Origin of the sequence: Clostridioides sp. ES-S-0001-03, assembly GCF_020676075.1 — a bacterium.
Classification (GTDB): domain Bacteria; phylum Bacillota; class Clostridia; order Peptostreptococcales; family Peptostreptococcaceae; genus Clostridioides.
Genome location: NZ_JACVWJ010000004.1, coordinates 403,701 through 461,371 on the forward strand (window position 1 = coordinate 403,701; position 57,671 = coordinate 461,371).

General features: G+C 28.6%; 55 protein-coding genes and 2 other annotated features (2 of these 57 cut by a window edge). Of the genes, 4 read left to right on the top strand and 51 right to left on the bottom strand.

Annotated features, from left to right (window positions below):
- From IC174_RS10775 to IC174_RS10820, 10 genes are all read right to left on the bottom strand, one after another.
- Positions 1-85, bottom strand: partial view of an RluA family pseudouridine synthase gene (locus IC174_RS10775; RefSeq protein WP_227862632.1) — the start only. It extends 863 nt beyond the left edge of the window; the window shows 85 of its 948 coding nt (coding positions 1-85); the start codon lies at positions 83-85; its stop codon lies off the left edge, out of view.
- Entirely contained in the window at positions 54-500 is a 447-nt protein-coding gene (gene lspA / locus IC174_RS10780) for a signal peptidase II (protein ID WP_227432462.1), read from the bottom strand. The genes IC174_RS10775 and lspA overlap by 32 nt, the downstream gene beginning before the upstream one ends.
- Before the next feature lie 302 nt (positions 501-802).
- Entirely contained in the window at positions 803-1,582 is a 780-nt protein-coding gene (locus IC174_RS10785; protein WP_227432461.1) for a polysaccharide deacetylase family protein, read from the bottom strand.
- A gap of 50 nt (positions 1,583-1,632) precedes the next feature.
- A complete protein-coding gene (locus IC174_RS10790) occupies positions 1,633-2,115 on the bottom strand; it encodes a TraR/DksA C4-type zinc finger protein (protein WP_227432460.1) in 483 nt (160 codons plus the stop codon).
- Between the two features lie 181 nt (positions 2,116-2,296).
- Positions 2,297-3,718 (bottom strand): carbon starvation protein A, encoded by a 1,422-nt coding sequence (locus IC174_RS10795; protein ID WP_227432459.1) that lies wholly within the window; start codon positions 3,716-3,718, stop codon positions 2,297-2,299.
- 145 nt (positions 3,719-3,863) lie between these two features.
- Positions 3,864-4,634, bottom strand: coding sequence for a LytR/AlgR family response regulator transcription factor (locus tag IC174_RS10800; protein WP_227432458.1), 771 nt, complete (start codon positions 4,632-4,634; stop codon positions 3,864-3,866).
- 4 nt (positions 4,635-4,638) lie between these two features.
- Complete coding sequence (locus IC174_RS10805) at positions 4,639-5,841, bottom strand: sensor histidine kinase (RefSeq protein ID WP_227432457.1); 1,203 nt, start codon at positions 5,839-5,841, stop codon at positions 4,639-4,641.
- Positions 5,842-6,372: 531 nt separating this feature from the next.
- Positions 6,373-7,374 carry a tryptophan--tRNA ligase gene (trpS, locus tag IC174_RS10810; RefSeq protein ID WP_227482885.1) on the bottom strand — a complete coding sequence of 334 codons (1,002 nt, stop codon included), beginning with the start codon at positions 7,372-7,374 and terminating at the stop codon, positions 6,373-6,375.
- Positions 7,375-7,397: 23 nt separating this feature from the next.
- Positions 7,398-8,096 carry a 5'-methylthioadenosine/adenosylhomocysteine nucleosidase gene (locus tag IC174_RS10815; RefSeq protein WP_227432455.1) on the bottom strand — a complete coding sequence of 233 codons (699 nt, stop codon included), beginning with the start codon at positions 8,094-8,096 and terminating at the stop codon, positions 7,398-7,400.
- A gap of 42 nt (positions 8,097-8,138) precedes the next feature.
- Positions 8,139-8,379: a binding site (T-box leader), on the bottom strand.
- 93 nt (positions 8,380-8,472) lie between these two features.
- A complete protein-coding gene (locus IC174_RS10820; protein ID WP_227432454.1) occupies positions 8,473-9,876 on the bottom strand; it encodes an APC family permease in 1,404 nt (467 codons plus the stop codon).
- Between the two features lie 494 nt (positions 9,877-10,370).
- Between IC174_RS10820 and IC174_RS10825 the strand changes: the two genes are divergently transcribed.
- A complete protein-coding gene (locus IC174_RS10825; protein ID WP_227432453.1) occupies positions 10,371-11,447 on the top strand; it encodes a M24 family metallopeptidase in 1,077 nt (358 codons plus the stop codon).
- 88 nt (positions 11,448-11,535) lie between these two features.
- On the opposite strand, the gene IC174_RS10830 is transcribed toward IC174_RS10825, so the two are convergent.
- Positions 11,536-12,378, bottom strand: coding sequence for a DegV family protein (locus IC174_RS10830; RefSeq protein WP_227482886.1), 843 nt, complete (start codon positions 12,376-12,378; stop codon positions 11,536-11,538).
- A 184-nt stretch (positions 12,379-12,562) separates the two neighbouring features.
- Between IC174_RS10830 and IC174_RS10835 the strand changes: the two genes are divergently transcribed.
- Positions 12,563-13,135 carry a TetR/AcrR family transcriptional regulator gene (locus IC174_RS10835; protein WP_227482887.1) on the top strand — a complete coding sequence of 191 codons (573 nt, stop codon included), beginning with the start codon at positions 12,563-12,565 and terminating at the stop codon, positions 13,133-13,135.
- A 143-nt stretch (positions 13,136-13,278) separates the two neighbouring features.
- On the opposite strand, the gene IC174_RS10840 is transcribed toward IC174_RS10835, so the two are convergent.
- The 9 genes from IC174_RS10840 to IC174_RS10880 form a co-directional block, all read right to left on the bottom strand.
- Positions 13,279-13,575, bottom strand: coding sequence for a hypothetical protein (locus IC174_RS10840; protein ID WP_227482888.1), 297 nt, complete (start codon positions 13,573-13,575; stop codon positions 13,279-13,281).
- Positions 13,576-13,687: 112 nt separating this feature from the next.
- Positions 13,688-14,560 carry a YitT family protein gene (locus tag IC174_RS10845; protein WP_227432449.1) on the bottom strand — a complete coding sequence of 291 codons (873 nt, stop codon included), beginning with the start codon at positions 14,558-14,560 and terminating at the stop codon, positions 13,688-13,690.
- Between the two features lie 326 nt (positions 14,561-14,886).
- Positions 14,887-17,994: an isoleucine--tRNA ligase gene (ileS, locus tag IC174_RS10850; RefSeq protein ID WP_227432448.1), complete on the bottom strand. Its 3,108-nt coding sequence runs from the start codon at positions 17,992-17,994 to the stop codon at positions 14,887-14,889.
- Between the two features lie 89 nt (positions 17,995-18,083).
- Positions 18,084-18,316: a binding site (T-box leader), on the bottom strand.
- Positions 18,317-18,489: 173 nt separating this feature from the next.
- Positions 18,490-19,017, bottom strand: coding sequence for a DivIVA domain-containing protein (locus IC174_RS10855; protein WP_227432447.1), 528 nt, complete (start codon positions 19,015-19,017; stop codon positions 18,490-18,492).
- Positions 19,018-19,051: 34 nt separating this feature from the next.
- Entirely contained in the window at positions 19,052-19,837 is a 786-nt protein-coding gene (locus IC174_RS10860; RefSeq protein WP_227482889.1) for an RNA-binding protein, read from the bottom strand.
- Positions 19,838-19,846: 9 nt separating this feature from the next.
- Positions 19,847-20,104, bottom strand: a complete 258-nt coding sequence (locus IC174_RS10865; protein ID WP_054274603.1) for a YggT family protein — start codon at positions 20,102-20,104, stop codon at positions 19,847-19,849.
- Positions 20,105-20,122: 18 nt separating this feature from the next.
- Entirely contained in the window at positions 20,123-20,581 is a 459-nt protein-coding gene (locus IC174_RS10870) for a cell division protein SepF (RefSeq protein ID WP_227432445.1), read from the bottom strand.
- A 39-nt stretch (positions 20,582-20,620) separates the two neighbouring features.
- Complete coding sequence (locus IC174_RS10875) at positions 20,621-21,325, bottom strand: YggS family pyridoxal phosphate-dependent enzyme (protein ID WP_227432444.1); 705 nt, start codon at positions 21,323-21,325, stop codon at positions 20,621-20,623.
- A gap of 9 nt (positions 21,326-21,334) precedes the next feature.
- The gene (locus tag IC174_RS10880; RefSeq protein ID WP_227482890.1) at positions 21,335-21,970 is read right to left on the bottom strand and encodes an HlyD family efflux transporter periplasmic adaptor subunit; all 636 of its coding nucleotides are present in this window, start codon (positions 21,968-21,970) and stop codon (positions 21,335-21,337) included.
- Positions 21,971-22,329: 359 nt separating this feature from the next.
- Here IC174_RS10880 and IC174_RS10885 point away from each other — a divergent pair, with 359 nt between their 5' ends.
- Positions 22,330-23,370, top strand: coding sequence for a PTS sugar transporter subunit IIC (locus IC174_RS10885; RefSeq protein WP_227432442.1), 1,041 nt, complete (start codon positions 22,330-22,332; stop codon positions 23,368-23,370).
- Positions 23,371-23,834: 464 nt separating this feature from the next.
- Here the strand turns inward: IC174_RS10885 and IC174_RS10890 are convergent, their stop codons facing one another.
- The 8 genes from IC174_RS10890 to IC174_RS10925 all read right to left on the bottom strand — a co-directional run bounded on the left by IC174_RS10890 (position 23,835) and on the right by IC174_RS10925 (position 35,577).
- Entirely contained in the window at positions 23,835-25,190 is a 1,356-nt protein-coding gene (locus tag IC174_RS10890; RefSeq protein ID WP_227432441.1) for a PFL family protein, read from the bottom strand.
- Positions 25,191-25,215: 25 nt separating this feature from the next.
- Positions 25,216-25,485 carry an ACT domain-containing protein gene (locus IC174_RS10895; protein ID WP_227432440.1) on the bottom strand — a complete coding sequence of 90 codons (270 nt, stop codon included), beginning with the start codon at positions 25,483-25,485 and terminating at the stop codon, positions 25,216-25,218.
- A 291-nt stretch (positions 25,486-25,776) separates the two neighbouring features.
- Positions 25,777-27,684, bottom strand: coding sequence for an Ig-like domain-containing protein (locus IC174_RS10900; protein WP_227482891.1), 1,908 nt, complete (start codon positions 27,682-27,684; stop codon positions 25,777-25,779).
- 66 nt (positions 27,685-27,750) lie between these two features.
- Positions 27,751-29,682: a hypothetical protein gene (locus IC174_RS10905; protein WP_227482892.1), complete on the bottom strand. Its 1,932-nt coding sequence runs from the start codon at positions 29,680-29,682 to the stop codon at positions 27,751-27,753.
- A gap of 182 nt (positions 29,683-29,864) precedes the next feature.
- Positions 29,865-31,340, bottom strand: a complete 1,476-nt coding sequence (gene spoIVA, locus IC174_RS10910) for a stage IV sporulation protein A (RefSeq protein WP_227432437.1) — start codon at positions 31,338-31,340, stop codon at positions 29,865-29,867.
- A 170-nt stretch (positions 31,341-31,510) separates the two neighbouring features.
- Positions 31,511-32,806, bottom strand: coding sequence for an MFS transporter (locus IC174_RS10915; RefSeq protein ID WP_227432436.1), 1,296 nt, complete (start codon positions 32,804-32,806; stop codon positions 31,511-31,513).
- Positions 32,807-32,968: 162 nt separating this feature from the next.
- Positions 32,969-34,423, bottom strand: coding sequence for an amino acid permease (locus IC174_RS10920; RefSeq protein ID WP_255612845.1), 1,455 nt, complete (start codon positions 34,421-34,423; stop codon positions 32,969-32,971).
- 14 nt (positions 34,424-34,437) lie between these two features.
- A complete protein-coding gene (locus IC174_RS10925; RefSeq protein WP_227482893.1) occupies positions 34,438-35,577 on the bottom strand; it encodes a M24 family metallopeptidase in 1,140 nt (379 codons plus the stop codon).
- 318 nt (positions 35,578-35,895) lie between these two features.
- On the opposite strand from IC174_RS10925, the gene IC174_RS10930 reads away from it, so the two are divergent.
- Positions 35,896-36,546, top strand: a complete 651-nt coding sequence (locus tag IC174_RS10930; protein ID WP_227482894.1) for a TetR/AcrR family transcriptional regulator — start codon at positions 35,896-35,898, stop codon at positions 36,544-36,546.
- A 74-nt stretch (positions 36,547-36,620) separates the two neighbouring features.
- Here IC174_RS10930 and IC174_RS10935 read toward each other — a convergent pair whose 3' ends face one another.
- The 23 genes from IC174_RS10935 to spoVE all read right to left on the bottom strand — a co-directional run.
- The gene (locus IC174_RS10935) at positions 36,621-37,640 is read right to left on the bottom strand and encodes an NAD(P)H-dependent glycerol-3-phosphate dehydrogenase (protein ID WP_227432432.1); all 1,020 of its coding nucleotides are present in this window, start codon (positions 37,638-37,640) and stop codon (positions 36,621-36,623) included.
- 30 nt (positions 37,641-37,670) lie between these two features.
- A complete protein-coding gene (gene plsY / locus IC174_RS10940; RefSeq protein WP_227432431.1) occupies positions 37,671-38,285 on the bottom strand; it encodes a glycerol-3-phosphate 1-O-acyltransferase PlsY in 615 nt (204 codons plus the stop codon).
- Positions 38,286-38,318: 33 nt separating this feature from the next.
- A complete protein-coding gene (der, locus tag IC174_RS10945) occupies positions 38,319-39,644 on the bottom strand; it encodes a ribosome biogenesis GTPase Der (protein WP_255625500.1) in 1,326 nt (441 codons plus the stop codon).
- A gap of 27 nt (positions 39,645-39,671) precedes the next feature.
- Complete coding sequence (locus IC174_RS10950; protein WP_227482895.1) at positions 39,672-41,000, bottom strand: DUF512 domain-containing protein; 1,329 nt, start codon at positions 40,998-41,000, stop codon at positions 39,672-39,674.
- 236 nt (positions 41,001-41,236) lie between these two features.
- Complete coding sequence (locus IC174_RS10955; protein ID WP_227432429.1) at positions 41,237-41,437, bottom strand: capping complex subunit for YIEGIA; 201 nt, start codon at positions 41,435-41,437, stop codon at positions 41,237-41,239.
- 1 nt (position 41,438) lies between these two features.
- On the bottom strand, positions 41,439-42,371 hold the full coding sequence (locus IC174_RS10960) for a YIEGIA family protein (protein WP_227432428.1): 933 nt from the start codon (positions 42,369-42,371) through the stop codon (positions 41,439-41,441).
- 45 nt (positions 42,372-42,416) lie between these two features.
- The gene (locus tag IC174_RS10965; RefSeq protein ID WP_227482896.1) at positions 42,417-43,349 is read right to left on the bottom strand and encodes a YIEGIA family protein; all 933 of its coding nucleotides are present in this window, start codon (positions 43,347-43,349) and stop codon (positions 42,417-42,419) included.
- 58 nt (positions 43,350-43,407) lie between these two features.
- Positions 43,408-44,694: a HAMP domain-containing sensor histidine kinase gene (locus tag IC174_RS10970; RefSeq protein ID WP_227482897.1), complete on the bottom strand. Its 1,287-nt coding sequence runs from the start codon at positions 44,692-44,694 to the stop codon at positions 43,408-43,410.
- A gap of 29 nt (positions 44,695-44,723) precedes the next feature.
- A complete protein-coding gene (locus IC174_RS10975) occupies positions 44,724-45,416 on the bottom strand; it encodes a winged helix-turn-helix domain-containing protein (protein ID WP_227432425.1) in 693 nt (230 codons plus the stop codon).
- Between the two features lie 14 nt (positions 45,417-45,430).
- Positions 45,431-46,192: a peptidoglycan editing factor PgeF gene (gene pgeF / locus IC174_RS10980; protein ID WP_413926908.1), complete on the bottom strand. Its 762-nt coding sequence runs from the start codon at positions 46,190-46,192 to the stop codon at positions 45,431-45,433.
- Positions 46,189-46,650: a transcriptional regulator NrdR gene (gene nrdR / locus IC174_RS10985; protein WP_227432423.1), complete on the bottom strand. Its 462-nt coding sequence runs from the start codon at positions 46,648-46,650 to the stop codon at positions 46,189-46,191. Before nrdR ends, pgeF begins: the two co-directional genes overlap by 4 nt.
- Positions 46,651-46,671: 21 nt before the next feature.
- The gene (locus tag IC174_RS10990) at positions 46,672-46,935 is read right to left on the bottom strand and encodes a YlmC/YmxH family sporulation protein (RefSeq protein ID WP_227432422.1); all 264 of its coding nucleotides are present in this window, start codon (positions 46,933-46,935) and stop codon (positions 46,672-46,674) included.
- Between the two features lie 104 nt (positions 46,936-47,039).
- Positions 47,040-47,813, bottom strand: coding sequence for an RNA polymerase sporulation sigma factor SigG (gene sigG, locus IC174_RS10995; RefSeq protein ID WP_169468424.1), 774 nt, complete (start codon positions 47,811-47,813; stop codon positions 47,040-47,042).
- A 91-nt stretch (positions 47,814-47,904) separates the two neighbouring features.
- Entirely contained in the window at positions 47,905-48,627 is a 723-nt protein-coding gene (gene sigE, locus IC174_RS11000; RefSeq protein ID WP_227432421.1) for an RNA polymerase sporulation sigma factor SigE, read from the bottom strand.
- Between the two features lie 24 nt (positions 48,628-48,651).
- Positions 48,652-49,497 (bottom strand): sigma-E processing peptidase SpoIIGA, encoded by an 846-nt coding sequence (locus tag IC174_RS11005; RefSeq protein ID WP_227432420.1) that lies wholly within the window; start codon positions 49,495-49,497, stop codon positions 48,652-48,654.
- A 324-nt stretch (positions 49,498-49,821) separates the two neighbouring features.
- Positions 49,822-51,096, bottom strand: a complete 1,275-nt coding sequence (locus tag IC174_RS11010; protein ID WP_227482899.1) for an ABC transporter substrate-binding protein — start codon at positions 51,094-51,096, stop codon at positions 49,822-49,824.
- Positions 51,097-51,358: 262 nt separating this feature from the next.
- Positions 51,359-52,519 carry a cell division protein FtsZ gene (gene ftsZ, locus IC174_RS11015; RefSeq protein ID WP_227432418.1) on the bottom strand — a complete coding sequence of 387 codons (1,161 nt, stop codon included), beginning with the start codon at positions 52,517-52,519 and terminating at the stop codon, positions 51,359-51,361.
- Positions 52,520-52,708: 189 nt separating this feature from the next.
- Positions 52,709-53,062, bottom strand: coding sequence for a small basic family protein (locus IC174_RS11020; RefSeq protein WP_227432417.1), 354 nt, complete (start codon positions 53,060-53,062; stop codon positions 52,709-52,711).
- A gap of 98 nt (positions 53,063-53,160) precedes the next feature.
- Positions 53,161-53,835, bottom strand: a complete 675-nt coding sequence (locus IC174_RS11025; protein WP_227432416.1) for a DUF881 domain-containing protein — start codon at positions 53,833-53,835, stop codon at positions 53,161-53,163.
- Between the two features lie 4 nt (positions 53,836-53,839).
- On the bottom strand, positions 53,840-54,538 hold the full coding sequence (locus tag IC174_RS11030; RefSeq protein WP_227432415.1) for a DUF881 domain-containing protein: 699 nt from the start codon (positions 54,536-54,538) through the stop codon (positions 53,840-53,842).
- Positions 54,539-54,560: 22 nt separating this feature from the next.
- On the bottom strand, positions 54,561-55,301 hold the full coding sequence (locus tag IC174_RS11035; RefSeq protein ID WP_227482900.1) for a cell division protein FtsQ/DivIB: 741 nt from the start codon (positions 55,299-55,301) through the stop codon (positions 54,561-54,563).
- A 269-nt stretch (positions 55,302-55,570) separates the two neighbouring features.
- The gene (murG, locus tag IC174_RS11040; protein WP_227482901.1) at positions 55,571-56,788 is read right to left on the bottom strand and encodes an undecaprenyldiphospho-muramoylpentapeptide beta-N-acetylglucosaminyltransferase; all 1,218 of its coding nucleotides are present in this window, start codon (positions 56,786-56,788) and stop codon (positions 55,571-55,573) included.
- Between the two features lie 17 nt (positions 56,789-56,805).
- Positions 56,806-57,671: the 3' portion of a stage V sporulation protein E gene (spoVE, locus tag IC174_RS11045; protein ID WP_227432412.1), read on the bottom strand. It continues 265 nt past the right edge of the window; the window shows 866 of its 1,131 coding nt (coding positions 266-1,131); its start codon lies beyond the right edge, outside the window; it ends in the stop codon at positions 56,806-56,808.

The following is a 57,671-nucleotide window of genomic DNA, read 5'->3' on the forward strand; positions in this document are numbered from 1 at the left end:
TAACCTCTTCTTCCTCTTCAAGCACTAAAAACTCTCTTACATTCTCCATCAAATCACCTACTTTTACTTTCAAAAAATAAAACATATATACATAAAAATACAGTTCCTACAACTACAAATACATCAGCTACATTAAATACATACTCCCATATAATCCTAAAGTCAAAATAATCTACTACAAACCCTAATCTAACTCTATCAATTAGATTTCCTAATGCACCAGATATTATTAATATGATTCCCAACTTTCCAGATGTATGTACTTTTCTTGTATTGAGATAATATAACCCAAATACTGTTGCAATTAGTGCAACTATTATAAATATCCATTGATTATTTTGTAATAGTCCAAATGCTGCACCTCTATTTTCAACATAAGTTAGATGAAATACATTCTTTATTATTGGTATTGTAGACACATTCACCAAATTATTTAACACCCATAGTTTAGACAATTGGTCTAATCCTATAAGCAGAATTATTATTAACACATATAACAATGATTTTTCCCCCTATAAATTATTTAAAAATCAATTTTGATTGAAATTCACTATTACCATTATACAAAAAAAATACTATAAAGAGCAACTCTGTTAAAATTGAATTTTTTAGTAAAACTAATCAAAAATAATATTAACCCTTCTATATTATAAATTGCTACAAATTTAAAATTACATTATTATGTATAAAAAATTTCAAAATACTCTATTATTCAATACTTTTTGTGTATTTTATAGCTTAAAGATTAATGATGCTTGTATTTTAGATTTACAAGCATCATTAGTCTTTAAACAAATATCTTTTATTTTTGTACTTGTTGATTTTTATCTAAATGTTGTATAAGTTCAGATACTGTTACAAATTTATACCCTTTTTCTTTTAACTTGGGAATTACTACTTCCAAAGCCTGTATAGTCTGTGATTTATTGTTTCTTTTATTATTATAATCATGTAGAAGTATTATATTTCCATTTTGTACTTTTGTAAGAATAGTATTAATAATACTATCAACGCCAGGATTTGACCAATCTCTAGGGTCCAAGTTTGACCAAAGAATTATATTCATACCTTTAGAAACTATAATATCACATACACTTTTGCTCATAGCTCTATATGGAGGTCTAAATATTTTGGGCTCTACTCCAATTACACTCTTTACAGCATTTTGTGTATCTGTTATTTCTTTTTCTACTTTATTATAACTATTTTTTTCAACATTTATATGTGTAAATGTATGATTACCTATCTCATGCCCTTCCTCATACTGTCTTTTTAGTAATTCCTTGTTATATGCAACTTTTTCTCCAACCACAAAAAAAGTTGCTTTTACATTATTTTTCTTTAGTATATCAAGTACTTGTGGTGTAAAGTCTTCATCTGGCCCATCATCAAAAGTCAATGCTAAAATTTTTTCGTCCTCATTTCCTTGCTTGATTATTACATCTTCATAATCGTTCTTTATATTGTCATTTAGACTATAAGCTTCTTTTACGCTATTTTGATTATGTGTATTATGACTATATGTATATACGCCTACTATTGATAATACACATATACATATACCCCACATTACTTTTTTCATGTCATTACCTCTTTTCTTAATTCGTTCTAACAATATATGATGTCAATTTTTTAATCTCTTAATGTTCCGTTTTTGTTTAAATCAGTTAAATTTGTTAGGTCTGTTGAATAAAAATTAGAATCCTCCACTTCAGGAGTTTCACTTGCGTGTCCTAATAAATCCTCTTCTTTTTTTGCACACTCATTGCATAAATTTGTATCAGGTAGTATATCCAATCTTTCTAAATCTATTTTATTATGACATAAATCACAAAGTCCGTATGTCCCATTTTCTATTTTAGATAATGCCATATCTATTTGATACAATCTACCTTCTTCATGATTTATTAAACTATTTTGCATATTTTGCATATATAAATCTGTTCCCATATCTCCTATATGATTATCATAACTAGATAACTCTCCTGATGAATACTTTTCACTGGTATGTTTATTTGTATCTCCAAATAAAGTATTGTCTTTCATATCTCCCACTAAATTAGTCAAATTTGCTCTTTCTTTCAATAATTTATCTTTGTATTTTTTAGTATCCATTTTTAACACCTCTAATTTTAATATTTATATCATAAAAATAGTATGTGGAAAACTAAATTAAAAATACAATAAAAAGTAAGATTTGATTTTTTCAAAAAAAATTGTAGGCAAATTTTAAATTCACCTACAAATTTTTAAAACACATTTAAATGTTATATTTTTATTTTTTATAATAATTATATTAACTTGCTAATTTATGAGTATTTTGTTCTTTTATATCTTTAGCTTTTTTAAAGAATAAAATACCAAGAATTATTGCAACAGCAACACCTATTCCATTAGATATATTTACTGGTAGTCTAAAACCTTCTTTTGCCTGCATTATATAACTAAATGTTACTACAGTCATAAAAAGCGCTGGCAATGTAGTTATGTAGTGGTTTTTATTTGCTTTAACCAAATATGCAGAACCAGTCCATAACATTATCATAGCAAGTGTTTGATTTGCCCAAGAGAAGTATCTCCAAATTATATTAAAATCTATAAATGTAAGAGCAACACCTACTGCAAATAGTGGTAAAGCTATTAAAAATCTATTTTTAACTGCATCTTGATTGTAGTTCATTGCATCAGCTATTGTTAATCTAGCACTTCTAAATGCTGTATCACCTGAAGTTATAGGACATGCTACAACACCAAGTATAGCCAAAGCTCCTCCAATAGGCCCCATCAATCCAACAGATACTGTATTAACAACAGTAGCTGCTCCACCATCATTAAATATTACATTAAGTTGAGGTATACCATGGAAGTATGACATAGCTGCTGCTGCCCAAACTAAAGCTATTATTCCTTCTGCAACCATTGAACCATAAAATACTGGTCTTGCTTCACTTTCTCTTTCAACACATCTTGCCATAAGTGGTGATTGTGTTGCATGAAAACCTGATATTGCCCCACATGCTATTGTTATAAATAAATATGGGAATAGGGGTGTTCCATTTGGATTCATATTTTGTAAATTTATATTTGGTATGTTATATCCCTTTATTATTAATCCTCCTGCTACACCTACTGCCATAATTAATAAAGCTGCTCCAAATAAAGGATATATTTTTCCAATTAACTTATCTATTGGCAAAACAGTAGCCATTATATAATAAAGAATTATTACTCCAACCCATATTTGTGTATTTACTCCTGTTAATGTTTTTAGTAATCCTGCTGGACCTGTTATAAAAACAACTCCAACCAATACCAAAAGAATAACGCTAAATATTCTCATTGCTATTTTTGCACTATTGCCTAAGTAAAGACCTACTAACTCTGATGCAGATGTACCTTTATTCTTCATAGATAAATATCCAGAAGCAAAGTCATGTACACCACCTGCAAAAATTGTCCCAAATACTATCCATAAAAATGCTGATGGCCCAAATAATGCACCTTGTATAGCACCAAATATAGGACCTAAACCTGCGATATTTAAGAATTGAATTAAGAAAATTCTTTTCCATTTCATTGGAACATAATCTACACCATCTCTACAAGCTATAGCTGGAGTTTGATTTTTATCATTAATTCCAAAAACCTTTTCTACAAAAGTACCATAAATAAAATAACCTACTATAAGTACCACCATTGAACCTAAAAAACTTACCATAAATTCATCCCCTTAGTTTTTTTATAATTGCTTTATAAATTTTTATAAGTTTAAGAAAACTATTTCCAGTTCAAATAGTAATACTTTTTTGTACTAATATAAATGTTAATCACATTAAGTGCATATTTAAATACATGAAATGACTTTATATGTGCATTAATAGCCTAAATTCTTTTATTCTACTTCTACTTACAGTTACTTCATAATCACTATCTTTTAACTTCAATATGTATGTGTTATTAAACCATGGGATAATTTCTTTTACTTTAGTTAAATTTACTATGTAAGACCTGTGTGTTCTAAAAAAAGTTTTATCATTTATTATGTTTTCTACTTCTGATATACCCTCTTTTAGTATAAATGTTTCCTTTTCAGTATATATAAATGTCTGTCTTTCATTAGCCTCACAGTAATATATATCATCAATATCTATTACAACCAATTTATCACCTTTCCAAAGGCTAATTTTATGTGTTATTTCCTCTATATTTTGATTTATTATACATTTTTTATCACTAGATATATAATTATTATCACTAGATATTTCACTACTATTTGTTTCACTTTTCTCTAACTTATCCAACATTGATGTAATCCTATCCTCAGAATAAGGCTTAAGTACATAGTCAAATACACCTAATGAAAAAGCATCTACTGCATAGTTTTCATATGCTGTTATAAATACTATTTTAGGTCTTGCTTTAAATTGATTTAATGTTTTTGCAAGTAACATTCCATCAAGATGAGGTATATTTATGTCCAAAAAAATTACATCTATTTTATTTTCTTGAATAAAATCTAGTACTTCTATGCCATTAGTAAATTCACTTACTACCTCAATCTCGCTTTTATTTTCAATAAAATATCTCAATTCTTTTCTTGCTGGAAACTCATCCTCAACTATTATTGCTTTCATATTCTTACTCCTTTACGTAAAACATAATTAAAGTTCCTTTATCAGTTCTTCTCATATTAAGACCACTTCCATACATTAGCTTAAGTCTTAAATGAACATTATAAAGTCCAATCTTATTTTCTGGCATATTATCTTGATATACATTATTTATAACTTCTTCACTTATACCTATACCATTATCCTCAATCGATATTCTAATAGTATTTTCTAATGAATGTTGTAATTTTTTTATAGATATTTTTACCACACCAGCTCTTCCACTTTCCAAAACTCCATGTATAATTGCATTCTCTACTATTGGTTGTATAATTAAACTTGGAATTTTTATATTTACATCATCTATATCATAAATTATAGTTAATAAATCTCCAAATCTAGCCTTTTCTATTTCTACAAAAGATTTAACTTGCTCAATCTCTTTATTTATGTCTATCAAGTTATCACTATATTCAAGATTGTATCTCAAGTAAGTTGATAAATTTATTATGAGTTCTCTAGCTTTATCTGGATTAAATCTTATAAAGGATGCTATTGTATTTAGAGAATTAAATAAAAAATGCGGATTAATTTGCCTTTGAAGTGCTTTTATTTCTGCTTTATTTCTTGCTTCTATATCCTTTTTATCTTTTTCAATTCCCTCAACTATAGATATAACAAATCCTATACCAATTTGTCCGACAATTAGAGGCAAGTATATTCCATTAATTATTTGAATTGCCAGAGAATGAGGCTGTGATATTAAATATATAAGTAATATAGTAAAACTTTCAGAAATCATACCTACTAGTATTCCATATATCACTCTATGCTTCTTTGGTATCTTCTTATACAAAAATCCTGATAACACACCTGCTAGTATACTTGATAAAAGGCATGGCATGGATGTTATACCTCCAATATCCATAAAATACCTATGTATACCTGATAGCAACCCTGCTGTAATACCTACAATTGGTCCAAATAAAACGCCTCCTGATACTATAGATATTATTCGCGTATTTACTATTGACCCCATATAATTTATGCCATTGTAAGTACCAAATATAGCTAGAAAAGTAAAAACTAAAGATATACAAATCAAATCATTTAAGCTATATTCTTCTTTTTGAAATATTTGTTTAAATGTTTTTAGCTTTGTTATTAGAAGAAATAATACTACAATAAGGCTTGTTTTTTCTATTAATGCTATTAAAATTGATGTTTTCATGTTTTTTCCTCTTATTTTTCCTATTTAAAATAATTTTTACATATGTTATTGGTATTATTTTTATGGCTTATTAAATACATAAAAAATAATTGCCTTAATTATTGTATCATACCAGTTAAACATAAAATCAAACTCATTTAATTATATATATAAATTTTTTTAAAACGTTTTTTTGATATATTATTGACAATTTTCTTTATAAGAGTTAAAATTAATTCATAAATTACATATTGAGTATAAAGTATAATGGATGTATGTTCAAGGTTAGTTCAGAAGGCTCTGGTTTTCTGATTTTTTTATGCTCAGTAGTGATATGCAAAAAAGAACAAAGTTAACGTCAGTTAACTTTTACCTTTATTCTACTTTCCCCAAAGTAAGAATAATCTAACCCCTTTGAGATGAGCAAAAGCTCATCTTTTTTTATTACAAAACTAAAGAGGATATTATCTTAATAATATCCTCTCTATTTCCTATCATATACTTTTTTAATAACTTTAAATATTTATTTACTAAAGAAGATATATAATATAATTAATATCTTCTCTCTATAAACCCAACCTTTTTATAAACTTTTCTAAGAGTTTTTCTAGCTTGCTTTTCAGCCTTTTCAGCTCCCATAGTATAGATTTTTTCTAAATAATCTTTATTATTAAGAAGGTCAACGTATTTTTCTCTTATTGGTCTTAAAGCTTCTGATACTACTTCAGCTACATCTTCTTTAAATACTCCATAACCTTTACCTTCATACATGTTTACAATTTCTTCTACACTCTTTTTACTTAAATTAGAATATATATCAAGTAAGTTTTTAATACCAGGTTGTTCATCAGTATACTTTACAACACCTAAAGAATCAGTAACACTTCTCTTAATCTTTCTCTTTATAGTATCTGAATCATCTGCCAATAATATAAATGCGTTGTCATTTGAATCAGATTTACTCATTTTCTTAGTTGGTTCTTGTAAACTCATTACTCTTGCTCCACCTTTTGGATAGTATCCTTCTGGGACTACAAATGTAGGTGAAAATCTATTATTAAATCTATTTGCTAAATCACGAGATAGCTCTAAATGTTGTTTTTGGTCATCTCCAACTGGAACCAAATCAGCTTGATATAATAGTATATCAGCAGCCATAAGAACTGGATACGTAAATAATCCTGCATTTAGATTTGCTTCACTCTTTTGTGATTTATCTTTAAATTGAGTCATTCTACTTAATTCACCCATATAAGTCATTGTATTTAATATCCACATAAGTTCAACATGCTCTTTAACATGTGATTGTATAAATATAGTATTTTTTTCTGGATCTAATCCACAAGCTAGATATTGAGCAAGTAATTCTATAGTATTAGCTCTCAAAACTTTAGGGTCTTGAGGTACTGTTATTGCATGTAAATCAACAATACTATAATAACAATTATAATTTTCTTGAAGTTCAGTCCAGTTTTTTATAGCTCCTAAATAGTTTCCTAGAGTCATCTTACCTGATGGTTGTGCACCACTAAATATAACCTTTTTTTCACTCATATGATTTGTACCTCCTTATATATTTATATTGATTTTAACATGCTTAATACGATATCTTTAGAATTGTTGGCTGCCTCATGTACAAATACTTCATATGCAACTCCAGCACTTCCATCTGCTTTATCAGACATTGCTCTTATTATGACAAATGGAACATTATTTAAGTAACATACATGAGCTATAGCTCCACCTTCCATCTCTCCACAATACCCGCCAAAATCATTTACTAATTCTTCTTTTAATTCTTTAGAGTTTATAAATATATCTCCTGTTACTACTCTTCCTTTTAATACTTTATGAGTTTTTGTTTCTTCTACAGAAGATTTATAAGCAGCTTCTACGAGTCTTTCATCTGCTTTAAATACAGATGTTTCCATTCTTGGTATAACACCTTTAGGGTCTCCAAATGCAGTAGTATCTATATCGTATTGTATCGCATCAGTTGAAATTACTATATCATTGACATTAAGATTTTCATTTAAAGCCCCCGCAACACCTGTATTGACAATAGCATCAACTTCAAATTCACTTATTAATATTTGTGCACAAAGAGCAGAGTTAACTTTTCCTATACCACATTTTACTAAAACAACATTTTTTCCTTCTAAAGTTCCTTTATGAAATTCTAAGCTAGCTTTTTTTACAATTTCTTTAATATCCATTAAATTCACTAATATACTTACTTCTTCATCCATTGCACCTATAATTCCTATTACGTTCATCTTTCCTCCTAAATTTTATATATTAAAAAATCCGTCCTAAATCAATAGGACGGATATATTTTCCGTGGTACCACCTAAATTTATATATACTCAAAGCTGAATATATATATCTTAATATGTGCTATAACGTGCACACACGATATCAGATAATCTACAGTCTTAAACTGCATTTCACATTACTCCTCAAAGACCCATTCAATAAATACTTTTTATTAAGTTCTCAGCACCCTTAATTCTCTGTGTAAAAGTCTATTTATTTACTCTTTCTTATCCCAGGATTTAATTTATTAATTTCTTTATTTTATAATATTCCTTATGATATAAATTGTCAACTATATATATAATAATATCCAAAATATATATTTAAAATACATTTTTATTTAGCTGTTCTCTTTTCATATCTATTCCATAACCATAGACCAGATAAGATAACTAGAAGACCTCCACCAATCATTTCTATTTCATATATGATATTTTCAGCAAATGTAGGCATAACTGGTGCTGCTGATAATAATATACCAACTACAGTTACAGTTAAAACCATTTTCGCTAAACCTATACAAGTACCTGTTGATTTTGCCATAGTATATGGTCTAATTTCATCTGGTCTCTCTTTTCTTAGCTTAATATAAGAAGCATATAACAATACATATGGGAATAATGCAGTTAATGCTGTCATAGTTACAAGAACATTGTATATAGCATCAACAGAAGGCATTAATGTAGTCACTAATAATATTATAGTAACTATTATTGCTTGAAGTATAACTGCTTTCGAAGGTATCTTGTGTTTATTTACTTCTACCAAACTATCTGGAAATACTCCTTTTTTAACACTACCAAATAACATTTTTATTGGTGATGCTATATAAAGAACTATTGCTCCTAATATTGAAAAAGCTATACCAAAAGCTATCAATTGAACTAACCAAGAACCTATTCCTAAAGATTCACAAACAGCTGCAAGCGCATCTAACACACCTTTAGAAGCAGTAATTTGGTCTGGTGGTATTATCATTGTTATTGCAATAGAACCTAATACATATAATGAAGCAACTATTCCAGCTGATATTAATATAGCTTTAGGGAAGTTCTTTTCAGGCTTATCTATCTCTGTTATAAAGTTAGCTGCAGTTTCTGCTCCTGCTAAACCAAACATTATAGCTGATATAGCAACAAATGCATCCATATTAAGTTTTGGAGTCATTGAAGCTATTGTATATGTTGAAGCCATATCATGTTTTTTCAATACTAATACTGCTAAAAATGAAAATATTATAAGTATAGCACTTGGTATTGTTGAACCTAATGCACCTGTATTAGTAAATATTTTTGTAAAGCTTATTCCTTTAGTTGCTATAATAGATAATATCCAGAATATTACTAAAGATAATATAAGTACAAATATCTTATTATCTGCAAGTGCTGGATTTCCTATTGTATAAGAAACATTTACTGCTAAAAAAGTTAGGAATGAAGAATACCAAAATATTTTAGCTGTCCAGTTTAACCAAGAAACTAAAAAGCCATATTTTTCTCCAAAGGCTTCCTTAACCCAATCATATAAACCTCCATCACCTTTTTGATATGTAGAAGCTAATTCAGCACAAATTAAAGCTCCTGGTACGAAATATATAAATGAGAATAATAACCACATAGGTATTGCACCTAATCCTAAACCGAAGCTTGACGCTGTCGACTTAGCTATCCATCTTATACCGTATAAAGCTGATACATTCATAAATACCAAACTCCATAGGCCTATTTTTTTCTTTTCCATCCTATTATAATTTCCCCTCTCTTTATTAATTAAAAATTGATTTCATAACAGTTAAAATAACTTTAACCTATAAAATACTTCAATTTAACCTATAAAATACTTTAAATAAAAATATTTATACCTCAAATTTAGATATTTTGAAATCAAAATTTACTAAAAGTGATAAATTTTGAAAGTTCTATCACTTTCTCTTTAATGATACTAAATTATTAAAATTGTTTCAATATTATTTTAATATAAAAATTTTTTTATTAATTTTCATAATTATATAACTATCTCAAATATATATTTTTACTTATTCAAGTTATTATTTTTATAAAATTTTCACAATATAAACTTATTTTACTTTTCTTTTAATGTAAAATAGGGAATTAAATTTAATATAAAAAATATATGTTAAAATTTTTTTATATTTCTAGAAGAAAAGTATACTAATTTTTGTTTAATAGTGCTAAAATTGATTTGTATCGAATTTTGATTAGGAGGAAATTATTATGAAGACTCAAAGATTAAATGCTGTACTTGAACAAATGAAAAAAGATGATATTTCTCAAATGTTGGTAAGTGATCCTACTTCAATATTTTATTTAACAGGATTACTAATCCACCCAGGTGAAAGACTGTTAGCTTTATACTTAAATTTAAATGGTAATAATAAATTATTTATAAATGAATTATTCCCAGTTGCAGAAGATTTAGGTGTTGAAATGGTTTGGTTTAATGATACTCAAAATCCAATAGAAATAGTAACTGAACATGTAGACAAAAATGCTACTATGGGTGTTGACAAAAACTGGCCAGCTAGATTCTTATTAAGCTTAATAGAATCAGGTGGAGGAAGTAAATTTGTAAACTCATCTTATATAATAGATACTTTAAGAATGTGTAAAGATGAAGAAGAAAAAGAATTAATGAGAATAGCTTCAAGATTAAATGACAAAGGTATGGAACAACTTAAAGCTACTGTTTCTGGTGAACTTACAGAAAAACAACTTGTTGGTAAATTATCTAAAATATATGAAGACTTAGGTGCTGATGGATTTTCATTTGACCCTATAATAGGATTTGGTCCTAATGGAGCTAATCCACATGGAGAACCAGGAAATGCTCTTGTAAAACCTGGTGATGCAATAATATTAGATATAGGTTGCATAAAAGATAATTATTGTGCTGATATGACAAGAACTGTATTCTATAAAGAAATACCTGAAAAAGGTAGAGAAATATTTGAAATAGTTCTTGAAGCCAATAAGAGAGCTGAAGCTATTGTAAAACCAGGAGTTAGATTCTGTGATATAGATGCAGCTGCTCGTGATTACATAACTGAAAAAGGATATGGACAATACTTCACTCATAGAACTGGTCACTCTATAGGACTTGAAGTTCATGATAAGGGAGATGTATCTTCTATAAATACAGATACTGTACAACCAGGAATGATATTCTCTATAGAACCAGGTATATATTTACCAGGAGAGTTTGGAGTTAGAATAGAAGATTTAGTACTAGTTACTGAAGATGGTTGCGAAATACTAAACAAATATGACAAAGAAATATGTGTGGTTGGTTAATTATAAGATTAACTTAATAACATCAAAATAAGCTGTATAAAAATGATTTTATTCATTTTTATACAGCTTTAACTTTTTAGTTTGTTGTTTATATTGCAGTTATCAAAATTGCACCTTTTGAAGTATATGTTCCCATTACTGAACCAACTTCACAGATTACAACGTCTTTATATTTAACATCTTTTTCCATAGCTTCTCTTACTTTTTGAGCTTTTTCAGGGCAGTTAGCATGTCCTATAAATAAAACCTTCTCTTCTTTATCTATAATTTTTGATTCTACTAACTGAATCAGTTTTTTCAAGCTATTCCCTTCACCCCTTGCCTTATCTATTGGAGTTACAATCCCATCTGCAACTTGTATTATAGCCTTAAAATTTAATGTATTTATAATTTTTCCTGCTATTGGATTTATTCTACCTCCTTTTATAGCATTTTCTAATGTCTCTAGAGTTCCATAAAATGGTGGATTGTCTTTATATCTATCTATTATTGAAACAATTTCTTCAAGTTCTTTTCCTTCTTTTATTAATATTGCCGCTTTTAATACTAATTGTCCTATGCCAATTGACCCACTAAGTGAATCTATAATTTCAATTTTTTTATTATTTCCTTCTTTTTCGAACATGTCTTTTGCCAAAAGTGCACTATTATAAGTTCCAGATAATCCTGAACTTATGCTAATTACTAATATACTTTCCTCTTCGCATTGATATGCTTCTAAAAACTTATCTGGTGAAGGACATGATGTTTTTGGCAATAATTTACTTTCATCCATTTTTCTGTAGAAAGTTTCATTATCTATTTCCTTCCCAGATATATAGTTCTCTTCTCCAAAAGATACATTTAAACCAATAACTTCAATATTGTATTTCTCTATTATATGATTAGGTAAGTCACATGCACTGTCTACTATCAATTTTATTTTATCCATATTAACCTCACTATAAGATATTGTTTTTGTTTATTCAGTCGGTCGTACGACCGATTTAATTATTATTTTATATTTTGGATGAAAAAAAGTCAATAGATATAGATTCTTGCTTTATTGACAATAATTTTCTATAAGCTTATAATGTTATTAATTTGTTATAAATATACATAGAAAGGTAGGTTTTATGAAAACAAATAATATGAAACAAGCTATTTTATTATCTGCTACTAATTTAATAGCCAAAAATGGAGTTCAAAATACCAGTCTTGCTGATATTGCAAAAGATGTGAATATAAGTAAGGGTACACTATATTATCACTACTCATCTAAAAATGATATTATATATGACATTGCTGATACTCATTTAGAAGTTATAACTAGTGCTATATTAAACTGTGTAAAAAATGTCAAATCCAAAAATTCTCAAATAGAAATGGTCAACTTAATACTAGAAAAAATATCTACTATAGAAAGTCGTGGTAGAGTACATATGTATCTTATTTGTGAAGCTATTACTTCAAATGATGATTTAAAAGAAAGAATGAGATTGAAATATATTGAATGGCGAACTACCCTTAAATCTGAAATTATTGAATCTCTTGAAAAATATAGTGGTGATGAGAATGAACAGGATGCTGAATCCTTTTCTTTTTTACTTATGTCTATAGTTGATGGTTTAGTTGTCCAAAGCCTGTTAAAAACAGAAAAAATGCCTTATGAAAATATCGCTTCTTTTTTAGTTAACCATTGGATTTAAACTTGATATTTTAATAATTAATAAAAGTGAACTATTAAAGTTTTTTTATTTAACAGCTCACTTTTTTATTTGCTATGAATAATTTTTATTTAAACCTTCATGGAATCACAAAATAAAAATCATTTTATTAATTTAAAATACTTCTATTTATGTTGATGTGTATGCCCATCTAAATGTTCATGCCCATGTATATGTGTATGTTCATGCCCATGTATATGTGTATGTTCATGCCCATGCTCATGAGTTCCTGAAAATCCATCATCATGATTATGGTCATGACCTACACCATTTACATGCTCATGTTCATGTCCATGACTGTGAGAATGCTCGTGTGAATGTTGATGGTTATCTCCTCCACAGCATCCTTCTCCTCCAGTTCCACAGCATCCATTAGCATGTGGATTATGATGATTTCTTACTACAAATCTCTCTCTTAACATATTATTTATACCTCCTAGTATATTATTGAGCACTTCATGTGCCCCATTAGTTACAGTATACATCTAACTAGGTACAATAACAAGATATATGGTATTTTTTAACACTTATATCTTATAAAAATTTATCCTTAAAACCTCCACCTTTTACTTCTTCTACATTGTTTACAGAAATAAAAGCTTCACTATCCATATCATAAATTAAATCCTTAAATTTACCTACTTCATTTGCAGATATGATACAGTAAATCATTTTTTTCTTATTCTGCGTATATGCTCCTTCTGCTTCTAAAAAAGTTACTCCTCTACCCATCTTATTCATTATTACTTTTGATATTTCTTCATATCTATTTGATATTAAAAGTATAGATTTTTTTCTATCAAAGCAATCTTTTGCTATATCCATTGTAAAAGAAATTATATACATAGTAATTAGAGTGTACATTACCAATTTTGCTCCAAATAAAAATGCACCTGCACATACTACAAAGAAATTAATAAATAAAAATGTATTTTTCATTGGTATATCGTACTTTCTTTTCATTATAGCTGCTATTATATCAAGCCCTCCAGCAGTAGCTCTTGCTTTAAAGGTCAATCCCATACCTATACCAGTTAAAACACCACCATAAATAGATTGTAGCATAGTATCATTTATTGGAAAATATTTAGCAATATCTTGTGTTAAACCAAGTGCAACAGAAAATAGTAACATATTTACAAAACTTATTAACAAAAATTTATTATCAAAATACTTCTTAGCTATAATAAATATTGGTATATTCATCAAAAAACTAGATAATCCCTGATTTATACCAAATAACTTATATAATATAACACAAATTCCAGCTACTCCTCCACTTAACAACTTGGCTGGTGCTAGATATAAATTTATTCCTAAGGTTGATAAAATCATTCCCAATATAATAAGACCATATTGCAAAAATATGTTATTATCAATACTTAGTTTTTTGCTTTCACCATACATCAAAACGCACCCCTTTGCATAATAAATAAACCACCCTGCATAATACACAATAAATTTAAAAATAAATTTACCAGAAGTAGTTCACTCTAAAATATTATTCATCCTCACTTAAACGTTTATTCATTAACATTTTATCATATGCTATAAATAATTTATATGATTTATATAAATTTATTTGTTGTAAATTTTGGAATATTAAAACATTTAATTATTGAAGTACAAAAACAATTAATTAAATAAAGAAATAAGCTATCTTTTTAAAAAAAGCCCTATAGAAATTTACAAATCATTTTCTATAGGGCTCTTAATTAACAGCTTGTTATTTTTTATTTTCTTGTAACTTTTATACCTGTCATATGGTCATTTAAGTTTTGTTCTTCTAAAGATTTATCATCCACTCTATTTATTTCTAAAGCTAAAGTCTCAGACTTGATGTATTCATCAAAATGCTCAACAGCTTTAGCAATCTCATCATCACCACAGTAATCTATTACTATGTTGTCTAGTACTTCAAAGTTATTAGATTTTCTCAATTGTTGTACTTTAGATATAAATTCTCTAGCATATCCTTCATCAACTAACTCATCAGTTAATTTAGTATCTAGTATAACAAAAAGATTATTTTCAACAGATACATTAAATCCTTCTTTAGCAGTTATACCTATTAATACTAAGTCTTTATTAAATTCAAATGCTTCTCCATTTAAATCAACTGTTAAAGTTTCACCATTTTCAAGTTTATTAGCAGTTTCATGTGCATTTAACTTGTTTAATGCTCCTACAAATAAGTTCATCTTAGCGCCTAATATTGGTCCAGCTTCTTTAAAGTTTGGTTTTAGGCTAAAGTTCATATATTCATCTAAATCTTTAGCAAATACTACCTCTTTAACATTAAGCTCTTCTTTTATTAAATCAACTACATCACTTATTGTGTCTTCAAATTTACCATCTACTAATACTTTTTGTAATGGTTGACGAACTTTTATTCTCTCAACTTCTCTTGAAGCTCTACCTAAAGTAACTAGATTCTTAGCTAAATCCATTTTTTCTTCTAATTTAGTATCAACTAAACTCTCATTAAACTTAGGATATTCAGCTAAATGAACAGATACTTCTCCAGTTAGGTTTCTATACATTTCTTCTGACATATATGGAGCAAATGGTGCTATAGCTCTGCAAAGTCCATGTAATAATTCATAAGTTGTATTGTATACAGCTTTTTTATCTTCTGTTAATTCAGTTGCCCAGAATCTTCTTCTTGAACGTCTTATATACCAGTTAGATAAATCATCATTTATGAAATCTTGTATCATTCTTAAAGTTTTATTTAATTCAAATATCTCTAAATTTTCTTCTACATCTTTCATTAAATTATTGAATTTAGATAGTATCCATCTGTCAAGTTCTGGTCTATCTTTGTATTCTACAAAGAATTCAGTTGGATTTATATCATCTGTATTTGCATATAAAGTAAAGAAGTTATATACATTTTTCATAGTACCTATAAATTTACTTTGGATTTCTTTTAATCCATCCATATCAAATTTAGTTGGAGTCCATGGTGGAGAAACATATAGTAAATACCATCTTAGCGCATCCGCTCCATATTGATCAAACAACTGCATAGGATTTACTGTATTTCCTCTTGATTTACTCATTTTCTTTCCATCTTTATCAAGTACAAGGTCTGGAACTAAGACACTCTTATACGGTGCTTTTCCTAATACAAATGTTGATACTGCAAGTAATGAGTAGAACCAACCTCTAGTTTGGTCTATACCTTCTGATATATAATCAGCTGGGAATAGCTCATCAAAGTTTTCTTTGTTTTCAAATGGATAGTGGTGTTGTGCAAATGGCATAGCTCCACTATCAAACCAGCAGTCTATAACTTCTGTTACTCTTGTCATTGGTTTTCCACATTTTTCACACTTCAAGTGTATATCATCTACATATGGTCTATGAAGTTCTACAGTTTCTGGGTTTACATCTTCTATAGCTTTTTCAGCTAATTCTGCTCTTGAACCAACTGAATCTGTATGACCACATTCACATCTCCATATAGGAAGTGGAGTTCCCCAATATCTAGTTCTTGATATTGCCCAGTCATTTAGATTTTCTAACCAGTTTCCAAATCTCTTTTCACCTACAAAGCCTGGGAACCATTTTACACCATTATTATTTTCTATTAATTTATCCTTAAGCTTAGTCATTTCTATATACCAGCTTGGTTTTGCATAGTACACAAGTGGAGTTTGGCATCTCCAACAATGTGGATAATTATGAACTACTTTTTCTTTACTATATAGTTTATTTTCAGAAGCTAGCCATTTTATTATTTCAACATCTAGCCCATCTTCCATTACAAATCTACCTTCCCAAGGAGTAGTTGTAAATTTACCAGTTTCATCTACTGGCTGTACAACTGGTAAATCGTATCTTTTACCTGTATTGTAGTCATCTTCACCAAATGCTGGTGCTGTATGAACTATTCCAGTACCATCTTCAGTAGTTACATAATCTCCTACTGTAATGAAAAATGCTTTTTTATCAACTTCTACAAAAGGCATTAATTGTTCATATTCTAAGCCTTCTAAATCTTTACCTTTCATTTCTTCTAAAACTTCATAGTCTTCACCTAGTACTTTATTAGCTAAAGGTTTAGATACATAATATACCTCATCACCTTTTTTAACTTTTAAGTAATCAACATCAGCATTCACTGTTAATGAAACATTTGATGGTAAAGTCCATGGAGTAGTTGTCCATGCTAAGAAATATTCATCAGCATCTTTTTTCTTAAATTTAGCTACAACTGTATTTGTCTTTACTTCTTTATATCCTTGTGCAACCTCATGACTAGCAAGACCAGTTCCACATCTTGGGCAATAAGGAAGTATTTTATGCCCTTCATATATATATCCTTCTTTATTGAACTTATTCAATATCCACCATACAGATTCTATATAGTTATTATCTAAAGTTATATATGGATTATCTAAGTCAACTTCATAAGCCATTCTCTCAGTCATTATTCTCCATTGTTTTTCAAATGAGAAAACTGACTCTCTACATTTTTGGTTAAATTCAGCTATTCCATATTCTTCTATTTGTTGCTTGCTAGTAAGACCTAATTCTTTTTCTACTTGTATTTCAACTGGCAATCCGTGTGTATCCCAACCAGCTTTTCTCTTTACTTGATAACCAGACATTGTTTTATATCTACAAACAGAATCTTTAAGTGTTCTAGATAAAACGTGATGTACTCCAGGATTTCCATTAGCTGTTGGAGGTCCTTCATAAAATACAAAACTTGGGTCGTCTTTACCTTTTTCTAGAGTTTTTTCAAGTATATCTATGTCTTTCCAATAGTCAAAAACTTGTGCTTCTGCTTGTTTCACAGAACTGTCCACCAATGGCTTAAATTTTGCCATGTAAATCACCCTTTCCTACAGTTATTATAATTCCAAAGTTTTTATTCTTTTACGTAAATTTGAATAATAAAAAACTCGTCCCCTTTAAACAAAGGGACGAGTTATCAATCGCGTTACCACCCTAATTCTATATGTGAACTTAACAATAGTCACATATAACACTCTAATAGTATAACGGCACTAACCGGCACAGCTTAATAAAGTTTAATCGTTCAGCCTGCAGCTCAAGAGTGATTTTCATCTTTATAAATTCCTTGGTTCTCAGCATACCCAATTCTCTGTAAAATTATCTAAAGATAATTGTCTCTATCAACGCTTTTAAAAATTTATCTGTGTTTATATGAAATTCTATAACAAATAATTTGAATAGTCAATATATTTTTGAAAAATATAATAATTTATATTTTTCTTACATATTTATCCTATTTTTTGTTTTTGTTATAGTATTCTCAAACTTAAACAATAATTCTACCTAAAATCCAGTAAAATTATTGTTTATTCTAAAGTTGTAGCAGCTTCATCATTACTATAATTATACACTGATGTACCTTCAAATGCATTTACACATTTTTCATCTACATCATAAAAAATCTCATCGACACTTCTTATTTCATCTTCTAACAATGATTTAAATTTATTTCTAAATATCTTAAATTCTTTAACTAAAGCATCGTACTCTTTTCTTATCTCTATAACACGATTATTAGCTTGTTCTATAATTTGTCTAGCCTTTAAATCTGCTTCTTCAACGATTATCTTAGCCTTTTTATTTGCTGCACTACAAGTGTCTTCTGCTGCACTTTGAGCAGTTATTAAAGTAGCTTTTAGTGTTTCTTCAATATTTTCATATTTATTTACTTGATCTTGATATAATCCTAATTTTTCTTTAAGAGCTGTATTCTCTCTACATAGAGATTCATAATCTTCTTTGATAATATCTAAAAACTCATCAACTTCTTCATCTCTATAACCTCTTAAACCTTTTTTAAACTCTTTATTTTCTATCTCAATTGGAGTTAGCATTACATTTCCTCCCAGCTATAATTTTAATTAGTCCTTATACAATTAATTTTGCTTGAACTTTTATTCTTCCTTTTTTAGTAATATCTCCTATTTGTGTTACTTTAGCTCTTCCTTTACCTCTAATAGAAATTAAATCATCATTTTTAATTATTTTAGAAGTTGAAGTTATCTTTTCATAATTGACATGGACTTTTTCTCCATTTATGTATTTTGCACTATCTTGCCTAGATATATTGTAAAGACTACTTATGATACAATCTAACCTATCTGAAGATACTGTAAATGATACTTCTTTATATTTTGAAGAACTATTAACAATATTTTCTCTGGAAATTTCCTTTACAATTACACTATTTCTTGAAACTTTCTCTAAATTTATGATTATAAAATCACAAATATCACTACTTACAACTACTTGACAAAAACTATCATGTATAATTATATCTCCAATTTTGTCTCTTTTTATACCTAGATTCAAAATTGCTCCTAAATAATCTTTATGAGATATACTTTTAAATTTAAAATTTCCTTCTATTTGTAAAAATCTAAGAGTATCTTCTATATCCTCATATTCCATGTAAAATGGATAAATAAATACAGTGCTTCTTTCAGCTTGTTCATAACCTCCATCCACACTGTATTTTATTTCATTAGTAGAATTTAATATATCTACAGCATTTCTCACTTCATATGGATTAAGAAACTCAGTAGACTTAACATCATAGTTTTTTATACAACTATTAGCCTTGTCTATTACTTTAAACATTTTATTTTTCAAGTCTACATCCTTTATGTGATTTGTCAATTTCAATTTGTCCATGTTATCACCTTAGAATATAACCAATACTAATTGTCTTAGGAACATCAATAATACTATTGCAATTAAAGGAGAAAAATCTATCGGCCCATTTGTGTATTTGTACATTATAGACCTGATTGGACCTTCTATTGGCTCTGTAAGATTTTCTAAAATCTCAAAAATTTTGCTTTGTCTTCCATTTGGAAACCACGTCATCAAGCTTTTTATAACTATCATCCATGCTATTATGTCTAAAAGATAATATAGTGCAATTCTTATTGTTCCCATACATTAACCGCCTTTTTACTATTTATTTTGCCAAGGGAAGAATGCTTTGCTTTCTAATTCTTTTTTCATATTTGCATCTATATCTACATTATTAGGAGCTAGTATAAATATTGACTTAGAAACCTTTTGTATACTTCCATCTAAAACATAAACCGCTCCATTCATAAAATTAAATATAGATTTACGAACTTCAGAATTAGTCAATCCTTCCAAATTCACTATAACTGCCCTTCTTTGTTTTAGATGGTCTGCTATAGTTGCAGCTTCATCATAAACTTTAGGTTCAACTATTACAACTTTCATTTGAGAAGTTGTATGTAAATTTACAATTTTATTTGCTTTTGCAGCACTAAATCCTCCATTTATTTCTTCCTCTTGAACTATATCTTCCATACCACCTTCATATTCATCTTCAACATAATCTTCATCTTCATCAACTATCCAGTTCTTAAATTTAGATATTATTCCATTTGACATTATTAACTTCCTCCTTAGAATTTATTCAGATTTGAGTAATTATTTTTTATTGTAATTTCTTTCTCCAAAGATTGATGTTCCAACTCTAACAATGGTAGCCCCTTCCTCTATAGCAATTTCATAATCGTGACTCATTCCCATTGATAAAACATCCATACCTACATTAGATATGTTTAATTCTTTTATTTGTGTTGATAAATCTTTAAGACCTTTGAATACACCTCTTATTTCATCTTCATCTGCTACAAAAGGTGCCATTGTCATTAGACCTTTTATTTTTATATTTTTATATTTTTCTGACACTTCTTTGACAAAATCTATAACTTCTCCTTTGTCAAGTCCATGTTTAGATTCTTCTTTAGATATATTCACTTGTACTAAGCAATCTATTTCTCTATTTATTTGCTCAGCCCGTTTTTGAATTTCCTCGCATAATGCAACTCTATCTAAAGAATGTATCATACAAACTTTATCTATTATGTACTTAACTTTATTTGTTTGCAAAGTTCCTATTAAGTGCCAATTTAGTTTGTCACCTATAATATCATACTTTCTAGCTAATTCTTGAGGTTTATTTTCACCAACAGAAGTAATTCCTTCTTCCATTGCTTCATTAACTAAATCTACATCAACAGTTTTAGTAACTGCTAAAAGAGTGATTTCTTTACTATCTCTATTTACTTTTTTTGCAGCTTCATCAATTTTACTTCTTATTTCAGATAAATTCTCTTTAACAGAACCCATTATTATCACCTACTTTATCCTTATATTTGTGTTTATTTTGTTAGGTCTTAAAATTATTTTGTCATATAGATTAACACTTTTAACTCCATTTATGTCATTTTTATAATAATCCACAAATACAGAAGATTCATTTTCATAAGTTATCCCTTCTAGTATGACAAATTTTACACTTTGTGATTGTTCATCAATTACATATACACCACGTTTATTGTCTTTTGTTTTTATAGAAGTTTTAGGTATTTTTAAACATTCCATCTGATTATATATTATATCAAATTCTTCGACACTTGTATCCTGATTTCCAATAATTTGGTTACTTATTTTTAATTTTACCATTATTTTATTATTATTTTTATATATTTTGTAAACTTTTGCATCTATTTTTTGTTTGTCATATTCAATTACGACATCTTGATTTTTTTCAAATCTTTTATAATCTTCTTTATCAACATATATTGATAAATAACTACTCTGGTCATTAAAGTCTTTTTCTAGAGTACCTTCTGTACTAATTTTTGCATCGACTACTTCAGATTTTAATACTAATGTATCTACATTCTTACTAATAATCATTACTAAAATATTAAATACTAAATATATAAGAATACCAAGTATCACTAATCTGGTATATTTAACCTTTTTCAAAGACTCTCCCCCTATATAATTTCTTTCATTATAAATACTTCTTCTAAAAAAGGTTTATTCCTTTTTTATATGATAATAATTGTTTTTTTTCATATTAAATTTATTTTTTATCAATCTTCCTATACAAGATTGTATTATTTATATATAATTATATTGTAAAGTATAAGTTTAACTTAGATTTTAAACTTGCTTTATATACCTTTATAGTTATTTTTATTTTTAGATACAATATAAAACCAATTAAAATTTAAAATTACTTTTGTTCTGTTGTCATTAATTAGTTAATTATTTACACATTAGGATAACGTTATCATAAGCAAAAGTTTATGTCCTAAAAAAAATACAAGGAGGATTTTCTTATGTCAGAAATTTTATTAGGAACAGGTTTACTTTTATTGGTTCTATGTTGTTTCACAATTTTTAGTTACAAAGCTCCATATGGTATGAAAGCTATGGGAGCTCTTGCAAGTGCTGCTTGTGCTACTTTCTTAGTCGAGGCATTCAATCTTTCTTTACTTGGCGACGTTTTAGGTATGGAATTTTTTAGAAGTGTTGGAGCCGCTAATGGTAGCCTTGGTGGAGTTGCTGCTGCTATACTTGTGCCATTAGCTCTTGGTGTATCTCCAGTTTATGCTGTTTTAATAGGATTATCATGTTTAGATTTTTCTATATTATCTGGATTCGTTGCTGGATACTTTGTTTCTTTCTTAATTAAGTTTATAGAGAAAAAGGTACCACCTGGAGTGGATTTAGTAGTTGTAATCCTTCTATGTGCACCACTATCTCGTCTTATAGCATCAAATGTAGACCCATTAGTTAATAGTACACTACTACAAATCGGACAAGTTTTAATAGAGGCTACTAATATTAGTCCTATAGTAATGGGAATTATATTAGGAGGCTTAATAACAGTAGTTGGTACATCTCCACTTAGTTCAATGGCGCTTACGTCTATAATTGGTCTTACTGGTCTTCCTATGGCAATAGGAGCATTAGGTGCTTTTGGTTCAGCTTTTATGAACTCAACATTATTTGCAAGATTGAAGTTAGGATCTAAAAAAGATATTATATCTGTTGCTATTGAACCATTGACTCAATCAGACATAATTTCGGCAAATCCAATACCTATATATTGTACTAATTTCTTTGGAGGTGCTTTTTCTGGTATCATTGTAGCTTTGATGGGTCTTGTAAATATGACTCCAGGTACAGCTACACCTGTAGCTGGATTTGCTATAATGTTTGCCTATAATCCAGTTAATCAAGTACTCATAACAGCTGGCTTATGTGCCTTATTTAATGTAGCTGCAGGATTTTTAGGCTCGAAAATATTCAGTACTTTTAAAGTTCTTACTGCTGGTGAAATACGTGGTACTGATGTAGAAAAAGAAATTGCTTAAAAATAATAAGATTTATAAATTAATATTTTAAGTTAATATTTTAAATGATAAAGTTTTATATTGTAGGCAATTTTATTAATTGCAAGCGTTTTATTTTTATATTTATTTATGATTATTATGTGTGTTAAATATTTAGATAGTTTTTTATTTTTTTAATTTACTTTTTATTTAGTTTTTTATTTAGTTGATGTATTAAAAATAAATGTTAGTATAATTTATTACTATTAGATATCATAACTTTTAAGGTACATAAAAAGTTCTATTTAATAATTAGATAATATTAAAAAATAAAAGCGATACATGACCTTTTAAAAAGTCTATGTATCGCTTTGTTGTTATCACAATCTCAACAAAAATTTTAAAATTTATTATTTTAATTATAATCTTTCAATATATAGACTCACATAGACAACTTTAATTCTGTCATATAAATCTTTATTTGAATATTATTATATGTAATGTACTTAGTTTTTAAATGAATGTATAGGAGCTGGAATTCTTCCTCCTCTTTGAGTAAACAGTTCAGATGAATTTTTATTTATAGGCATTACTGGTGCTCGTCCTAAAAGACCTCCAAACTCGACCATATCACCTACATCACATCCTGGTGCTGGTATAATTCTAACTGCTGTAGTCTTATTATTAATCATACCTATTGCTGCTTCATCAGCTATCATAGCTCCAAGTGTACCTGCTGTAGTATCTCCTGGCACAGCTATCATATCAAGACCTACAGAACAAATTGCAGTCATAGCTTCAAGTTTATCTATACTTAAAGCACCCTTAATAACAGCATCAATCATACCTGCATCTTCAGATACTGGTATAAACGCTCCACTGAGTCCTCCAACATGTGAACATGCCATAACTCCACCCTTTTTAACTGCATCATTTAAAAGAGCTAGTGCTGCTGTAGTACCATGAGTACCAACAACTTCAAGTCCCATCTCTTCTAATATATTTGCTACTGAATCTCCAATTGCAGGTGTAGGGGCTAATGATAGGTCTATTATTCCAAATGGAACATCTAGTCTACTAGAAGCTTCTTTCGCTACAAGTTGTCCAACTCTTGTAATTTTAAATGCTGTCTTTTTAACAGTTTCTGCAACAACATCAAATGGCTCTCCTTTTACCTTTTCTAAAGCTCTCTTAACAACACCAGGACCACTTACACCAACATTGATAATTCTATCTGCTTCACCAACACCATGGAATGCTCCTGCCATAAATGGATTATCTTCTACTGCATTACAAAATACTACTAGTTTTGCACAACCAAATCCTTTTGCATCTTTTGTCATTTCTGCAGTTTCTTTTATAATTTCTCCCATTTCTTTTACTGCATCCATATTTATACCACATCGTGTAGAACCTACATTTACTGAAGCACATACCTTATTAGTACTTGCCAAAGCTCTTGGAATTGATTTAATTAATATCTTATCACCTTTTGTATATCCCTTTTGAACCAATGCTGAGAATCCACCAATAAAGTCTATTCCTAAATCCTCTGCTGCTTTATCTAATGTCTGTGCGAATTTCACATAATCTTCTTCATCTGTTGCACCTGCAATAATGGATATTGGAGTTACTGATACTCTTTTATTTACAATTGGAATACCAAATTCACGTTCTATATCCTTACCAACTTTTACTAAGTCTTTAGCAGAATTCATAATTTTATTATATATTTTTTCTCTCGCTTTATCTCCATCAGGGTCTATACAATCTAGTAATGAAATCCCCATAGTTATAGTTCTTATATCTAACTGTTCTTCATCTATCATCTTGATTGTTTCAAGTATATTTCCTACATTCACTGTTATCACCTCCCCTTACTATTTACTACAGATTATGCATTGAATTAAAGATTTCTTCTCTTTGAATTTTTACATCTACTGATAATTTCTTTCCTCTTTCAATTAAATCTTCAACCGTTTGCTCAAAAGAATTTAATGCTTTTTCTAAATCAACTACCATAATCATTGTAAAATATTCTTGAAGTATTTTTTGTGAAATATCTACTATATTAATATTTTGCTTGTATAGCTCATCACTAATTCCTGCTACTATACCTGGTTTATCCTTTCCAATCACTGTTAAAATTGCTCTCATAATAATATCCTCCCTTATTTTTTTATAAATCTTACATTTTTACAAATTGAACTAGTTGCTAACATATATTTCATTTATTTGTTGGTAAATCACTTTTTATGTATATATTTAATATATTTTAATACCTATATATTCATTTGTCAATTTTTTTTCAATATTCTATTATTTTTATACTATTTAACCAAACTGTATATTATATATCATTTTATTAATAGTTATATATAGTTTTCATAATAATGAAAGGCATTACTTAGTAGCTTTATAATTTACTAAATAATACCTTTTTAAAAATTATTTTTTTATTTGTATGAATTCTATTACATTTTTTCTTACACTTGGATTTACAGCTAATATAGAAACAATCATAGTTGGAGTTAATATACAAAGTAAAAAGAAAATCTCTCTATTTAAATTATATTTTTTAAATATAGATTTAAGATTCTCATTGTCATTTGCTATTTCATCATAATTATTTACTCCTGATTTTTCATTGTTTATTTCTTTATTTCCGTTTACAAAAGCCTCTCCATAAGAGAAATATTGATTATTATTGCTAAATACTGATTTCTGTTTTAAATTATAATTGCTATCATCTTCTATCATTAAATTTTTACTATTAAATTTATTTTTATACTCATAATCATTTTCTTTATCAGCATTTATATCAGTATTTTCTTTATTATTTTGATGATTTTTATTATCGACACCACCAGCACTTGGTCCTATGTTATCTTCTGAATCATTTGGTTTTCCTCCATTAGAATCATTATTTTCATTACTACCATTGTCAGTATTTTCTTTATTTTCATTATTATCTTCTTCTTTATTTTTATTGTTATTACCCTCATTTTCACTACTGCCATCTCTATCTGGGTCATCTCTACCACCACCTCCACGATCACCTCCATCTATAATAACGTCTCGGTCATCTTCTGGTGTCATCTGACCATTGCCTCCACCCATCACAAATCCTGGTTTTAAAAATATATTTGAATATCCGTCCCTTAATCCACCTTCTACATTTACTCTAAAACATCTCAATTTAAAATCTTCAAAATCAAGTATAGTTTGGTTACTAATATAATTTAATTCTTTGCTTACCCAATTTATACCATCATCAGAATATTCTACAAATACCTTCTTGGCATTATATGGCATACTGTAATCTAAAATAGCTGAATAACCCTTTTTTGAGTTTATAAAAGATACTTCTAAATCGTTTATAGGTCCTTTATTTGTAACATGAACATATAAAATAGGCGCAACATTATGATTTAGCACTATATTATTTTCATTTAGATATTCTTCTTTAAATTTTCCTTTTATCACGAACTCTGCATTTTTATTTAAATCAGTATAGTAATTTGATAAATCCCAGTCCACATCTAACCTTTTAAACTTTCCACTAGAAGTTTTTAAAGTTACAGTTTGAGGAAATTTTAAATCTTCTATTTTATCTTCTTTTGTTATCATTATTTCCTCTTCAAAGACTCCAATACCTCTGCAATTACACCTTATAATATTATAATCATCATCTTGAGGTATATCTGGCATTATTGTATTTTGCTCTCCTATAATATAGACATTCTTGATCTCTGATACAATTGACTGTCCTTTTTTATTGTTACTTCTTAACCCTAAACTTTGCTGTTTATTATCATCATTGGCAATTACTGAAGTATCCTCTATTTCGACTTCTCCCTTAGAATAAATTCCTATAGCGTTTTCTCCACTTGCTTTTATGTTTCCAACCTCACCATAATATGTATCTATAATTAAATCAGCTTCTTCTTCTGCATACAAAGCAGTTCCATTTAAAGCAGTTATATTATCTATCCCTATCCTTAGCTTTCCTCCTCGTTCTACATGAATTACACCGTCTGTTTCACCTTCTCCAATTATATTTAATTCATTCCCATTGATAAAAAAGTTCCCTTTATCTTTTATGAGTATTTTATACTTATTGGTATCTATTGTAATCTTAGTTCCATATGGAATACTAAGTTCAAAATAACCATCTATTACCATATCACAAGAAAGAGTGTAAACTATTTTTTTATTATTATATTCATTTTTCAAAATCCAACTTTTAAAATCATTCAGACAATTATTTTCTTGGGAAAAACTCTTATTTGGGAAAAGTGCAAAAATCATAATTAACAAATTTATAAGAATAAAAGCTTTGTTTGTTTTGCTCATATTTTTCTCCTACTAATTCTCTTATCAAATAAAATTGAGTTATTTTAAACAATTTTACTTATTTTACTATTTAAATTTTATAAATTTATTTATATACTTTATGATACCAGGATTTACTGCTATTATTGAACATAGCATGCTTAAAACTACAATTCCAATTCCAATGATGATTCCACTATTAAAATTTTGAGTTTTATTCTGTGATTGAGAAGGAGAGTCTAATTTATCATTAAACTTACCTACTTCAGAAGTATCTTCTCGATTTAAGGCATTATCGTCATTAAATGTATTTTGAGGAGATTTATAATTTTCATTATGACTTTCTGTTAATATTTCCTTTAAACTACTTTCAATTTTATTTTTCATGATTAAATCATTGCTTTTAAAGTTTTTGTCTTGATTATTAATGTTTTTGTTTGTTTCATTCTCTGTCTTAATATCTTTTTCATCTGACTTATCATTTTTTTCATCTTGCTGAAGTTTATTGTCTTTTTCTTCATCATTAGATTCTGTATCTTTATTAGAATCTTCAGGTCTTTGCTTATCAATAGCTTCATTCTCATTATTGTCATTTGTATCTCCAATAATCTCAGAATCTTCTCTATCTGGGTCATCTCTACCGCCACCACCACGGTCTCCATCAATATCATCATTTTCCTGTTCATCATCTGGTGTCTCTTGGCTATCGCCACCTCCCGTTATAAATCCTGGTTTAAAAACTATATTTGAATACCCTTCTTTTAATCCTCCTTCCACTCTTACTCTAAAACAACGCAGCTTAAAATCTTCAAAGAAAAGTATAGCTTGGTCTCTAATATCCTCCTGTTCTTCAGATATCCAATTTATTCCGTCACTTGAATATTCAACAAAAACTTTACTTGCACTATATGGCATGTCATAATACAAAGCAGCTACATATCCATTTCTTGTATTTTGAAATTCCAATTCCAAATTATCTATTGGTTTTTTCTCTATAACAGATATATTCAAAATAGGAACAACATCATCATTTATTATAATTTTTTCTTTATTTAATGTTTCTGTTTTAAACTTTCCTGTTATACTAAAATTTTCTTCTTTTTTTAGCTTTTCATAATAATCAGTAAAATCCCATTCTACATCTATATCTATTTGATTACTACTAGATGTTTCTAATATCATATCTTTGGGAAATTTTATATTTTCTATTTTATCATCTTTACTTACTTTTATTTCTTCACTAAATACATTAATTCCCCTATGACAACATTTTACAATATTATATCCAGAATCTTCAGATATGGCTGGTATAAACTCATTATAACTATCAATTATATAAATATTTTTACTTTTTGATACAATTGATTTAACAGTTTTATCTGAACTTCTTAATAATCTAGTTTTGTTGTCATTATCATAAGCTCTTACTGATGTACTTTCCAACTCAATATCACCTTTACAATATACTCCTACAGCATTTTTCCCTCTTACCTCTATATCCTTATATGGCACTCTAATGTCATTTTCAGAATAAATTCCTATAGCATTATTTCCATTTGCCCTTATATTTCCAATACTTTCATAGTATGAACTAAATCTTAAATAACCTCCTTCTTCAATATATAAAGCAGTTCCGTTGGTAGCAATTATATTATCTATACCTATATTTAATCTTCCTCCTTTTTCTACATGTATTACTCCATCTTCTCCACCCTCTCCTACTATATTCAATTCATTTTCTTGAATTATAAAATTCCCTTGGTCTTTTATTAAAATTTTATATTTATTAGTATCTATTGTGAGTTTAGCTTCATCTGGAGTGAAAAACCTATATTCTTCATCTATCACCATATCACAAGAAAGAGTGTAGACCATCTCTCCAGTATTGTTTTTATTTTCTTGATACCATATTTTAAAATCTTCAAGGCAATTATCCTCTTGTCCAAAGACTTTATGTGGAAAACTTATAAAACATAAAAATATCATATTTACAAAAATAAATATCTCATACTTTCTCATACTACACCTCTAGAATTTTTTTAGCTTAAAACAGCCTTGTCTAAAAATATACTTTACTCATTATAATTTTTCCACAATTATCAATTATTGTCAATTTATATAAAAACTTTTATTGATTTTTATAAATAAAAAGCTACTTGTTAAAGTAAACAAATATTTTACTTTAACAAGTAGCTATATTTTTATAACAAAATAGTTATGATATTAGAACTTCCTTCATTTACAATTTTTTGTAGAGTCTTTTGCATCTTGACTCTTATTTCCTCTGGCATAGTATACAATTTACTTTGAAGCTGTTCTTTTACTAAATCATGAAGTGACTTCCCAAACATATTTGATTCCCATAAATCTGCTGGTTGCTCTTCAAATACCTCCATAAGATATTTTATCATCTCCTCACCTTGATTTTGATTTCCAACTATAGGAGAAACTTCTGTAGATATATCTGCTTTTATAATGTGAAGTGATGGTGCATTAGCTTTTAACTTAATACCATACTGTTTTCCTTGTTTCATTATTTCTGGTTCTTCCAAGCTAAGTTCTTCTAAAGAAGGGGCTACTACTCCATATCCTTTTATCTTAGCATCTATTAAAGCGCTTTCTATCTTATCATACTCATTTTTAACTTTAGATAGTCTAGTTATCAGGCTAAGTAATTGATAATCCCCTTCAATTTTAAATCCACTTTTTTCTTCAAGGACATTATAGAATAAATCTTGCTTTGTTTGTAAGTCAATGTTTATGACACCTTCCCCTAACTCTACATGGTCAACACCTGTATCATCTAAAAAATCTAACTCAGAGAAACCTTGCATAATTCCTTCTATATCTCTTATTTTACCTATATCTATAATGCTCTGTTTTAATGTTGTTATTATACTACTTTTTATCCAGTGATTTCTCTCAAGACCTTCCACCCATTTAGGTAAGTTTATTCTTATTTCTGTAAGTGGGAAATCATATAGTACAGTTTCCATAACTTCTTCTATATCCTCATCTTCCATTTCAACTATATTCATTGGAAGGACTGGAACTTCATATTTTTCCTCTAATTCATTTCTAAGCAGACTTGTTTCTTCACTTCTAGGACTTAACGTATTTAAAACTACAGCAAATGGTTTTTTAAGATTTTTTAATTCTTGTATAACTCTCTCTTCTGGCTCTACATAGCTTTTTCTATCAATACCAGTAACTGAGCCATCTGTCAAGACAACTATTCCTATTGTAGAATGGTCTTTTATAACTTTTTTAGTCCCTATCTCTGCTGCTTTCTCAAATGTCATAGCTTCTTGTGACCAAGGAGTGGATACTAATCTTTGCTTTCCACCTTCCTCATGACCTAAAGCTCCTTCAACTATGTATCCAACACAATCTACCATTCTCACTTTTAAAGATACTGTGTCTTTTATTTTAATTTCTACACCATCTGCTGGTACAAATTTTGGCTCTACTGTCATTATAGTTTTGCCTGAACCACTTTGAGGTATCTCATCTCTTGTTCTATCTTTTTTGAACTCATTGTCTATATTTGGGATAACCAACTTTTCCATAAACTTTCTTATAAAAGTTGATTTTCCTGTTCTTACAGGTCCCACTACTCCAATATATATATCCCCCTGAGTCCTTTTGGATATATCTTCGTATATGTTATTATTCATATTATTCCTCCTATACATCTAATCTTATTAAATTATATTTAGATTTCGAGGTTAATATTCTTAAAATAGAAAAATAAAGACCAGCAATATTAATTTAGTTTACATATAGAAATTTGCAAATTTCAATGTAAATTAAATTATAATGCTAGCCTAAATAGTAATGTATTATATTAACTAACTTTAGTAGTATTTTCATTTGACTTACTATTCATTTCAATAAGCTCTTTACGTCTTTCTTTAGTCATATTCATCCATATAAATGTAAACACCAATCCAATTATGGCTACTATAGTAAGAACAATGAAGTAGTACTTATATCCAGTTACACCTGGAAATGCATCTAATATCTTTCCTGCTGCTAGAGGACAAAGTACTTCTGGAAGATATCCTAATGTAGCAACTATACCTATAGCAGTTCCTGATATTGATAGTGAATAATTACCTTCTTCAAGTAATGAATAATGTAAACCTTGAATTGCATACATAGATACATATATTGCAACACATCCAATCAATAGTACATAAATCATAGAAGATTTCGTTGGTGTAAAGATTACACCTAAAAGTCCTGCAATCATAAGTATAAATCCATAAGATATAATCTTTGATGAACCAACTTTATCTCCAAGCAATCCAGAAGCAGCTGATGCTACTGGTCTACAGTACTGAGCTAATATTGATATTGCAGATGCAAATACTACAGTAGCTCCAAATGCTTCAGTTGAATACGGCGTAAAATAATAAAATGACATATTAGCTGAATATGAGCAAAACATTATTATTGTTATTATCCATGTATGAGGCATTTTTATTACTGTAAAGAAAGCTTCTTTATCAAATTTGGCTGATACCTCTTTTTCATTATCTTTTAACTTAAAAAATACTAATAATCCAACTATTACATTTATAGCTGAATACAGTACTATAATAGCTGTAAGACCAGATTTATCACTTACTTTTGATGAAATATATCCAAATAATATTAAGACTATAGATAAATGAATTGCATTGGTAATTCCACGACCACTTTCCATAAATCCAAAAGCTTTTCCTTGTTCATTTTCAGATGCTAACATCCTGACAGCTTTTACAAGAGCTGGCCAAAAAGTAAGTATTGTTGTTATTCCCCATAAAGCATGGATTAAAAATACAACAATATATGGAGGATAAAGCGTTAATACAAGACCAGATACCCCTGTAATAATTAAAGAACCTGAAAGTAGTTTTCTGGCTGAAATACGGTCTGCTAAGAAACCACCAAAAAGGTATGATACCATTGCAAGTAGACCATAAATGCTTCCTAAACTCCCCATTTGTGTATTTGTAAGATTAAATGCTTGTGCAAAAGTGTCATAGTAATAATTCTTTAAATATGGTAAAGCATATATAAAGGCTCCTGCTACAAAGAGTATTATCAAGACTTTGAAATTTTTCCAAATGCTTGGTTTATTCACTTCAACTGACATATTTCCTCCTTATGTAAATACTCATAAATTTTTATGACAACTAATTATTGATTTTTTAACATTTCAATATATTATAGATTTATTGATATGTTAAGTTAATTTATCCATAATTTTTAGTGAACTAAAGAGATACGCTTTTAGTTCACTAAAATAATTATATTTTTATTTATAGGAATCTCCAGAATTATTAGATACCTTCTTTTCATAGTTCTTCCATATCATTAAACCTGTTATTATAACAAAAAGACCTCCACCTATCATTTCAATCTCATAGACTATATTATCCTTTAAAGTCTCCATAACTGGTGCTGTTGAGAAAAGTATCCCTACTACAGTCACTACAAGTACCATTCTGGCTATATTGATACAAACTGAATCACTTTTTGCAATTGAGTATGGTCTTTCTTCGTTTGGTCTTGTCTTTCTAAGTCTTATATATGACGTAAAAAGTAATACATATGGAAACAAGGCTGTTAATGCTGTCATAGTTACAAGGACATTATATATATTATCTACTGATGGCAGTAAATTTGTTCCTATAAGAAGTAGACTCACTATTATAGCTTGAATTACTACAGCATTTGATGGTATATTGTGTTTATTTGTAACAGTTAATTGCTTAGGAAATACACCTTCTTTTACATTTCCAAAAAGCATCTTTACTGGACCTGCTATATAAAGTATTAGTGCTCCAAGTACTGATAAAGTTATCCCAAATGCTACTACTCTTATAAACCAGCTTCCTATTCCTAAATCTTGTGCAACTTTAGCTAGCGCATCTAGTATTCCTGTCGATGCTGCAATTTCATCTGGAGGAAGTATCATTGTTATTGCTACTGAACCTAGGATATAGATTCCTCCTATTAAAACAGCTACTGTCAATATAGCTTTAGGGAAGTTTTTCTTAGCATTATCCATTTCGGTTATGAAATTAGCAGTTGTTTCAGCTCCTGATAGTGCAAATATTATAGCAGATATAGAAACTAGTGAATTAGCATCTATCTTTGGTATTATATTTTGGATTGTATATACAGATGCTGATGGAGCTTTTTTGAGAATAACTACAGACATAAATGCCATCACTATAAGTAATATAGCAGGAATTGTAGAACCTAATGCTCCTGTATTTGTAAAGAATTTTCCAAATGCCATTCCACGAGTACTTACTAAGGATAACATCCAGAATATTATGAGTGAAAGCACTAAAATAAACATCTTATTGTTTGATAGAGCTGGATTTCCAAGCATATAAGCAATATTTATAGCTAAGAATGTCAAGAATGAGGAATACCAAAATATCTTTGATGTCCAATTTAACCATGACACCATAAATCCCCACTTCTCTCCATAAGCCTGTTTAACCCATTCTCCAAGTCCACCATCTTTTGGATATGTTGCAGCCAACTCTGCACATATAAGTGATGCTGGAACAAAGAATATAAAAGCAAACAATAACCAAACTGGTATCGAACCAAGACCCAACCCAAAACTAGAGGCAGTAGATTTAGCTATCCATCTAATCCCAAATAATGCTGATATATTCATAAATACTAAATCCCAAAATCCAATCTTCTTTTTCACTGTAATTCCTCCAATTTCAAATTTACTTAAATTCATACATATGTACTAATTTAAATATCAAGTATAAGCTCTTCAACACTTCTTGGATAATTAGTTATAATTGTAGCACTATTTTTACCTACTATTGCTGTATCTGAATGTCTAAATCCTCCAATTCCAGGTATATATATTCCTGGTTCCATAGAAAATACCATTCCTTCTTCTAATATTAATTCATTGTCAAATCTTAAATATGGTTCCTCATGTTCTGATAAACCTAAACCATGACCAATTCTGTGATTTGAATATAACTCTAGACCATGCTTTGCAACAACAGCTCTTGCTGCTTCATCCACCATTCTTGCTGGTATACCAGCTTTTATTGTATCTAATCCAGCTTGTTGAGCTTCTACTGCAATCTTAAATACTTCCTTTTGTCTTTCTGTTGGTTTACCTATAATAAAAGTTCTTTCATTTTCTGCTCTATAGTTTTCATACCAAACCTGTCTACTATGTATTACTATATCTCCTCTTTGAAGTATCCTAGTATTGGAGTCTAAATGTGGTTGTGCTGTTCTATCGATGCCTGAACAAGTCCAGTTTGCAAATCCGATATATGTATCAGGATAATTTTCAGATACATATTTTAGTAAAGCATTATCCCCTGCAACGTCAAATTCCAATTCACTCATCCCAACTCTAGCATTTTCCAAAGAACCTTTTATTCCTATATCGGATAAGTAACCAGCTATCTTTAAAAATTCTATCTCTCTTGCATCTTTTACATATCTCATTTCAAATATTTTACTTCCAACATCTTTAATAGCAAATGATTTCTCAGTTATATATTCTGAAAAGCTTGCAGATACTATATCTTTTTCTATCCCAACAGTTATTCCTTTAGGATATCTATTTAAAATTATATCTAAGTAATGTTTATGTGATATTCCATGTTCTTTCATCTCTGGTATTTCATAATATACATATACATTATCAACTTTTGCAACTTCTTTAGCATGTAGCTCCTCTAATCCAGGTACTATTAATTCTATTTTATCTTGAGTTACTACTGTTACAATTGGTCTAGAGTAAGTTATTGCTTTAAATCCACTAATATAAAATTGGTTGTCTGGTTCAAATATTAGGGCAATTTCAATGTTTTTTTCATTCATATACTTTCTTAATCTTTCTAGTCTCATATTATTTGACATAGTGCACCTCTTTCTCAATATTTAGATAATTTATTCAACACAACAAAGATAAACATATTATTTTAAAATTATTAACATTTTTATTAATTGTTGTATTCATATGTAAATTAAATTTATTTGTGATTATTTTATCATAATCATGATTATTTTGTCAATCATGATTTCATTTTTAAATATTTTTTATGTTATTATGATTTTGAATTATCTAAAATATAACGAATATAGATTATATTTTGGAATATTATTCTTGATTTATGGCAAATTTAATGATAAAATCACGATTATATAAACTATATTGATTATTTGTAGGTGAATAAAATGACAAATAAAGAGTTACAAAAGAAAAGGATATTGATGTATTTCATAGAAGCTGCTCAAAACATTATGGAAAATGAAGGAATAGAAAATATTACACTTCGTAAGGTTGCAGATATGGCTGGCTATAACAGTTCAACCCTATACAACTACTTTAAAAATTTAGACCATCTAATATCATTTGCATCTATAAAATATTTTAAAGATTATAACTTGAATATTTCAAGGTGTATAGAGAATGTAAATGATGAATATAAGAAATATATAATTATGTGGAAATTATTTTGTAAACATTCTTTTGAAAATGCCCAAGCTTTTTATCAGGTATTTTTTAACTTGTCCAGTGATGAGCTTAGTTATATAACAAAACAATATTATGATATGTTTCCAGAGGACTTAGGTATTCATGACAGTGATATATCTTTAATGATTACAGGAAAAAGTATAAAAGAAAGAAATAAAATACTGTTGAACAATCTTGTAGATACTGGATATATACCAGCTAAAGATTTAGACATAATCAATGATATAATTATTTCTTTTTATCAAAATCTATTATTCTTAAAAAAGAACACAGGAAAAAACTCTAATGATGATGAATTAACTATGAAAATGATTTCTTCTATTGAATACATAATAAAACATGCTAAGTAATATTAAAATAGCCCTCTTTATATAAAGAGGGCTAAAACATGTCTATTATTTTTTTATTTTATTATGCAATAAGTTTATATATCATCACCTAAAACTACTTCTTCCATTTCGTGCTTTTTACTTCTCATCATTAGCTCTATTCCAACTTCTTTAGGATTTGCACCTTTAGTTATCACAGAATATATAGCATTAGTTATTGGCATATCTATATTCAGCTTTTCAGCAACATCATGTGCTACTTCAGTAGCCGTTATTCCTTCTACAACCATCTTTACTTCTTTTAATGTATCTTCTAAGCTCATACCTTGACCTATAAGTATACCCGCTCTTCTATTTCTACTATGCATGCTTGTACAAGTAACTATTAAATCTCCAATGCCTGAAAGGCCTGCAAATGTAGACATGTTAGCTCCCATAGCAGTACCAAGTCTACTCATTTCACTAATTCCTCTTGTCATAAGAGCTGCTTTTGCATTGTCACCATACCCTAAACCATCACATATACCAGCGCCAAAAGCTATAATATTTTTTAATGCTCCTCCAAGTTCAACTCCAACTATATCTGGATTTGTATAAACTCTAAGTTTAGGGCTCATAAATAAATCCTGTATGCTCTGTGCTATTTTTAATTCTTTAGAGGCTACTACTACTGTAGTAGGTATATTTCTTGCTACTTCTTCAGCATGAGATGGGCCAGATAGTATTACATATGGATTTTGTGGCAATTCTTCTTCACATACCTGAGACAATCTAAGTCCAGTGCCTTTTTCAAGACCTTTTGCTACATTAACGATAATTTGTCCAGCTTTTACAAAGGGTTTTATTTTTTCACAAGTACTTCTTACTGCTTGAGATGGAACTGCTAAAACTATTACTTTGCAATTTTCTATAGTTTTTTCTATATCAGTACTTATAGTTATATTATGTGGAAATAATACTCCTGGTAAATAGTCTGTATTTTCTTTAGTCCTGTTTATTTTTTTAGCTTGTTCTTCTTTTCGAGTCCACATGCTAACATCATTACCTTTATTTGCAAGGCCTAAAGCTAATGCACTTCCCCAACTTCCAGTACCTAATACACATACTTTCTCCATGTTTAACACCACCTGAGTATAATATATTTACTATTCTTTCTTTTGACCAATTTTTCTTTCTGTCCCATTTAATAATCGCTTTATATTTGCTCTGTGATTATATATTACTGATATGGTTAAAAACAAAGCTACAACTAACCCTGCTTTATTTTTTGCTATAATCATAAATATTGGTGAACAACCTATACCAACAACAGAACCTAATGAGACATATTTTGTTATAATTACCACCAATATAAACACTGCCAAACACATTAATGTTATTGCTGGATTTACAGCAAGCATTGCACCTAGTGAAGTTGCAACACCTTTACCCCCTCTAAATCCTAAAACTGCTGGCCAATTATGACCTGCTACAACACATATAACTGCTAGATATCCAGCTAAAAGAGTATCTATACCAACCAACTTTGCTGCAATTTCCGATATCAAAACAGCAATTACACCTTTAAAAACATCACCTAAAAAAGTCATTGCTCCTGCTCTTTTCCCAAGTGTTCTAAGTACATTTGTCGAGCCTGCATTACCCGAACCTTGAGTCCTTATATCAACCCCAGCAATTCGCTTTGCAACTATATACGAAGTTGATATATTGCCTAATAAGTATGCAATTACAGCAATAATTATATAACTAAATATTTCCACTGAACTTACCCCCTTTAGTTATATTTTAGATATTTACTTTTTATTTTTTTGTCTATACTCAAACTTTATAGAAGTTCCTTCAAATCCAAAGTTTTCTCTTATCTTATTTTCAAGGTATCTTTGATATGAGAAGTGAGTTAAGTTCTTGTCATTTATAAATAAAGTAATTTTAGGAGGTCTAATGTCTGTTTGAGTTCCATAGTAAATTTTTAATCTTCTACCTTTATCAGATGGTGGCTGATTTAACATTACAGCTTCTCCAATTACTTCATTTAATGCTGAAGTTGATATTCTCTTAGAATGTTCATTTGATACATATTCAACTGTGTCTAATATTTTATTCATTCTTTGATTAGTCTTTGCAGAAACAAATACTATTGGAGCATACATCATAAATGGGAATTTTTCTTTTATATCTTTTGTGTAATTATTCATTGTCTTATTATCTTTTTCTATTAAGTCCCATTTATTGACTACAAATATACATCCCTTGCCTTCGTCATGTGCTATACCTGCAACTTTTGTATCCTGCTCTGTAACGCCTTCCAAAGCGTCTATAACTATTAACACAACATCTGCTCTATCTACAGCACTCATAGCTCTTATTACGCTATATTTTTCTATCGTCTCATATATTTTGCTCTTTCTTCTAAGCCCTGCTGTATCTATAAGAAGAAATTTCTGTCCATTTTTTTCAAAATAAGTATCTATTGCATCCCTAGTAGTTCCTGCAATTGGACTTACAATTACTCTTTCTTCTCCTAATATCTTATTAAGTATAGAACTCTTTCCTGCATTTGGCTTACCTGTTATAGCTACTCTTATTATATCTTCTTCATACTCTGTATCTAATCCTGCTGGAAAATTTTGAACTATCTCATCTAATAAGTCTCCAAATCCCATACTATTGGCTCCTGACACTCCAAAAGGAGTTCCAAAACCTAATTCATAAAAATCGTATATATTGTCAAACTGACTTTGACTATCAATTTTATTAACCACTAAAATTACTGGTTTTTTTGTTTTTCTAAGTATCTGAGCAATTTCTTTATCAGCAGCTGTTATTCCAGCCTTGCCATCAACTATAAAAAGTATTACATGTGACATATCCATTGCAAGCATGGCTTGATTTCTCATTTGAGATAATATTATATCTTCGCTATCAGGCTCAATACCTCCTGTATCTACTAATGTAAAATATTTATCTAACCATTCTACTTCTGCAAATATTCTATCTCTTGTAACTCCTGGTGTATCTTCAACTATTGATATCCTTTTTCCTGCAAATTTATTAAATATTGTAGACTTACCAACATTTGGTCTCCCAACTACAGCTACAACTGGCCTACTTATACTCATGTTGTTTCTCCTTCCATCTTTTGTTTTCTATTTTAAAATTTTATCCACAAAATCTTTTCCTTCATTTAAACATGGGATAATTTTTATTTTCATAAGTTCTTCTAACTGATTTAGTTCAATATTATCTAAGAAAATTTCTTCATCTGCTTTTAACATACTTCTTGTTATATAAAGAGCTTCTCCCAATTCCTTATGCTCAAGTTGCTCTTTTAAATCTTTAGCTGTTAAAAGGCCTGATACTGTTATTGTTTCTCCAAAAAACTTGTTTTTTATTTCATAAACATCTATTTGAAGATTTTTAAACTTGTCCATCATAGCATCTGCCATACTTTGTATAAATTCATATGCAGAATGTCCAGTAGCTATTGATACCTTTTTATCTCTTTTGAGAATATTCTCAGACAATGTGTTTAGATACTCTTCAATATCTGTTTTTAACTTACGTATCATACCTACACCATCTTCAAACTGTAAAAATCCTTCATACTCTTCATATCCAGGCAATTCTCTACTAGATAATATATAAAATTCATCTGATAAAAATGCAAATCGAGTTCCTATTTTCTCAAGATATATCTGTTGTATTTCATGTATTTGCTCTATAGTTTTACTTGCACCCTTATTATCAAATATATTTAATTCTACTAAATTTTCTCTATGCTTTGTAATTCCAACTGGAACTATAGCAACACTATTTACATATGGATAAAGTTGAGCTAATTCTTTTATTGTTCTATCCAATTCCTTTCCATCATTTATACCTGGACATAAAACAATTTGACAGTTCATCTCTATATGAGCATCTGCCAATCTCTTCATTATACCATATAATTTTCCTGCAAATTTATTACTTATCATTTTTTGTCTTAATTCTGGATTAGTTGTGTGCACAGATATATTTATAGGACTTATTCTGTATTTAATTATATTATTTATATCTTCTTCGCTCATATTTGTAAGTGTAACAAAATTTCCTTGTAAAAAAGACAATCTTGAGTCATCATCTTTAAAATAAAGTGTTTCTCTCATTCCTTCTGGCAATTGGTCTATAAAACAAAACATACATTTATTTCTACAACTTTTAGCTTGGTCAATTATTGGATTTGTAAATTCAACACCCAAATCTTCATCATAGTCTTTTTCTATCTCATATATGTAGACTTCGCCATCTTTTTTTTGTATCTCTACCTCTAAATACTCATCACTTAGTAAGAATCTATACTCTATTATATCATGTATTGGCTGTTCATTTACAGATATAAGTAAATCTCCTACTTCTATACCTATTTCTTCTGCAATACTATCTTTGTAAACTTTACTTATAATATTATTTATTTTTTTTACATTTACTTCCATTTTTTTCACCACTCTTTTATATTCATCAATATTTATTATAATATATTTTCATATACAGTTTATTACTTTATTATATTTTACAATAGCATTTTTAAACATTTCATGTCATAATAACACATTTTAATTCTAATAGTCAATATAAGTAAATAGCTATAAAAAGATTAAAACAAATAATATTCAAATTTAAATATTTTATAAATTTGAACATTATTTGCTCTTAAAAGTATCTTATCGTTTTAATGCTTTACTATTATTAATGTTCCATTAGTCATATCGTGAACCATTCCACCTACACACTTTGACATGAGCATCGCCTTATTTTGCAAGTCTTTTTCATCATTTGCATAAAATATTGGACAACCTCCACCATTTCTCATATTTTTATCTAGTGTAACTATTGCTAGGGTATATTCATTTAGACCTATATCCATTCCCATTTTATGCACTTCCTTTCTTTCCTATTTTATAGTTTTTCAGTGATAAGTTTTTACCTTTAGAACTTGAAAGTATTGGACATGATTTTACAGCTTCCATTACCTTTTCAACATTCCTATCTATTGGTAAATAAGCAATCATTATACTTTCATCATCTTTATTTCGTCTAGGTAATGGTACAAATGCAGGTTCTTCATAATCTCCATATAAACCTAATCTTGAATATATATTGTATACTATAGCTTGTCTTTGACCCGAATCAAATAATATTCCTGCATTAGCATAATCTCTATTTTTAGGAATTATTTGTATTCCTACACCTCTATTAATATATACTTCTCTATCACTTTTTAGACCTATATTTGTTATTCCTTTTAAATCTCCCACCTTCAATATAGATTCATTTACGAAGCTAATATCAGCAGGCATTACATCAGCTATATCTCCAATACTTTTTCTAGTAAGAAGTTTTTTAAGTATGAAAGCTAATAATAAACCACAAATTGAACTTATTATCAAACTCATACCTTCACTTATTTTAGTTTCTTCAATAATTACATAATATAATCCTATTGTTAAAAAAGATGTAACTATGCACATATAATTTCTTACTTCATAAGTTCTAGCTATCTCTTCTATAAATGCAGCTCCTCTTTTTACAAGTTGAACTTCTTCTAAGTTTTGTAATGTATTCCTTCTATTTGCTCTTACTTGTCTAAACTGTTCTGCTGCCAAAGATAAAAATGTTATCGATGTATAAGAACGATTTATAAGAGCTGGAACTAGTAATGCTCCTAATGCCGAAGCAACAAAGGCTAATATGAGCTGAGATAGTAAAACATTTGGTTGTGTAGGATACTGTTTTTGGTCTAAATTCAACATTATAACTCTTGATGTTATACCAATAATAACTGCAACAAAAAATACTCTATCCATTAAATCACTCCTAAAATATCTAATATAAAATGTTCACTTATAAATCTACAAAGTCTTTCTAGAAAAATCACTCTGTTTTCCTTTTGATGTCTCTATGATAGGAGTACTTTTTACTACATCTATCATTACATCTATATCCTTGACTATTGGTATATATGGTATAACCACAGTGCTTTTTTCTAAGTTAGTTTTAGATATAGCTACAATATCAACCTCATCTACATCTTTATCTATACCCATATGAATAAATAGATTATGTATTATAGCTTGTCTTTGTCCTATATCATTTACTATCCCAAATGCACCCAAATCTCTTGGTATAATTTCTATAGCTAAACATTCATTTTTATATTTTTCTCTTGTATTCTCTAAACCTATATTAGTTATTATTACACCATTTACTTTTAAAATAGGCCCTTCAAAACTTACTTCAGCAGGAACTATATCTGCTATATCTGCTATACTATTTCGTCTTAGAAACCTTCTAAAAATTAAACCAACCAAAGCTCCTGCTATAACAGCTAGTATTGTACAATAAATAAAGCTAAGGTCATATCGTTTTGAAACAGTAATATAAACTATAGAAGATACTAATGCAGAAAAAAGACTGATATAACTTCTAGATTCATACGTAGATGCTATTTCTTCTACATAAGCATCTCCCTTTGGTACTAATTCTTCATTGTCTATATTTTTTAATGTTATTCTTTCCTGCTCTGCAAGACCTTGAAATTGTTGTATCGCTACTGCAAAAAATGTTAATGCTGCAAACTCCTTATCTATAAGTGCAGGTAATGCTATTGCACCCAATGAAGCTGAAAGCCCTGATATTATTATTTGCTCTAAATAATCTTGTGGTCTCGATGGGTATTGCTTGTCTGTAACTCTTAAAACTAATCCTCTACATAATATTCCTATAATTACTGCTACTATAAAAGAGTGTCTAAATAAATTGGCACCTAATAAGCTTTCTTCCATTTTCTCAGCTCCTTCTCTTATATAGTTTGTGCAAAAAACAAAAAAAATTTCCTTCTATTTAAGGAAATTTTTTTTGTAGGATTGTAACAATAAATTCGCTACCAATACCAAGTTCACTTTTTACTTTTATACATCCATTTAATGATTTGACTATATGCTTCGTTATAGCCAATCCTAAACCCGTTCCTCCTACATCTCTACTTCTTGCTTTATCTACTCTATAGAAGCGTTCAAAGATACGTTCTACATCTTCTTTTGGTATTCCAACACCATTATCTATAACTTTGATTATTATTTTTTCTTCATCTTTTAAAACTACCACTTGTACAATACCATTATCTTGAGTATATTTTATAGCATTATCAACTAAATTTAAAAATACTTGTTTGATATAATCTCTATTAGAAAGTATGTTTATTGATTTATCATCACATTTATATAAAACTTCTATGTTTTTTTCACTAGCTGAACGTTGAGTTATTTCATATACTTCTCTAAATACATCGTATATTACAACATCTTCCATTAGAAGAGTGTCTTTATTTTCTACAAATGATAATAATAATATGTCGTCAATCAATCTTTTTAATCTGTCTGATTCACTTTCTATTATTTCCAAAAACCTATTTCTAGTGTTTGCATCTATATTTTCATTGGATTTTAATGTTTCAACAAATCCACTTATAGATGTAAGTGGTGTTTTAAGTTCATGACTTACATTAGCAACAAAATCACTTCTCATATTTTCAAGCTTCACTTTTTTAGTAATATCTTCTATGTTTACTATTGAGCCAATTATTACATTATTGGTATTTTGAAGATAAACTGGATCCACTTTTATTTTGTATACTATATCATCTTTAGTAGTAATCTTTGCAGTTTCATTTTCTTTAGAACCTATAAATTGAAGTATCTGCTTTAATATTTCTTCTTCTTTTATTACAGCATTGATATTATGTCCTTCAACTAGTTTGTTTGGTTCACTCTTTATCATTTCTTTAGCTTCATCATTTATCAATAATATGTTTCCATTTACATCTATAGCTAAAATTCCATGAGATATACTCTTTAATATAGACCTTAATTGTAAATGTTTATATTGTACTTCTTCCAATGTATCATCCATATTTTTTATCATATGATTAAAATTTCTGGCTAATTCGCCTAATTCGCCTTTAGCTGATATATTCAACCTAGCATGAAATTCCTTGTTACTTACTTTTTTTGAAACGTATATAAACTCTTTTAAATATTTTCTTAGTGTTACTGTATATCTTACAGACAATATTACAATGGCTATAGACAACATAACAATAAAAAAATATATGCTATTTAATTCTTCCACAAGATAACACTCCTAAAATATAACTTTTTCTAATCTATTTTGTATCCTACACCTCTTATAGTTTCTATATATTTTTCTGATTTATCTTCATCTTCTATTTTTTTTCTTAAATATCTTATATGGACATCTACTGTTCTAGTTTCTCCATAGTATTCATAGCCCCATATTTTATCTAAAAGATAGTTTCTTGAAAGTACTTTACCTTTATTCTGAATTAATAATTTTAACAGTTCAAACTCTTTAAGTGTTAACTCTATCTTTTCAGAACCTTTAGTAACTTCATGTTTTGATAAATCTAGTTTTAAATTACCTGTGGTAAGTATATTATTTTCTTCGCCTGTACTAGTTAAGTTATATCTTCTTAAAACAGAGCTAACCCTAGCTAACAATTCTTTTATACTAAATGGCTTGGTTATATAATCATCAGCACCTACTTCAAGCCCTTCAACCTTGTCATTTTCCATATTTTTAGCAGTAAGCATTATAACAGGAATATTTTTCAAGTCTTTATCACTTCTTATTTTTCTCAATACTTCTATTCCACTTATATTTGGTAGCATCCAATCTAAAAGTATTAAATCTGGTTTAACTTCCTTAGCTTTTATAAATCCATCAAATCCATCATATGAATAACTAACTTCGTAGTTTGACACCTCCAAATTGAATTTTAATAGCTCAACTATATGCATTTCATCGTCTATAACAAGCACTTTAGTATTCATTAAAAAGCTCCTCTCTATTTTATCTGTAGTACCGTTCCTATTCGCTCTGATGCCTTATTATGTTTTCTATAAGAGTGGAATTCATCTGCTCTACAACTAGTGCATAGATTTAAATTTATTATATTTTCTTTTTTGACTCCACTACATCTCAGCATATACTCATTAATTTTCCATAAATCTAAATAGTAACTTCCCTCTTTTATTATATAGAACTTTTCATCATTATTTGTAAGAATTGTGTTAAATTTTTCTACTAACTCCTCAGAAACTTCATAACAACAAGGTCCAATTGATGGTCCAATTATACATATCAAATCTTCAGGAGCTGTTTTATAAGTCTCAGACATCAATTTTATTGTTTTGTGACCTATATTACTAAAAGTACCTTTCCAGCCAGCATGTGCCAGTCCTATGGCTTTATTTTTAGCATCTATAATTGATATAGGTACGCAATCTGCTGTAAACAATAAAAGTGGTACTTTCTCTAAGTTTGTTATAAGTGCATCTCCTTCTATTCTTTGTCCTATATTCTCTCTACTAACTATGTTAACTATGTCTGAATGTATTTGAGAATTACTAGTTAAATTTTCAAACATTAAATCGCATTCCTTGCAAACCCTTAACATGTCTTCTTTACTTTTTGCATCTATATTTTTACAAGTTATAACTAGATTTATAGAATTTAATTTTTCATCAATTTCTTTACAATTGCTACTTAAGTTAACATACTCTTTAATATCTTCTACACTTTTTAGATTTATATAATCTTTCATCATTTGTCTCCTTTTTCTATTAGTATACTTTTAAGTTCATTTACAAAAGTATTTATATCTTTAAATTGTCTATACACAGAAGCAAATCTTACATAGGCAACTTCATCTAAATCTTTCAATTTATCCATTACCATTTCACCAATTCTTTTGGTTTCGATTTCTTCTATAAAGCATTTATTTATTTCATTTTCAATATGTACAACTATATTCTCAATATCTTCAACAGATACAGGTCTTTTTTCACATGCCTTTAATAGTCCATATTTTATTTTTTCTCTATCAAAATACTCTCTACTATTATCTTTTTTAATAACCATTAAAGGAGTAGTTTCTATTTTTTCATAAGTAGTAAATCTCTTTTTACATAATTCACATTCACGTCTTCTTCTAATAGATTTTAAATCTGTATGTCTAGAATCTATTACCTTTGATTCTTTATAATTGCAATAAGGACATTGCATCTGTATTCCTCCTTTGTTTAGCTATATATCAAATTCATCTAAGCTTAATTCTGAACCTATATTTACTATTATTGTATCACAACCTATTTTAAGTATATCATTCCAAAATATAACTTCTTCATCCCCTCCTCTTGAAAAAAAACTTCTACTTCCATCTCCAAAAATGGTAAATGAGACTACTTTTCCCTCATGAATATCCATATCTATGTCGATTATGAAACCCATCCTTTTTCCATTTTTTACATTTATAATTTCTTTTTCCATTATATCAGAAACTCTAATCATATTATACTCACCCTTCCTTTAAAAATAAATATGTATTTGGATAAAAAAAAATGACCTATATAGGTCATTTAAATTTAAAATTATGTTTACATTCCATGGATTACTTATACATACTTTCTCATATTTTTTAAAGCATTTTTTTCAATTCTTGATACTTGTGCTTGAGATATACCGATTTCATCAGCAACTTCTATCTGAGTTCTTCCTTTGTAAAATCTTAAATCTAATACCAACTTTTCTCTACTATTTAATTTTTTAATAGCTTCCTTAAGTGATATTTCTTGCAACCAGTTTTCATCAGTATCTTTTTTGTCTTGAACCTGATCCATTACAAATATGGCATCTCCATTATCTTGATATACTGGGTCAAATAAAGATATTGGATCTTGTATAGCATCAAGTGCCATTACAACTGACTCTACTTCTAATTCTAATTCCTTTGCTATTTCTGATACTGTTGGTTCTTTTGAATTTGTTCTAATTAATCTTTCTCTAACTTGTAGTGCCTTATATGCTATATCTTTTAATGATCTACTAACTCTGATTGGATTATTGTCTCTTAAGTATCTTCTAATTTCTCCTATAATCATAGGAACAGCATAAGTTGAAAATCTGACATTTTGACTTAAATCAAAATTATCTATAGCTTTTATAAGACCAATACAACCTATTTGAAATAAATCGTCTATATTTTCTCCTCTGTTGTTAAATTTTTTTATTACACTCAAGACTAACCTTAAATTTCCTCTTACAAATTGTTGTCTGGCTTCTTCATCACCACTTTTTATTTGTAATAAAAGTTCCTTCATTTGCTTATTTTTAAGAACTGGAAGTTCAGATGTATTAACACCACATATTTCAACCTTATTAACTTGCATACATTTCAGTCCTCTCTCAAAAAGTATTCATCTATTGAAATTATTTACATTTCCAATTTTTTTATACTTTTTAAGAAGAATTAATTTAGCATTATACAAATTTTTTCATTTCTTTTTGTAATCTTGAAATTATTTTCTTTTCAAGTCTAGATATGTAGGATTGAGATATTCCAAGCATTCCAGCAACTTCCTTTTGTGTTTTTTCAATACCTTTATCTATAAGTCCAAACCTTAATTCCATAATTTGCTTTTCTCTGTCACTTAATCTGTCAAGTGCCATAACCAATAAATCTCTATCTATTTCTTCTTCGATTATTTTATATATTTCATCATTTTCTGTACCTAAAACATCTGATAATAGAAGTTCATTTCCATCTAAGTCTATATTTAAAGGCTCATCAAATGATACCTCCGTTTTCTTTTTATTATTTTTTCTTAGATACATTAGTATTTCATTTTCTATACATCTCGAAGCATAGGTTGCTAATTTTATATTTTTATTTAATTTAAAAGTATTGACTGCCTTTATCAAACCTATAGTCCCTATAGAAATTAAATCCTCTACATCTATCCCTGTATTTTCAAATTTTCTTGATATGTAGACTACTAATCTCAAATTTCTTTCTATTAAAATTGATTTTACGGTTTCATCAGTTTCTAGCTTTTGCAAAAGTTCCATTTCTTCTGCTGGTTTTAGTGGTGGAGGAAGAATATTGGCTCCACCCATATAGTATATTCCTTTTGGCTTTATTATTTTTAATTTAATACCTAACATCGTAATAAAGCTTATGATTCTTTCTTTTAATCGTAACATCCTTTGTCCCCCTTAAATTTTTAGCTAGAATCCAGGCAATATATTTGGATTCATTATTGCCCCATATTCTCTATCATTAAAATTTGAAATACCAAGTATTATATTTCCTATCTTTTGCTCATCTACCTCTACATAATCAGCTTTTAGACCAATTATTATGCTTGTCTTATTACTTCCAGCATGTTTATAAGGTATTATTCTAACTCTCCCTGAAGTTCTGTCATCTAAACTACATATAATTTCCTGAGCTTTTTTCATATCTATATCTTCATAGTTAATATTTAATAGATTTTCTGGAATCAATCCTTCTAATACACTTGATTTGACTATTATTACATCACTTTGACTTATTGGGTCTTTTAATAAATTTCCACTATCAACTAATGCCTTACAGCAAAAGCTTTTTTCTAATAAGTTTATATTTATGGTCTTCGTAAGCTCTTTGATGTATTTAAGCATCTTCAAGTCTTTGTAAATGTACTTTAATAGTTCACAACTTACATAAGTACATGCAATTAAAAAAGATATTTTTAAATGGCTTATTCCTGTAAAATAAATTACAAAATAAGTACTTCCAGAAATAAAAATATTTACTAAATAAAAAACTAATGCTACATGAGCATAATCTTTTTTGCTCTTAGTCCTAAATGAAATTAAAGTTATAATACTCATGATTATTATTTTAAATGGCACTGTAAATAGTATATCCATTGATGGGTATAAATAAGCAACAGAGTAGGCTCCTCCTAAACTAGCCCCCAGCAACTTATTTTTTCTAGGATTATATTTTTTAGTAAGAATAGAAGTACAACTTATAATAATATAATTTATTACTAGGTTTTCTATAACATAGTACTCAATATACACCATGTATCCCCCCTTAAAACCTTTAAACATATTATAAGATAGTATGTACAAAATTTTATGTCACTTTTGACAGTCGAATCCAAAACAAATTCTATTTAAAAATAACAATGATATATGTCTTATACTTTATGTCGTCAAAAGATATTTTTTTAGCATCAAAGAAATAGACTTTTTTGTAGAATTCAATATATCTAGGTAGAAGTTATTCAACTCTACCTTTGGAATATTTCCATAAAAAAAGACTATGCGACTTAATAATATAGCAAGTAAATCGTTTACTTGTATAAAATTAAATTGCATAGTCTATAAATCAAATATAAAATTAAATTATTGTGCTAACAATTCATTTGCATATTTTGCAGATTCGTTTAGTGCTTGTTCTGGAGTTTTGTCTCCAGCTATCATCATTTGAAGTTGTTTCCATAAGTGTTCATATATTTCTACTCCATGAGGTCCAACTGTTAATGGTCTGTACATATTTTTATCTTTTGTTACCATTTCTTCAAATCTTGGATCTCCTTGATATTTTTCACCTTTAGCAACTGGTGCTCTTGGTATCTCTTTATGGAAAGCTTCCATTGAGTCTTTGCTTAACATATATTCAAGAAGTTTAAATCCAAGTTCTTTGTTTTTACACGCTGACATTAAAGTTAAATCATCTACTGAGGCAAAACTACCAACTGTTTTATCTTCTAATGAAGTTACATATCCCCAGTTTAAGTCTGGGAATGATTTATCAAAAGTACTTGTAGCAGCAGAAGACAGCATTATAGTAAATGCAGCTTTTCCTGGTCCAAATACACTTTCAACCATCTCATTACTGTCTTTTGATAAAGCATTATCTGGTATATATTTTTTCATATCATTTATAAAGTTTGCAGCTTTTAATCCTTCTTTATTGTTAAATTTAACTGATTTTAAATCATCATTATATATATCTCCACCAGCTTGCCATAGATATGGATACCAGTTCCAGTTCAAACTACCAAACACTTTAGAACCCCAACCTTGTGCAAGACCCCATTGGTCTATTTTTCCATCTCCATCAGTATCTTTTGTTGCTTTTTCACATATTCTTTTAAAATCTTCCCACGTTTTAGGAGGTTTTTCTCCCAATTTTTCTAGTATATCTTTATTATAGTATAATACACCTGGATTAGCAGCTTCTATAGGTAAACCGTAAATTCCACCCATCATTTTTGCATTATCTAAGTATAAATAATTATCTGAAGTTCCTGATTTTTCTAAATAAGGAGTTAAATCTTCAACTGCTCCCATTTCTATAAATTGAGGAAACATTTCTGCATACATATACCCTATATCTGGCCCCTCACCTGCACTGATTGCAGTAGCATATTTTTCTGCATAATTATCCCATGGTACTATTTGGAATTCAATTTCACAGTTATTTTCCTTTTCAAATTTCTCAAGTATTGGTTTCCATGCATCTTCATCATGATCTGTTAACGGTGCAGACCATACAACTAATTTTTCTTTGCCATCTTTGCCTTTAGATTCTTCTTTTTTTGTACATCCAGCAAGAAGTGATGTTGACAAAATAGCAACCATGGCTAAAGAAAGAATTTTTTTTAGCTTAATCATACTTAATCCCCTTTCAGACTTTAATTTCTCTTTTTCCTCAAATTTTTACAATTCAATTCAGGTTTAATATTACCAAATAAAAATGTCATTGTCTAATTATAAAAAACTATAACCATTTATATAACTATCATTTTTTTCTATACTCAGTAGAAAAAACTTTACTTTTTTATTTTTTTTTGATATTAAAATATGTTAAAAAAAATAGGAGATTAAAGTACAAAAAATAAAAAGAAGTCTATTGACTTCTTTATAAGTTTACATATTATCTTCTTCTTCTTAAAAATGTAGGTATTTCCATGCTCTCATCATCATCTTCTTCTATTATACTTGCCTTTTTAGGAGCTTCTATCTTTTCTTCAACCACAATTTCTTCTTCTTCTATTTCTTTTACAACTTGTTTTACAGTTGTATTCAGAGAAGACCTTATACTTGATTTAGGCTTAGTATCCAAATCTAAAATCCCACCTTGTAAACCTTCAAATCCTGTTGCGATTACTGTAATCATTATTTCATCGCCTAAATCTTCTTTTATAGAAGCACCAAATATAACATTTGCTTCTGGGTCACAAGATTCCATAACTAAAGTAGATGCTTCATTAACTTCAAATAATCCTAAGTTAGGACCACCTGTAACATTAAGAAGTACTCCTTTTGCTCCTTGTATTGATGTTTCTAAAAGTGGTGATTGGATAGCTTGTCTAGCAGCATCTATAGCTCTAGTTTCTCCACTAGCACTACCTATACCCATATGAGCAAGACCTTTATCTTTCATTATAGTAGTAACATCTGCAAAGTCTAAGTTTATTAATCCTTCAACTGCTATAAGGTCAGAAATTGATTGTATACCTTGTTTTAACACATCGTCTGCAACTGCAAAAGCATCCAGCATTGAAGTATTCTTTTGTACTATTTGTAAAAGTCTATCATTTGGTATTGTTATAAGAGTATCTACCTTTGACTTAAGCTCAGCTATTCCACCTTCAGCATTTTTCATTCTTATCTTACCTTCAAATGCAAAAGGTTTTGTAACTACACCTACTGTAAGGATACCCATTTCTTTAGCTAGGCCTGCAACTACTGGGGCAGCTCCTGTACCAGTACCACCACCCATTCCAGCTGTAACAAATACCATATCAGCTCCTTGAAGTAGTTTTACTATTTCATCTTTACTTTCTTCTGCAGCTCTTTTTCCTACTTCTGGATTAGCTCCTGCACCAAGTCCTCTAGTTAATTTTTCTCCTATTTGAACTTTATATTCAGCCTTTGATGTATATAAAGCTTGTTTATCTGTATTTACTGATATAAATTCAACGCCTTTAAGTTGAGCTTCTACCATTCTATTGACAGCATTGTTTCCACCGCCACCTACACCTATTACTTTAATTTGTGCACATTCTTCTAATTCTACGTCAAAGTTTAGCATCATAAACCCCCTTATCTCATGATTCAAAGTTATCGTATGTATTAATTATATCATTTTCTTCTTTTATTTTGTTAACCTTTAAGTAACATATTCCACAAAAACGTAAATTTTCCTTTTTAATTTTCTTACTTATATTGTCAAATATTACTCTTTAAGTATAAAATATTTTATGTATATCTCAAAAGTTCTTTAATTTTTATGTTTTTTATTCATAATATTGGCAATGATATAACGTCTAATTATAGATAAATTATTAAATAGTCTCATCCCAAAAACTAATACTGCCACATAGTAAAGTGAAATTCCCAACTTTTCTCCTATATAAGTCAATAATATAGCCAAGATAGCATTACCTATGAAACCAGTAACAAAAATTACATTATCATAGTTATCTTCAAAACTGGATTTTATAGCTCCAAATATAGAATCCATTATTGCAAGAATAGCTACTGACATATATATCGAATAATCCATAGAATATGTAAATGGAATGTAGTAACCTACTACCACACCAAATGCCAATCCTCCTAAAATCCATATCATAAATCCTCACCTCTTTATTTTACTTTGAAACACAACTATATTACAATCCTTTTTATTAATTTTTTTTATTTTTTCTTTATTTTTTTGTATTTTTCGTTTTATTTTGCAAATAAATTCACTCTATTTCCATTATTTTCCTCTATTTTTATATTAATCCCATATATATCCTTTAGAGATTTAGCATATGATTCTGGAGAATTTATAGCTGCACTCAATAAATCTATATCTCCTATAGCTTTTATTATAAATGGTTGTCCATATGTAGTATCATTCACTGTAATAGTTGCTCCTGAACATTTTATCTTACTTGTTGACAATACTCTTTCTCCATTTATAGATATTGCTTTTGCACCTGCTTTTTTCAAATCATTTAAAACTCTTAGAATGTCAATATCATGTATAATCAGGTCGTTTGGATTTTGTCCATCTTTTAATTCTCTTTCACTATCCTTCATAGTAATAGTTATTCCTGGACCTGTGACAGCTGAATAACCACTTAACTCTTTAACTTCTTCAAGTTCTTTTTTCATCAATGTTTGAATAGATTCATTTCCATTATTTTCTGCTTGCTTATATTCATCTAAAGTCTTTTTGTTACTTTTAAGAGCTTCTTTTAGATTTTTTATTTCCTTATTTGTATTTTCTATCTCACTTTCAATATTTTTAGTCTGGCTCAATGTTATATACACTTTATTTGGGTTCAGTGATTTTATATAAGTTGATATGAAAATGCCTAATATGAATGCTCCTAATATAATCATTTTCTTTTTCATACTATTATTTCCTCTCTACTTTATCTGTATCACCATGTCCATTTATTTTTACATTATCTTCTTTAATTACTTTTACCTTTGCATTATAATATGTTTCTATTTCCCAGACAATACCATACTTTATATTGAGCGCAGAAGCTAATGTATCAGAATCACCAATTGCCTTTATTGTAATTGGCTCCTTTATAACAGTGTCATTCATATAAAGTTTATCTTCTTTCAAATACATATATGTATTTGAAACTACTCTTTGATTATTTATAGATATGGCACTTGCTTGTGCTGAATTTAATTTATTTATCATTGACAGTAATAAATCATAATTATATAGTATACTGTCATTTTTATCAAAGCTTCCTAAAGTTTTTGTAGAATTTATTTCAACTTCAATACCTTTTCCTTCTACATCTGTATATCCAGCTAAAGTTTCATATTTTTCTATTTCTGATTTAAGTATATCTTGCTCTCCTTTTTCACTTTTACCTCTATATGTCTCTATATCTTTTTTTACACTATTAATTTCTGATTGAAGATTTTCTTTTTCTTTTTTTAGAGATTTAAGTTCTTCTGTAAGTTGCTCGCCTCTCTTAAAAGTCGTCATTCCTCTATTTTCTATATTAATAATTTTTAGTTGTAAACTAACGAGAACTCCCAATACAATACTTCCTATAATTATACTCTTATTTATAAACCTTTTTTTCAAAATATCACTTCCTTACAATTGTCTATCCTTCTGGACTATATACAGCTAGCTTTCCATAATTTAGATTTATAGTCCCACCATTGGTATTTTTATTTTGCAGGTCAATCAAAATTTTATTTACCCTAGATATATTATAATCTAAGTTATCATCATTAGAAAGTAAGATTTTTATATTGCTTCTCGTAAGCATATCTACATTCCCTTCTTTTTTAAAGTTTACATAATTTATTTTTCTATAAATACCTTCTTCTTTTAAATAATTTAAAGTCTTAAATACACTCTCTTTAGTTTTATAATTTTTAAATTTTATTGATTTTGTATCATTAATACTATAATCTACTTCCACTATCAAATCATTTTTACTTTCATTAGTGCCTTTTAATTCCTCTAATAAGTTCCCTTTTTTATCTATATAACAATAGTTATCTTCATCCTTTAATACCGCAAAAATTTCTTTTTCTTTTAAGCTTATAATTATCTTATTTGGAAGTTTCCTTTTTATTTCTACATCTTCTATATACGGATTTTTCATAAGCTTACTTTTCATGTCTTTAAAATTGTATGCAAATATATTTTCATGTGAACTTACATTTAACGCTTTCATTATATTTGACTTGGTGACTCTTTTATTTCCAATCACATCTATCCTATTTACATCAAATAAATCACTCCCTACAATAATACATATCCCAAAAGATAGCATAAGTATAAAAACTAAAACTATCATAACATTATTCGTATTTAGCTTCTTTCTCCTCTTCAAATACAATCAACCCCTTTGGTTAATAAATACACCTTTCGAGTTTATATTCCCTACAAAAAAAATATAATATTTAAAGTCAAATTTTCTCATTTTCTTACAAAACAATCTAATAAAACATTAAAAAAGAGGATTAAATTGATATTTCATCAAAATAAATATAAAATACTATATGTATTTTATAACTTAAAACTTATATACACATAAATAAACCCCTAATTTAGAATAATTTAGAAAATCTAATATATTATAAATTAGGGGTAAATATTTATTTATCGTTTCTTTATTCCTATTACTTTAGCCTGACCTTCTATACTTGGAGCTGCTTCTTTCTTTACTTCCTCAATAGCTTTTTCTTTTTTTGGTTTTTTAGCTGTTGATTTTTGTGTTGAGTTATATACCTTTATTATCTCATCATATATAAGGTCTATAGCCTCAGGTCTACCTATAGTTTTACTTGCATTTGCCATATCAACTAAAAGTTCTCTATCTCCTAAAAGTTTAAATACGGCTGTATTCAGGCTTTCTGGAGTTAAGTTTTTTTCCAAGATTGCAATCCCTGCCCCTTGCTTCTCTATACTCTTAGCATTGTACTCTTGATGATTTTCAGCAGTATATGCTTTAGGTATTATTATAGAAGGTTTGCCAAGAGCTGTTATTTCAGCTAATGAAATTGCTCCTGCACTACCTATAACTAAATCACTTGCTGCAAGTGCATTTGCCATATCTTCTAAATAAGGTACTACTTTTTGGTATGGTTTAAGATTTATATTACTGATACTTTCCATAAATTCTTCATAATAGCTTTTTCCTGTTGCAAATATAAAAGCTATATCTTCATTTACCATATTTTTAATGACAAGTCTCATTGCATCATTTATTTTTCTTGAACCTCCACTACCACCGTAGCAAAGTACCATTTTTTTCTCTTCACTTATTCCTAAATTTTTTCTTGCGATATTTTTTCTTGATAACAAAATTTCTTTTCTAACTGGATTTCCTGTAAAAACTAATTTTTCTTCTGCTGCCTCAGGGAATCTTTTATGTGAATCTTCAAAACTTGTAAGTACCTTTGTAACTGTTTTAGATAAAATCTTATTAGTTACCCCAGGAAAAGAATTTTGCTCATGTATTATAGCTGGTATTTTTCCCATAGACGCATTAAATAAAACAGGTCCACTGACATATCCACCAGTTCCTATGACTACATCTGGCTTAAATTTTTTAACAATTTTTCTTGATTGTTCCAATCCTTTAAAAAGCTTAAAAACTCTTTTTACATTATCGAAGTCTATTTTTCTCTTAAATCCTTGTACTGTTACAGTTTTCAATTCAAATCCATACTTAGGAACTATTTCTGATTCTATTCCTTTTTCCGTCCCAACAAACATTATCTCGGCGTCTGGATGTTCATCTCTTATTTTGTTAGCAATAGCTATAGCTGGATATACGTGTCCTCCAGTTCCACCGCCTGATAATAAAACTTTCATCAAATCATCATCTCCTGTTAATTAATTTTGACATGCTTTGAGATGTTCAACACTATACCTACAGCCCCCATAAAGATGGTGAGTGAGGTACCTCCATAACTTATAAATGGTAGTGCTACACCTGTAGCTGGCATTGATGATGTTGCAACTGCTATATTTAAAGCTGCTTGTATTCCAATTTGTGCCCCTATACCTATGACAACCATACAAGCAAATACATTAGAAGTCTTCAAAGCTATTCTTACACATCTGTAGACTAAGGCTACAAATAGCATTATAACTATTATACAACCAATTAATCCTAACTCTTCTCCTATTATAGCAAATATAAAGTCATTTTGTGGCTCTGGTATATAAAAATACTTTTGCTTACTCTTTCCTAAGCCTAAACCAAACAGTCCTCCTGAACCTAATGCATATAAACCTTGTATTACCTGATACCCCTTACCAAGTGGGTCTTGAAATGGGTCTAAAAAAGATGTAACACGACTAAGTCTATACGGTTCAGCAATTACTAATGCAGCAAATAAAGCAGCCCCACTTCCTATCATAGCAAATACAATTTTCATATCCATTCCAGCAACAAATATCATTACAAATGTAACTAGAATTACAGTACCTGCTGTTGACAAATTTGGTTGAAGTATTATCAACGCAAAAAATATTCCTGGAACTACGAGAAGTGGTACAACACCTTTTGTCAAAGATTTTATTTTATCATAATTTTTCTCAATCAATTTTGCAGTTAATATTATTGTAGCAAACTTTGCAATTTCTGCAGGCTGAAATGTTAAAGCACCTATCCCTAACCATCTTTTTGCTCCGTTTGCTTCTATTCCCAAAGGAGTTAAAACCAACAATAATAATACTACTGCTATAGCTC

What these genes read in the sequence shown, in the direction of transcription:
- IC174_RS10825 (WP_227432453.1), top strand. Translation starts at nt 10,371, where the DNA reads ATGAAGACTCAAAGATTAAATGCTGTACTTGAACAAATGAAAAAAGAT.
- IC174_RS10990 (WP_227432422.1), bottom strand. Translation starts at nt 46,935, where the DNA reads ATGATTAGAGTTTCTGATATAATGGAAAAAGAAATTATAAATGTAAAA.
- IC174_RS10855 (WP_227432447.1), bottom strand. Translation starts at nt 19,017, where the DNA reads ATGCTAACTCCAATTGAGATAGAAAATAAAGAGTTTAAAAAAGGTTTA.
- IC174_RS10875 (WP_227432444.1), bottom strand. Translation starts at nt 21,325, where the DNA reads ATGGGTTCTGTTAAAGAGAATTTATCTGAAATAAGAAGTAAAATTGAT.
- IC174_RS10965 (WP_227482896.1), bottom strand. Translation starts at nt 43,349, where the DNA reads ATGGAAGAAAGCTTATTAGGTGCCAATTTATTTAGACACTCTTTTATA.
- pgeF (WP_413926908.1), bottom strand. Translation starts at nt 46,192, where the DNA reads ATGATGAAAGATTATATAAATCTAAAAAGTGTAGAAGATATTAAAGAG.
- IC174_RS10885 (WP_227432442.1), top strand. Translation starts at nt 22,330, where the DNA reads ATGTCAGAAATTTTATTAGGAACAGGTTTACTTTTATTGGTTCTATGT.
- IC174_RS10835 (WP_227482887.1), top strand. Translation starts at nt 12,563, where the DNA reads ATGAAAACAAATAATATGAAACAAGCTATTTTATTATCTGCTACTAAT.
- IC174_RS10895 (WP_227432440.1), bottom strand. Translation starts at nt 25,485, where the DNA reads ATGAGAGCAATTTTAACAGTGATTGGAAAGGATAAACCAGGTATAGTA.
- IC174_RS10800 (WP_227432458.1), bottom strand. Translation starts at nt 4,634, where the DNA reads ATGAAAGCAATAATAGTTGAGGATGAGTTTCCAGCAAGAAAAGAATTG.
- IC174_RS10915 (WP_227432436.1), bottom strand. Translation starts at nt 32,806, where the DNA reads ATGTCAGTTGAAGTGAATAAACCAAGCATTTGGAAAAATTTCAAAGTC.
- IC174_RS10930 (WP_227482894.1), top strand. Translation starts at nt 35,896, where the DNA reads ATGACAAATAAAGAGTTACAAAAGAAAAGGATATTGATGTATTTCATA.
- IC174_RS10815 (WP_227432455.1), bottom strand. Translation starts at nt 8,096, where the DNA reads ATGAACGTAATAGGAATTATAGGTGCAATGGATGAAGAAGTAAGTATA.
- trpS (WP_227482885.1), bottom strand. Translation starts at nt 7,374, where the DNA reads ATGAGTGAAAAAAAGGTTATATTTAGTGGTGCACAACCATCAGGTAAG.
- IC174_RS10845 (WP_227432449.1), bottom strand. Translation starts at nt 14,560, where the DNA reads ATGTATGGTGAAAGCAAAAAACTAAGTATTGATAATAACATATTTTTG.
- IC174_RS10865 (WP_054274603.1), bottom strand. Translation starts at nt 20,104, where the DNA reads ATGGGAACAATAAGAATTGCACTATATTATCTTTTAGACATAATAGCA.
- IC174_RS10790 (WP_227432460.1), bottom strand. Translation starts at nt 2,115, where the DNA reads ATGGATACTAAAAAATACAAAGATAAATTATTGAAAGAAAGAGCAAAT.
- IC174_RS10830 (WP_227482886.1), bottom strand. Translation starts at nt 12,378, where the DNA reads ATGGATAAAATAAAATTGATAGTAGACAGTGCATGTGACTTACCTAAT.
- IC174_RS10950 (WP_227482895.1), bottom strand. Translation starts at nt 41,000, where the DNA reads ATGGAAGTAAATGTAAAAAAAATAAATAATATTATAAGTAAAGTTTAC.
- sigE (WP_227432421.1), bottom strand. Translation starts at nt 48,627, where the DNA reads ATGTTACGATTAAAAGAAAGAATCATAAGCTTTATTACGATGTTAGGT.
- IC174_RS10795 (WP_227432459.1), bottom strand. Translation starts at nt 3,718, where the DNA reads ATGGTAAGTTTTTTAGGTTCAATGGTGGTACTTATAGTAGGTTATTTT.
- murG (WP_227482901.1), bottom strand. Translation starts at nt 56,788, where the DNA reads ATGAAAGTTTTATTATCAGGCGGTGGAACTGGAGGACACGTATATCCA.
- IC174_RS10785 (WP_227432461.1), bottom strand. Translation starts at nt 1,582, where the DNA reads ATGAAAAAAGTAATGTGGGGTATATGTATATGTGTATTATCAATAGTA.
- ftsZ (WP_227432418.1), bottom strand. Translation starts at nt 52,519, where the DNA reads ATGCTAAACTTTGACGTAGAATTAGAAGAATGTGCACAAATTAAAGTA.
- IC174_RS10920 (WP_255612845.1), bottom strand. Translation starts at nt 34,423, where the DNA reads ATGAATTTAAGTAAATTTGAAATTGGAGGAATTACAGTGAAAAAGAAG.
- IC174_RS10975 (WP_227432425.1), bottom strand. Translation starts at nt 45,416, where the DNA reads ATGAATACTAAAGTGCTTGTTATAGACGATGAAATGCATATAGTTGAG.
- sigG (WP_169468424.1), bottom strand. Translation starts at nt 47,813, where the DNA reads ATGCAAGTTAATAAGGTTGAAATATGTGGTGTTAATACATCTGAACTT.
- IC174_RS10840 (WP_227482888.1), bottom strand. Translation starts at nt 13,575, where the DNA reads ATGTTAAGAGAGAGATTTGTAGTAAGAAATCATCATAATCCACATGCT.
- spoIVA (WP_227432437.1), bottom strand. Translation starts at nt 31,340, where the DNA reads ATGAATAATAACATATACGAAGATATATCCAAAAGGACTCAGGGGGAT.
- IC174_RS10870 (WP_227432445.1), bottom strand. Translation starts at nt 20,581, where the DNA reads ATGTCAAATGGAATAATATCTAAATTTAAGAACTGGATAGTTGATGAA.
- IC174_RS10925 (WP_227482893.1), bottom strand. Translation starts at nt 35,577, where the DNA reads ATGTCAAATAATATGAGACTAGAAAGATTAAGAAAGTATATGAATGAA.
- IC174_RS10905 (WP_227482892.1), bottom strand. Translation starts at nt 29,682, where the DNA reads ATGAGAAAGTATGAGATATTTATTTTTGTAAATATGATATTTTTATGT.
- IC174_RS10860 (WP_227482889.1), bottom strand. Translation starts at nt 19,837, where the DNA reads ATGGACAAATTGAAATTGACAAATCACATAAAGGATGTAGACTTGAAA.
- IC174_RS11005 (WP_227432420.1), bottom strand. Translation starts at nt 49,497, where the DNA reads ATGGTGTATATTGAGTACTATGTTATAGAAAACCTAGTAATAAATTAT.
- IC174_RS10960 (WP_227432428.1), bottom strand. Translation starts at nt 42,371, where the DNA reads ATGGATAGAGTATTTTTTGTTGCAGTTATTATTGGTATAACATCAAGA.
- IC174_RS11010 (WP_227482899.1), bottom strand. Translation starts at nt 51,096, where the DNA reads ATGATTAAGCTAAAAAAAATTCTTTCTTTAGCCATGGTTGCTATTTTG.
- IC174_RS11025 (WP_227432416.1), bottom strand. Translation starts at nt 53,835, where the DNA reads ATGAAAAAGAAAATGATTATATTAGGAGCATTCATATTAGGCATTTTC.
- IC174_RS10935 (WP_227432432.1), bottom strand. Translation starts at nt 37,640, where the DNA reads ATGGAGAAAGTATGTGTATTAGGTACTGGAAGTTGGGGAAGTGCATTA.
- IC174_RS10805 (WP_227432457.1), bottom strand. Translation starts at nt 5,841, where the DNA reads ATGAAAACATCAATTTTAATAGCATTAATAGAAAAAACAAGCCTTATT.
- ileS (WP_227432448.1), bottom strand. Translation starts at nt 17,994, where the DNA reads ATGGCAAAATTTAAGCCATTGGTGGACAGTTCTGTGAAACAAGCAGAA.
- IC174_RS11020 (WP_227432417.1), bottom strand. Translation starts at nt 53,062, where the DNA reads ATGATATGGATTTTAGGAGGATTGGCATTTGGTGTGGTAGTAGGTTAC.
- IC174_RS10955 (WP_227432429.1), bottom strand. Translation starts at nt 41,437, where the DNA reads ATGGGAATGGATATAGGTCTAAATGAATATACCCTAGCAATAGTTACA.
- nrdR (WP_227432423.1), bottom strand. Translation starts at nt 46,650, where the DNA reads ATGCAATGTCCTTATTGCAATTATAAAGAATCAAAGGTAATAGATTCT.
- der (WP_255625500.1), bottom strand. Translation starts at nt 39,644, where the DNA reads ATGAGTATAAGTAGGCCAGTTGTAGCTGTAGTTGGGAGACCAAATGTT.
- IC174_RS10820 (WP_227432454.1), bottom strand. Translation starts at nt 9,876, where the DNA reads ATGGAAAAGAAAAAAATAGGCCTATGGAGTTTGGTATTTATGAATGTA.
- IC174_RS10900 (WP_227482891.1), bottom strand. Translation starts at nt 27,684, where the DNA reads ATGAGCAAAACAAACAAAGCTTTTATTCTTATAAATTTGTTAATTATG.